This is a genomic window from Flavobacterium sp. Root901 (assembly GCF_001429765.1).
Lineage (GTDB): Bacteria > Bacteroidota > Bacteroidia > Flavobacteriales > Flavobacteriaceae > Flavobacterium.
Genome location: NZ_LMJB01000009.1, coordinates 403,701 through 446,301 on the forward strand (window position 1 = coordinate 403,701; position 42,601 = coordinate 446,301).

A 42,601-nucleotide genomic window follows, 5' to 3' on the forward strand; every position below is an offset into this window, starting at 1 on the left:
TGCTTCACTAATACTGCCAAACGCTGCTGCAGCCGGCAATGCATTACCACGTTACTATTATCCTGGACTTCCTGTGAATTATTACGGTACTGTTTCATTAAATTATTTATTTTAGATGCTTCAAATCACCCCAAAATCAAAAAAAATGCTTTCTGAACTACAGGAAAAACTGGATTATGTCAGTGCTTATCGGGAGAACCGTTTAAAGTGCGCGCAAGATATTCTGGAAAATCCTTATTTATTTAAAGAACTGGTCTCTATTAGTTTTTCACCAAAAAACAGAAATAATCATAAAGCCTGCTGGATTTTAGAATTTGTATCGTATGAAGAATTAATCTGGCTTCAGCCTCATTTGGATTTTTTCTGTTCGAATTTAAAAGTTTTGAAAGATGAAAGTTCCCTTCGCCCAATTGCAAAAGTGGTTCAGCTTTTAGTAAAATCACATTTTAAAAAAGACGAAAACAGCGTTACTCTATCGGAAGAAAATCTTCAATATTGTATCGAAGCTAGTTTTGACTGGCTTATAAGCGATGTAAAAGTGGCTACAAAAGCCTATTCAATACGAACATTATATATTTTAGGAAATCATTATGACTGGATTCATCCGGAACTTCAGATTATCCTGAACAAAGATTATGGCGATCATTCTGCCGCATACAAAGTAGTTGCCCGCGAAGTTTTAAAGAAAATAGAAAAATAATTTTTTGGTTTGCCACAGATTAAAAGGATTTTCTAAATCGGAAATGAATTCGGGCAATTCGTGTAATTCGTGGCAAACAAAAAAAAACATAAAATCCTTTTAATCTGTGGCAAAAAAATTAGAGCAATTCATGTAATTCGTGGCAGAAAAAAAATTAAAAAGTATCTTTGCAAAAACACAACACAAAATGAATTATTTTTCTTCTGATTTTAAATTAGGAATATTAGGCGGAGGACAATTAGGTAAAATGCTTTTGTCTGATACCCGAAAATTTGACATCCAAACTTATGTTCTGGATCCGAGCGACGAAGCGCCGAGTAAAATTGCCTGCAATAAATTCTTCAAAGGTGATTTAATGGATTACGAAACCGTTTATAACTTCGGAAAACAAGTTGATGTTTTGACTTTCGAAATCGAATTGGTCAATCTTGAAGCTTTAACACAATTAGAAAACGAAGGAGTAAAAGTTTATCCGTCTCCAAAAACCTTAAAAGGAATTCAGAATAAAGGCGTTCAAAAACAATTTTATGCTGAAAATAATATCCCAACTGCCTCTTTCCTGAGATTTGACAGTCCGGAACATTTATCAAAATCAGTTGGAAATAACGAAATCACAATTCCATTTGTGTGGAAATGTACCGAATTTGGTTATGACGGAAATGGCGTAAAAGTAATTCGTCAGATTTCTGATATGGATGATTTACCAAATGTAGAATGTATTGCAGAAACTATGGTTCCGTTCAAAAATGAATTGGCCGTAATTGTCTGCAGAAGTCCGTTGGGAGAAATCAAAACCTATCCTGTTGTCGAAATGGAATTCCACCCGGAAGCCAATCAGGTAGAATATGTAATCTGTCCGGCAAGAATCGACGAAAAAATTGCTGAAAAAGCCAGAGCAATTGCATTGAATGTTTCTGAAAAATTCAATCACGTTGGACTTTTAGCGGTTGAAATGTTCCAGACACAGGACGATGAAATTTTAGTAAATGAAGTGGCTCCACGTCCGCACAATTCGGGTCATTATTCTATCGAAGCGAGTTATACTTCACAATTCGAAAATCATTTGCGTGCCATTTTAAGTCTTCCTTTAGGAAATACAGACAGCAAAGTTGCCGGAATCATGGTAAATTTAGTTGGTGCCGAAGGTTATTCCGGAAATGTAGTTTACGAAAACATCGAAACCATTTTAGGATGGAACGGCGTTACACCACATATTTACGGTAAAAAACAAACACGTCCTTTTAGAAAAATGGGTCACGTAACGATCGTAAACGAAAATATGCAGGAAGCCAGAAGAATTGCTGAGCAGGTTAAAAATACCATTAAAGTGATTAGTGCTTAGTAATTAGTCCTTAGTCGCAGTTCGCAAGAAAAAGTTTGCCACGAATTGCACTAATTTCACTAATTTTCTTCTCAAGAATCTAAAAAAATAATTCGTGCGAATTCGTGCAATTCGTGGCGAAAAAAAATAAACAATTTCAGCTTCAGCAAAAACTTGAAACCTGAAACAAAATAAACAAAAAAACAAAATGAGCAAAGTAGCCATTATAATGGGAAGCATCTCAGACATGCCGGTTATGCAGGATGCAATCGACATATTAAAACAATTTAATGTTGAAGTTGAAGTAGATATCGTTTCGGCACACAGAACGCCGGAAAAATTATTCGACTTTAGTAAAAATGCACATACTCGCGGTATTTCGGTAATTATTGCCGGTGCTGGCGGTGCGGCGCATTTACCAGGAATGGTAGCTTCAATGTCTCCGCTTCCTGTAATTGGAGTTCCGGTAAAATCAAGTAACTCTATTGATGGCTGGGATTCTGTTTTATCGATTCTTCAAATGCCGGGAGGAGTTCCTGTTGCAACTGTAGCTTTGAACGGAGCAAAAAATGCAGGAATCTTAGCAGCACAAATTATTGGAAGTTCTGATAAAACTGTTTTAGATTCTATAATTGCATATAAAGAAGAATTGAAAGCAGCAGTTAATAAAGCGGCTGAAAGTTTGAAATAAGTTTCCAGTCGCAGTCACAGTTTTCAGTAACAGTAGACCCTGAATACTGTGACTGTGAATAAATATATAAAAATAATTCTTTAGCCTCGGTTTATACTGCAAACTGAGACTGAGACTGAATAATAAAATCATGAGCGTATTAACACATTATTTCAATACCAAACATAACACAGCGCCTTTTTCGCAGATTAAAATAGAAGATTACGTTCCTGCTTTTCAGGAAGGAATTAAATTGGCTAAAGCCGAAATCGATGCGATTGTAAATAATCCGGACGCGCCGACTTTTGAAAACACAATTGCGGCAATGGATTATTCAGGCGATACTTTAGATCGTCTTTCTAGTGTTTTCTTCAATTTAAATTCGGCTGAAACCAATGACGAAATGCAGAAAATTGCGCAGGAAGTTTCGCCTTGGCTTTCAGAACTTGGCAATGACATTCGCTTAAACGCTGATTTATTTGCAAAAGTAAAAGCTGTTTACGATCAAAAAGAAAGTCTGAACCTCAACCCGGAACAAACTACGTTATTAGATAAAAAATACAAAAGCTTTTCCAGAAACGGAGCCAATCTTCCGGAAGACAAAAAAAATCAGTTGAGAGAAATCGACAAAGAATTATCAAAACTGAGTTTACAATTTGGCGAAAATGTCCTGGCAGAAACCAATAATTTTGAATTGCATTTAACGGACGAAAAAGATTTATCTGGTCTGCCGGAAGGAACAATTGAAGCCGCCAGATTATTAGCTAAAAATCAGGAAAAAGAAGGCTGGATTTTCACTTTAGATCATCCAAGCTATATTCCGTTTTTGACATATGCAGACAATCGCGAACTTCGTAAAAAAATGGCGATTGCTTTTGGTGCAAAAGGATTTCAAAACAATGAATTCAATAATGAAGAAAATGTTTTAAAAATTGCTAAACTTCGTCATGAAAGAGCTAATTTGTTAGGTTATAAAACACATGCACATTTTGTTCTGGAAGAAAGAATGGCCGAGAGTCCGGAGAAAGTTTTTTCTTTTTTGAATGATTTATTGGCAAAAGCAAAACCGGCAGCTCAAAAAGAATTTGACGAATTGACTTCTTTTGCAAAAAAACTGGACGGAATCGAGCAATTGGAAAAATGGGACGGTGCTTATTATTCTGAAAAATTAAAACAGCAGCTTTTTAATTTAGATGATGAAAAACTGAAACCTTATTTTCAATTAGAAAAAGTTTTAGACGGCGCATTTACAGTTGCCAAAAAATTATACGGTTTAACTTTTACAGAAGTTTTTGATATTGATAAATATCACGAAGAAGTGACGACTTATGAAGTTAGAGATGCCGAAAACAATTTGGTTTCGATTTTCTATGCAGATTTCTTCCCAAGAAAAGGAAAAAGAAACGGCGCCTGGATGACATCATTTAAATCGCAATATGTAAAAGACGGCGTAAACGAAAGACCACATATTTCTAACGTTTGCAACTTTACGAAACCAACCGAAACAAAACCTTCATTATTAACTTTTAATGAAGTAACCACTTTGTTCCACGAATTTGGACACGGATTACACGGAATGCTGGCAAATACAACTTATCCAAGTTTATCGGGAACTTCGGTTTATTGGGATTTCGTAGAATTACCAAGTCAGATTATGGAAAATTGGTGTTACGAACCGGAAGCATTAGCCTTATTTGCAAATCATTACGAAACGGGAGAAATTATTCCGATTGAATATGTTCAGAAAATTAAAGAAAGTGCAAGTTTCCAAGAAGGATTGGCAACTCTACGCCAGTTAAGTTTTGGATTATTGGACATGGCCTGGCACGGACAAGATCCAACCAATATTACAAACCTAAAAGATTTTGAAACAGCACAATTTGCAAACACACAATTGTATCCGGATGTAAAAGAAAATGCAATGAGTACATCTTTTTCTCATATTTTCCAAGGCGGATACTCTTCCGGATATTACAGCTACAAATGGGCAGAAGTACTGGATGCAGATGCTTTTGAATATTTTCAGGAAAAAGGAATTTTTAATGAAGAAGTTGCAAAGAAATTCAAAGACAATGTACTTTCAAAAGGAGGAACTGAACATCCGATGATTTTATACAAACGTTTTAGAGGTCAGGAACCAAAACCTGAGGCTTTATTGAAAAGAGCGGGATTGTTATAGACTTAGATTTTAGACTTCTTAGATTATTAGATATTTGAAAACCGAAGCATTTCAGCTTCGGTTTTTTTTATTGTATTTTACTTAAAAGTAAATTTAGTTATCTTCGCATTTTTAAATCTTAATCTTACAAAAAATTACCTTGAAAAAATATTTTAAAATTTTTCTTTATCTGATAATTATTGGATTAATTGCGATTATTTCGGTGAATTACTATGTAAAATCTTCGACCAAAACAAAGATTTATTATTCTCTAAAAAAGTTCCCTAAGAATGATGTGGGAATTATTTTTGGCGCAGGAATAAATGGAAACCAACCAAGTAAATATTTAAAAGATCGTCTTGATGCAGGAATCGCTTTATACAAAGCAAAACGAATCAATAAAATTTTACTTTCCGGAGATAATGGCCGCGAGGAATATGATGAATTAACGGTAATGAAAAATTATTGTTTTAACCACGGCGTTGACACCACAAAAATATTTATTGATTACGCCGGTTTCGATACTTATTCTACTATGTATCGTGCAAAACATATTTTTAAGATAAAAAAAGCAGCTTTAATTTCGCAGGAATATCATTTAAACCGTGCCATTTACATTGGGCAAAAACTCGGAATCAAGTCATTTGGTTTTTCTGCTAACAATGGAGAATACAACGGATATAAATATGTTTGTTTTAGAGAATACGGCTCAGTCTTTAAATCTTTTTTGGATGTTTTAAGAAATCGGGAACCGTACTTTCTCGGAAATCCAATCAATATTAACGGCCCTTCTAATTATTCCAAAGAAGATAAACGATAATCAAAAAAGCCGAAGTAATACTTCGGCTTTTCACTTGGAGCAAAATTAAAATAACACAGTTTTGCTTTGCAAAAAAGAATTATTTATTTCAACAAATAAACATTTCATTAATATTAACCAGCTGTTGCAAAAAATACAACCAGGTTGATACTAACAGATTATTATAATGTTTTACGTTTCTTCTGGCAATAAAAAAGGCCGCCTAAAAAGACGGCCCTTTCAATCAAAACTGTAACCAAATTAGGCGCAATTAAATCCTAATATGTTTCGTAATTCGAGTTGTAAAAATTTGGGGGCTTAACTTATGCCAACTCTGCTTTTAATTCGTTTACTGCTTTTACAGGTACGTTTTCAATATTATGTTGGTAGTATGAAAAACCTCCAGTTCCGTTCCATGCCGCATCGATTGCTAAATGAGCATCAAAATTTGCTAAAAATGCACCAATCGCCGGAGGAGGAAAAGAATGAACATATTGTCCTTGTAAACTTACTACTTGTGTAAATTGTCCAAATCCTGTTGCATATATTTTTCCTATTACAGGGACTACAATGTGTCCATCAGGACCGCTGATCGCCTGAGTAATTACTACTGTACCAGAAACAGAATTTTGTGATGGTACAACAACTAAACTAAATGTTGCAATTGGAGCACCTGGTGTTCCTACATTTCCTATTGTGCCTTTTGCTAAATAAGCACCTGCTAATAAATCTGCCATAATTTTTATGTTTTTGGGTTTTCCTACTCATAAGGCTTTTCGGTACCGCCTCGTTTTTTTTTAGTGGGTTCTGCTCCACTTATTTTTGTTTTGGATTTATTCTACTTCAAAACTATAGCAGATAAGTAGACATAAATAAAAAAATGATGTGAAATGGAATTTCTTTGACACGAAAGAGATTAAGAATGACACGAGAAAATTTTATCCGTAAAAACACCTGATTTATTAAAAAAGCACTGCTATTTTATTGTCGTAGCTTTTTTATTATTTCAACAAATCAAAATAAACTTTCAATTATTTTTGAAAGTTTAAAAACTTTTACTTACATTTGATACATGGAATTCAAAGAAGCAAAAAATAAGTTTGTACAAACCTGGGGAGCTTTAGGTTCTCAATGGGGAATTAATAAAACCATGGCACAGATCCACGCTTTATTAATGATCTCAAACGAAGCTGTTTCAATGGAAGACATTATGGAGGAATTACAAATTTCAAGAGGAAATGCCAGCATGAATTTGCGTGCATTGATGGACTGGGGAATTGTATATAAAGAGTACAAAGCCGGAGAAAGAAGAGAATTTTTTACTGCTGAAAAAGATCTGGATGAATTGGCTGTGAAAATTGCCAGAGAAAGAAGTAAAAGAGAAATTAAACCTGCGCTTAAAATCTTAAAAGAGGTTTCGACAATTGAAGCGAAAGATTCTGCAGAACAAAAACATTTTGTAGATCAGACTTCTAAATTGTATGATTTTGTTTTAAAAGCTGACAACATGTTAGATAAAATGACGGAATTTAATGAAAACTGGTTAGGTCGTCTGGTTCTCAAAATCATGAAATAAAAAAATTTAATTAAAACTTTCATTTTTTTCTGAAAGTTTAAAACAATTAATAATTATGAAAACAACTTTCAAGATAATAGAAATAATCAATGTCTGTGCATTAATATTTTTACTGGGAGGTGCTTACGGAATAGCATTTACGGGAGCTTTACAGGTTTTAGCTGCTGTTTTATTTCTAATATTATTTCCAAAAAACAAGTTCATCTATATTTATTTTTCTTTGGTAATTACTTTCTTCTTGATCTGGAATGGGAAATTCACTTGGTTATTCCTTCTACCCATTTCATTAATATTCTTCCTCACGTTTATAATCTATAATCAAAAAAAGAAGCTATGAACCTCAACATCATTGGGTATTTTATTTACCTCAGCGTTACTATTCTAATTATTTTAAAAGTTGGAAAAATATGCTATCAAAACGGAAATATTTATGTTGCCAACCTAATTCCTGATCATGCTGACCTTTGTCAAAAAATCAATCAGATCTTACTTTTGGCTTACTATCTTCTAAATATTGGATATTGCGCAATGACTTTAATTTCCTGGCAGAAAATTATTTCGTCAACTCAACTCATTGAAACTATTTGTATAAAAGCAGCTGTCATCATTTTTATTATTTCACTTTTACATTATCTCAACATTTTAATTATAACTAAGTACATTCAAAAATTAATTCACAACAACAAAAACTAAATATTATGGAAACTACAAAAATCTTAATTGGATACAGTATCTATTTACCAATTGCTTTATTTTTAACTTATTACGTTTCTAAAACACTTTTTAAAAATGGCAAAATATTCATGTTAGACATTTTTAAAGGAAGAGAAGATATTGCTCAGGCAACCAACAAACTTTTTGAAACAGGATTCTATCTTTTAAATATTGGTTTTGCCTTAATGATTTTGGAATTACAACTCAACAACGACAGTTATCAGGAATTGATCGAAAGATTGAGCTACAAAATTGGCGGATTTGCAATTTATTTGGGAATAATGTTATTCTTTAATTTGTATTTTTTCTTTAGAGGAAAAAGAAAAGCTAAAGAAAGCAGAATTGTGGAAGAACGTTTAGTCTTTAAAGCTTAAAAATCAAAAAAATGTTTGCCACGAATTCCACAAATTCCCACAAATTAATTTTTAATAATCTATTCTAAGTAAAAAAATTAGCGGAATTTGTGCAATTCGTGGCAAACAAAAACAACAAAAATGAGCAAACTTATTATAGCAGCGGGAACCGGATTTTCAGGACAGGTTTTAGTCAGTCATTTCAAAAATAAATTTGAAGAAATTGTAATTCTGACCCGGGGAAAATCGCAGACAATTGACGGAACTAAACATGTAAACTGGAACGCCAAAACATTTTCCGGCTGGGAAAACGAATTAGAAAATGCCACCGTTCTAATAAACCTTGCCGGAAAATCTGTGGATTGCCGATATACCCAAAATAACAAACGAGAAATCTTATTGTCCAGAATTGAAAGCACAAAAATTTTAAATAAAGCGGTTTTAAATTGCAAAAATCCGCCGAAGCATTGGCTGAATTCTTCAACGGCAACTATCTACAGATTTTCATTAGACAAAGAAATGGATGAAGCTGATGGTGAAATTGGAAATGATTTTTCTATGAATGTTGCCCAATCGTGGGAAAAAGCCTTTTTTAAAACCGAAACGCCAAATACTTTAAAAACCGCTTTGCGAACTTCTATTGTATTAGGAAAAAATGGCGGAGCTTTTATTCCGTTAAAAACTTTGGCAAAAATTGGTTTTGGTGGAAAACAAGGAATAGGAAATCAGTTTGTAAGCTGGATTCACCAAGAAGATTTCGCTCGTGCAGTTGATTTTATTCTTGAAAAGGAATTGACTGGAAAAATAAATATTGTTTCTCCAAAACCGATTCAGAATGTTGATTTTATGAAGAAACTTCGAAAAGCGGTTGGTTTTCCGTTTGGAATTCCATTAAACAAAACACTTCTAGAAATTGGATCTTTTTTGATTCGAACTGAAACGGAATTGGTTTTGAAAAGCAGAAATGTTGTTCCGAAACGGCTTTTGGATAATGGGTTTGAGTTTAAGTTTGGGGATGTTGATGGGGCATTTGAGGATTTAGTGTAAAATCTTCAGTCCTGTTTCTGTCCTTCTGAGCGAAGTCGAAGAATACGAAAGAAACTCTACAAAGATTAGCAATTAGTTTATGGAGCTACTTGTGTGTTCTTCGACTTCGCTCAGAAAGACAAAAATGCAGAAATTTAATAAAATTTGAAACCGATTAAATAATGACCACCATTCAACTTACAACTAAAATAAAAGCTCCATTAAAAACTGTTTTTGATGCTTCAAGAAATATTGATGTTCACCAACAATCTGCCAGTAAATCAAAAGAAAAAGCAATTGACGGAATAACTTCCGGATTAATTAATTTAAATGAAACGGTAACCTGGCGCGGGAAACATTTTGGTTTTTATCTCAAACACAAAAGCAGAATTACAGCCATGACTTTTTACGATTATTTTGTAGATGAAATGCAAAAAGGAAATTTTAAATCTTTTAAACATGAACATTTTTTTGAGGAAGAAAATGGTTTTACAATTATGAGAGATAAATTACAGTATGAAACACCTTTCGGAATTTTTGGGAAATTATTTGATGTTTTGTTTTTGAAAAGGCATTTGATTCATTTTCTTTTGGAAAGAAATAAGATTTTAAAAGAGGTTTCGGAAAACGCTAACTAAGTTTTTCTCTCAATTTTTGCCATTTCGACGAAGGAGAAATCTCCGCGACAATATTCCTCAAAAATTGGAAATACTTTGCAGAGTTTCTTGCGGAGATTTCTCCTTCGTCGAAATGACAAGATTGCGTATTTTGGAATAAATCTTCTCGCTTTTCGGTTTGCGTGAGGGATAGGAGCCAGCTACCGAAGTAGCGCGGATAGCCCGACCGCGTTGCGATAAGCGGGCGAATAAGCGCAAAGTATTTTTGCCCGCTTATCGCAACGCGGTCACGCCCAACATATTATTCTCAAAAATAAATAACATCAGCCACCAAAAAACAGGTACTGCTTCTACAAAAAATGAAGTATAATATTTTGAGCGGTTGGGATTGGCAAAATATATAAATCCCATTAGTACCATAACCATGATCAGATTTATAACAAGATCATGAAAACTAAAGGATAATATCCCCACAATCCAAAACGGAATTAAAAGTAAAAATCCCAAAAGCTTTGTATTTTTAACGCCTATAGTTTGCGGAACGGTTTTTAAATGCGGATCATCATTGGCCAGATCAATTATTTCAAAAACCAAAATCAGGACAAAAACTAAAACAAAACGCTGAATGCTTCTTATAAAAAAGTCTGCTGTAAAAGGAACTTCGGCATTAATTAAAGGCAATATCAGAGTCGCTCCTACCCAGCAAAGTGTTACGATATAAATTTTTACTCCCGCCCAGTTTCGGGCATTTTTTCTGTTTGGAAAAAAAGGAAGCGTATAAAGTGCTGTTATTAAAAATATTCCAACCGAAACAATTTGGGTAATCCGCTTTAGATGGAAAAAATAATAGCCGACTAAAATCACCGAAATAAAACTCAAAACAGCGATAATTTTGAGCTGATTGCCAATTGGATTTTTCTTAACGCGAACCAACGCATCATATTTTACAAAATTATATCCTACAATTGTTCCAAAAAAAACAAACAAAGCCATTGTCTCATCATATTGAATATGAAAAAAATAAAATGTGATGTGTACCAAGGCATAACTCGATAAAGCCACGTGAATACTGCTGTTTATATAAAAATCGAATATTTGTTTTAAAAGTTTCATTCCTCAAATCTAATCAATTAGTAACAAATCAACTCTTTAGTTATAAAATTGATAAAAATTGAAGTTAAAAATACCCATTAAATTATTAATAATACTTAATTTTGCGCCACAAAAAAACAACACATTTACTTTTAAATGTGATTCGCTCCACAAATAAAGGGCAGATCACATTCATTTAAAAAATTAGATAGCTACAAATGAGAACAGATGCTTTTGCTTTAAGACACATTGGCCCAAGAGAAACCGATCTTCCACACATGTTGAAGACTATTGGAGTTGACTCGATTGAACAACTGGTTTATGAAACACTTCCAGATGATATTCGTCTAAAAGCACCTCTAAACTTAGATCCTGCGATGACAGAATACGAATTCGCAAATCACATTCAGGAGTTAGGAAAGAAAAACAAAGTATTCAAATCGTATATTGGTTTGGGTTATCATCCAACTATCGTTCCGGCTCCAATTCAAAGAAACATTTTTGAAAATCCGGGATGGTATACTGCTTACACACCTTATCAGGCAGAAATTGCACAAGGCCGTCTGGAAGCCATTTTAAATTTTCAGACAACTGTTATCGAATTAACTGGAATGGAAATCGCAAACGCTTCTTTATTAGATGAAGGAACTGCTGCTGCCGAGGCTATGGCGTTATTATTTGACGTTCGTACCCGCGATCAAAAGAAAAACAATACACACAAATTCTTCGTTTCTGAAGAAATTTTACCACAAACTTTATCGGTATTGCAAACACGTTCTACTCCCATCGGAATTGAATTGGTTATTGGAAACCACGAAAACTTTGATTTTTCAAATGAGTTTTTCGGAGCGATTTTACAATATCCTGGAAAATACGGTCAGGTAAACGATTACAGCGCTTTTGTTGCTAAAGCAAAAGAAAACGAAATCAAAGTGGCCTTTGCTGCCGATATTTTATCATTAGCAACTTTAACTTCTCCGGGAGAAATGGGAGCTGCGGTAGTAGTGGGAACAACACAGCGTTTTGGTGTACCAATGGGTTACGGCGGTCCTCACGCTGCATTTTTTGCTACTAAAGACGAATACAAACGTTCTATGCCGGGTCGTATCATTGGAGTTTCTATTGATGTAAATGGAAACCGCGCTTTACGTATGGCGTTAGGAACTCGCGAACAGCACATCAAACGTGAAAAAGCGACTTCTAATATTTGTACTGCTCAGGTTTTACTAGCAGTTATGGCCGGAATGTACGCGGTTTACCACGGACCAAAAGGTTTAAAATATATTGCAAACAAAGTTCATGCATCTGCAGTTACTACTGCTGAAGCTTTAAATAAATTAGGCGTTTACCAAACCAACACAGCTTACTTTGATACTATTTTAGTAAAAGCAGATGCTCAAAAAGTAAAAGCTGCAGCGGAGAAAAACGAAGTAAACTTCTTCTATCCTGATGCCGACAGCGTTTCGATTTCATTCAATGAAACGACTTCAATTGCCGACATCAACCAAATTATTGCCATTTTTGCTGAAGCTTTAGGAAAAGAAACTTTTACGGTTTCTGAATTAGCTACTGCAAGTCAATTACCGGCTTCATTAGAAAGAACGTCTTCTTTCTTAACACATGATGTTTTCAACAACCATCATTCAGAAAGTCAGTTAATGCGTTACATCAAAAAATTAGAACGTAAAGATTTATCGTTGAATCACTCGATGATTTCATTAGGTTCTTGTACGATGAAATTAAATGCGGCTTCTGAAATGCTTCCTTTATCAATGCCTAACTGGAACAGCATTCACCCGTTTGCACCAGTTGAGCAGGCAGAAGGTTATATTACAATGCTTAAAAAATTAGAGCAGCAATTAAATGTCATTACAGGTTTTGCCGGAACAACATTACAGCCAAACTCCGGAGCTCAGGGAGAATATGCTGGTTTAATGGCGATTCGTGCTTATCACCTTTCCAGAAATGAAGGTCACCGTAATGTATGTTTGATTCCTTCCTCTGCTCACGGAACAAATCCTGCTTCTGCAGCAATGGCCGGAATGAAAATAATCGTTACTAAAACAACTCCGGAAGGAAACATTGACGTAGAAGATTTAAGAGAAAAAGCAATTGAACACAAAGATGATTTATCTTGTTTAATGGTAACGTACCCTTCTACTCACGGAGTTTTCGAATCTTCTATTATTGAAATCACAAAATTAATCCACGATAACGGCGGATTAGTCTATATGGACGGTGCAAACATGAACGCGCAGGTTGGATTAACAAATCCGGCCACAATTGGTGCCGACGTTTGTCACTTGAACTTACACAAAACTTTCGCTATTCCTCATGGCGGCGGCGGACCTGGAGTTGGACCAATTTGTGTTAACGAAAAATTAGTTCCGTTCTTGCCAACCAACCCAATCTTAAATGTTGGTGGTGAGCAGGCAATTACAGCTATTTCATCTGCGCCTTACGGATCTGCTTTAGTTTGTTTAATCTCTTACGGTTACATCACAATGATGGGTGCTGAAGGATTAAAAAGCGCTACAGAACACGCGATTTTGAATGCGAACTATATGAAAGCACGTTTTGAAGGTCACTACCCAATTCTTTACACTGGAGAATGCGGAAGAGCGGCTCATGAAATGATTTTAGATTGTCGCGCATTTAAAGAAAACGGAATCGAAGTTGGTGATATTGCAAAACGTTTAATGGATTACGGTTTCCACGCTCCAACGGTTTCTTTCCCTGTTGCCGGAACTTTAATGATTGAACCAACTGAATCTGAAGATTTATCAGAATTAGATCGTTTTTGTGATGCGCTTATCTCGATCAGAAAAGAGATTGAAGCTGCAACTGCTGACGATAAAAACAACGTATTGAAAAATGCACCTCACACTTTAGCAATGTTAACTACAGACGCTTGGGATTTCCCTTACACAAGAGAAAAAGCAGCTTACCCTCTAGATTACATTGCTGAAAATAAATTCTGGCCATCTGTTCGTCGTGTAGATGATGCTTACGGTGACAGAAATTTAATTTGCAGCTGTGCTCCTATTGAAGCTTACATGGAAAACTAAAATTTAGTTTTTAAATTATATAAATACCCCGATCTGAAATATCAGAATCGGGGTATTTTTTTTATAAATCAAAATAAATCACAGTCTTTCTTAATAATGTTAGATCTATATCTCAAACGTTTGAAATCTCAGTTAAACGCAAAATTCATTAAAAAATATCCATTATTTAAAGGTTAAAAATTTCAATTTCACAATTATATGCGTGCATAGTATTTTTTATGATAGTTATCATGATTTTATTTATACTTTAGCAATAAATTTATCGGATAATTAAGGAATAATGAAAATAAAGATAATAGGTATAGGAAGTTACATTCCTACTAAAGAAGTAAGCAATACTGACTTTGACAAACATGTGTTCTTGAATGAAGACGGAACTCCTTTTGCTTACCCGAATGAAGTTGTTATAAAAAAATTCAAAGGTATTACCGGAATCGAAAACCGACGTTATGCAGAAGACCAATATACGGCATCTGATCTCGCTTTTTTTGCTGCAGAAAAAGCAATAGAAAATGCTGATATTGATAAAGAATCTTTAGACTATATTATTTTTGCTCATAATTTTGGTGACGTAAAAACAGGAACAAATCAAACTGATATTCTTCCGAGTCTGGCTACCCGGGTTAAAAATAAACTCGATATTAAAAACCCTAAATGTGTAGCTTACGATATTCTTTTTGGATGCCCGGGCTGGATTGAAGGAGTTTTGCAGGCCAATGCTTTTATTAAATCCGGAATGGCAAAAAGAGTTTTGGTAATTGGTGCCGAGACACTTTCCAGAGTTGTAGACGATCATGACCGTGATTCTATGATTTATTCTGACGGTGCCGGAGCTTCGATCTTAGAACTTTCTACCGATGAAGCTGGTTTACTTTCTTACGAAAGTGCCACTTTTGCCAATGACGAAGCTAATTTCCTTTTCTTCGGAAAATCATATAATCCAGATTTAGATCCTGATATTAAATACATTAAAATGTACGGTCGTAAAATTTACGAGTTTGCGTTAAGTCAGGTTCCGTGCGCAATGAAAAGCTGTTTGGATAAAAGCGGCATCGGCATAGATGAGGTAAAGAAAATCCTGATTCACCAGGCAAACGAAAAAATGGACGAAGCAATTGTAGAACGTTTCTACAAATTATACGACAAAACTGCACCGCACGATATTATGCCAATGAGTATTCATGATTTAGGAAACAGCAGTGTGGCTACTGTACCTACACTTTATGATTTGATACTTCAGGGAAAAATCGAAAATCATGAAATCAACAAAGGCGATGTTATTATTTTTGCTTCGGTTGGAGCCGGAATGAATGTTAACGCTTTTGTTTATCGATATTAACAAAGAGCTTTTATAAGAGAAGTTAATTCTCGCAAAGACGCGAAGCCGCAAAGTTTTTCTGTTTCACGCAGATTTTGCAGATTTAAACAGATTTTTTAATCTTTTTTAATCCTTTAATCTGTGGCAGATAAAAAAACTATGCGGCTTCGCGTCTTTGTGAGAAATGCATTCGAAGTAAAAAAAATGTAAAACAGCAGATAACTTTGTATATTTGCGCCTTTGCAGATAAAAAATAAAAAATGTACGAAAAAACATTTCCTAATAAGAGATTCAAACTAACCTTAGAGTTTCTACAAAAGCACGTTAGCACATCAGAAACTATTTTTGATTTTGGAGTACCAAATCCATTTTCTAAAATAATGGAAGAAAATGGCTATACCGTAAAAAATACAAAAGGCGAAGATTTAGACAACGATCAAACGGCGTTACAAACAGAACAATATACTGTTTTTACAGCATTTGAAATTTTCGAACATTTGCTAAATCCATATACCATTTTACAAAACGTAAAATGTGATAAATTGTTAATTTCAATTCCATTACGTTTATGGTTTTCTCCGGCATATCGTTCTAAAACAGATATGTGGGACAGACATTACCATGAATTCGAAGACTGGCAGCTGGACTGGCTTTTAGAAAAAACCGGCTGGAAAATAACAGATCGCCTGCAATTTACTCATCCGGTAAAAAAGTTTGGATTTAGACCCTTATTAAGATATTTTACTCCAAGATATTATATTGTCGCTGCTGAGAAAATAAAATAAAAATTCCAATATTTAAATTCCAAATTCCAATTTTAACCATATCGGTAAGATTGGAATTTGGAATTTTAAAAGATTGAGATTTATTCTTCAGAATTGAATTGGAATTAAAAAATTGGAATTAAAAATGAATTATTACATCATTATCCCTGCGCACAACGAGCAAGATCTTATCGGTCTGACTTTACAATCCTTGGTCTCTCAAACTGTTTTACCTTCTAAAATAGTTGTCGTAAACGATAACTCTACAGATAAAACGGAGGAAGTGGTGCTGGGTTTTGCAAAAGACAATCCTTATATTTCTGTTGTAAATAAAACTTCGGATGCTATTCATATGCCTGGAAGTAAAGTAATTCAGGCTTTTCAGAAAGGTTTTGAAACTTTAGATTCTGATTATGATATTATTGTAAAAATAGACGGCGATTTAATTTTTCCTCCTAATTATTTTGAAACGATTATCAAACATTTTGAATCGGATTCCAGAATTGGAATGGCGGGCGGATTTTGTTATATCGACAAAAACGGCGAATGGGTTTTAGAAAACCTGACGGACAAAGATCATATTCGCGGCGCTCTAAAAGCTTACAGAAAAGAAACCTACCAGCAAATTGGCGGTTTAAAACCTGCAATGGGCTGGGATACTGTAGATGAATTATTGTGTAAATATTACGATTGGAAAATAGTTACCGATGAATCTTTACATGTAAAACATCTAAAACCAACCGGCGCAAATTACAACAAAACAGCGCGTTATAAGCAAGGAGAAGCTTTTTACACTTTAGGTTACGGTTTTTGGATCACGTCGATAGCATCTGCAAAACTGGCAATGATGAAGAAAAAGCCTTTTCTCTTTTTTGATTATATAAAAGGATTTTTAAAAGCCAAAAAAGCTAAAACTCCTTTATTAGTTACCCCTGAACAAGCTAAATTTATTAGAAATTATCGTTTGCAGAAAATGAAACAAAAGTTAATTTGATTGGTAAAACACTCGAAAAACGGGAACTCATAACTCAAAACTCATAACTTCTTTTTACCTTAGCAAATATTTAAAACTTATGATGCTAGTTCGTTATTTATCCCAAATAGGAAGATATTTTTTAATGCTTAAAGAAATTTTCAATAAACAGACCAAATGGCCTGTTATGAAAAACTTGATTTTCAAGGAAATTGATGACTTAATAATCGATTCTCTTGGTATTGTCTGCTTTATATCTTTTTTTATTGGAGGAGTTGTTGCCATTCAAACGGCATTAAATTTAACTAATCCTTTAATTCCAAAATATTTAATTGGTTTTGCTACACGTCAGTCTGTAATTCTGGAGTTTGCCCCTACTTTTATTTCGGTTATTATGGCCGGAAAAATGGGATCTTACATTACTTCAAGTATTGGAACAATGCGTGTTACAGAACAAATTGATGCGCTGGAGGTTATGGGAGTTAATTCATTAAACTATCTTGTTTTCCCTAAAATTATTGCCCTTTTGATGTATCCTTTTGTAATAGGAATCAGTATGTTTTTAGGTATTTTTGGCGGATGGCTGGCTTGTGCTTATGGCGGATTTTCAACTAGTCAGGACTTTATCCAGGGAGCTCAAATGGAGTTTATTCCTTTTCATATTACTTACGCTTTTATCAAAACTTTAATCTTTGCCATGTTATTGGCTACGATTCCTTCTTTTCACGGTTATTATATGAAAGGCGGCGCATTAGAAGTTGGTAAAGCAAGTACGGTATCGTTTGTATGGACATCGGTTTGTATCATTCTTTTTAATTATATATTAACTCAATTATTATTAGGATAATGATAGAAGTAAAAAACATAGAAAAATCATTTGGTGACAGTAAAGTTTTAAAAGGTGTTTCGACAGTTTTTGAAACGGGAAAAACCAATTTGATTATCGGACAGAGTGGCTCTGGAAAAACGGTTTTATTAAAAACATTGTTAGGTATTCATACGCCTGACTCCGGAACTATTGAATTTGACGGGAGAATTTATTCTGAATTAGATCCGGATGAAAAAAGAGAATTAAGAACTGAAATAGGAATGGTTTTTCAGGGAAGTGCTTTATTCGATTCGATGACAGTTGCAGAAAACGTGGCTTTTCCGCTAAGAATGTTCACCAATAACAGCAAGGCACAAATTAAAGAACGTGTTGATTTTGTTCTAGAAAGAGTAAACTTAGTAGAAGCTCATAAAAAATTACCTTCTGAAATTTCCGGAGGTATGCAGAAACGTGTGGCGATTGCCCGTGCGATTGTAAATAATCCGAAATACTTGTTTTGTGATGAACCAAACTCCGGATTAGATCCAAATACTTCAACTTTGATTGATAACCTGATTCAGGAAATTACCAAAGAATATAATATTACAACCGTAATCAATACGCACGATATGAACTCTGTAATGGAGATTGGAGAAAATATTGTTTTCTTAAAAAAAGGTGTAAAAGCATGGCAGGGAACTAAAGAAGAAATATTTATTACTGATAATAAAGATATTGTCAAATTTGTTTACTCTTCAAACTTGTTTAAAAAAGTTCGTGAAGCTTATTTGAAAGGATAAAATTTAATAATTTCCAAATTCCAATTAAACGGAAAATCTCAATAAAAAAAATCCAAATTCCAATTTTACTAAGATTGGAATTTGGATTTTTTTTATTGGAATTTAAATCTTTAATGATTTCCCGGCAAAAGCTCAACCTCAGCATTTGGGTTAAAAAGATACAATTTGCCTGAGCTTATTTCAAGGCATTCAAAACGTTTCGTTCTTACAGCCAGTTTCTTAAATATTTTTCCGTTTTTAATTCGGAAAACACTTCCGTAGGGAATTTCAAAAACATAGTTTTTATCGTTCTCTTTGTCGTATTGTTTTAATGCTAAAGACAAAGTGGTATCTGTATCACTGCTCGCAGAAGGATTTTTAAAATGTCGTGCCAGCAAAGGCAAAATCTGAGCTGGAAATATTTCGGGCCTGATAAACGGAACCATCAAACGCTGAAAAGTATATTTCCACTCGTTTCCATGCGGTTTTATATTTCTTCCAAACTTTTCGAATGCAACTAAGTGTGCGATTTCATGAATTAATGTAATTAAAAACCTGTATTTATTTAAACTTGCATTAACTGTAATTTCATGCTTTCCACTCAGTCCTCTCCTGTAATCGCCATGACGCGTCTGGCGCTCATTTACGATCTTGAGATGAACCTGATTGGCTACAATCAAATCAAAAATAGGCTTTACAGCATGTTCCGGAATATATTTTGCTAAAGTGTCGCTCAAAATAATTATGAATTATAAAGTATGAGTTATGAGTTTTACTAACTATATCTTTTTCTTTGATGTTATAATTATACTTTTTATGATTTTTAAAACTTCATTACATTGTTGGAGTAAGGATTCAAATTCATTTTCTGAAATATAATTCGTTGCGTTTAAAATTTCCAGCTAATACATTGATTCATCGCATTCTTTCTGAGAAATGGATAGTTTATGAATAAAATCAGCCTTGCTCTGCGCATTTATCGCTCCGCGAACATTTGCACCAACTGAAGTTACAGAATGTAAAAACTGTTTACTCATTATGAATTCTTTCTTTTCAAAAATCAACCATTTATAAAAATTAACCCCTCTTATAGCTAACTCAAACCTTTTAAGCTTAACAATACTCTCACTCATAATCAAAACTCATAACTAATTACGGATTAGTAGAAGAAACCTCCAAAACTTTTCCGTTAAAATACTTATTTCCGTTAAGAGTAAAATCATAAATATACGCTGCCATTCCTTCTGCAGAAATTGGAGCCTGATAACCCGGGAAAGCTTCATTCAGCATTTCTGTCTGAACAGAACCTAAAGCTAAAACATTAAAAGAAATTCCTTGTTCTTTATATTCTTCTGCTAATAATTCGGTTAACGTAATTATTGCGCCTTTGCTTGAACTGTACGCTGCTAATCCGGCAAATTTTAAACTTCCTCTTACGCCTCCTATTGAGCTTATGGTTACAACGTGGCTTCCTTTTTGCAAATAAGGCAGGCAGATTCTGGTAAGATTTGCCACAGCAAAAACATTCACTTTATAAATACTTTCAAAATCTGCCTGCGTGGTTTCTGCGAAAGGCTTTAAAAGCAAAGCTCCTGCATTATGAACTACGGCATCAACTTTTTTCCATGTTGAAGAAAGAAAATTTGCTGCTTCCTGTAAAGCAGTTTCATCTGCTAAATCAATTGATAAGCACGTAACATTTTGATGTTCTAAAAGTGTTTTTGGAATTTTTCTTGAAATCGCCAAAACCTGATTTCCGGCATTTGCAAACTTCAATGCCAATTCATAACCAATTCCTCTGCTCGTTCCGGTAACAATAATATTTTTCATGTAGCAAAAATAAGCAAAACCAAAATAACGAACTGTTATTTGTTCATTACAATTTCTTCAGTTGGCGTTGTTGCAATTTTAGTTACCGCTGGCAAAAATTCCTGAATAAAAGAAGTCATATGCGGAATATCCATTACTTTAAATTCGTCTGAAACATGGTGATAATAATCGAAATTCTCAAAATCGAAAGTACTTATGGATTGACATGGTTTTCCAAAAGCTTCAAAAAACGAATAATTGTCAGATCTGTAAAACAATTTGTATTCTGCTTCTTTTGGTAAAAATCCGATAGTCTTTTTTCCTGTGTATTCATTTATTTTTTCTGCCATGTTTGATTTGTCAAAACCTGTAACATAGGCCAAATAGTCACGTTTCATAGGAACGCCAATCATTTCGATGTTTAACTGAGTATATAAATTGAAGTTTTTTGCCTTTAGTTTTGGCGCCATACTTTTTGATCCCAAAAGACCTTTTTCTTCTCCGGCAAAAAACACAAAAAGAATACTTCTTTTATTCGATTTTGATTTACTGAAATATTTAGCCATTTGTGCCACAGCAGTTACTCCCGAAGCATCATCATTTGCTCCATTATAAATTTGATCCGGCTGCTGCTTTTTTTCAATTCCGATATGATCATAATGTGCACTCAACACCACATATTCATTTTTAAGAACAGGATCTGTTCCTTCTAAAACTCCAACAATATTAAAAGCCGGAGATTTAAAATTCGTCAAAGTATCTCGATATGTTGCGAAATAAGGTTTTACATTATTCTTTTTTAAAAAATCTTCTAAGAAAACGGCGGCTTTTTCAATTCCCTGTGTTCCTGTTTCACGACCTTGCAATTCATCTGAAGAAAGATATTTTAAGAAATCTGAAACATCAGATTGTTCAACTTTATAAACGATTTCAGCAGGTTTTGAATCTGATGTTGTTTTGCTGGTTGTCTGATTCGATTTGCAGGCAAGCAAAACCAAAGGAAGAAGAAAATATAGTTTTTTCATAAATAGAAAATTGATTGATTTTAGAATTAAATTTCTAAAACCGCAGATTTAAAATATTTTTTATACACTTTAAATACCTGTAAACTTCCGAGAACAATAAAAAAAGCCGGGATAAAAACAGGCATTATATACTTTGAAAATGGATTTGTTTTTTGAACAAAAGCCTGTAGAATTACTATCAGACTAAACATTCCAAAAAAAACACCTGTCAAAGTTCCTGCAATATAATAATATTTTAACTTTCTTTCTATTGTAATATACTTTCCGTTAAGTAAATATAAATTCCAGCTTGCCCAGAAAGGAAGCTGCAAAAAATTAAAACAGTTTAAAACAATCCCAATTATAAATGGCGGGTAAATTAAATAATTGCGTAAAGCATTATCTGATTTTAACGTTTGATTAAAACTGAAATAAAAAACAAAGGCCAGAACAAACATAAAACCTACTGCAAAAAAATCAATCAGCTTCATTAATTTTTTATTGTTTATGAGTTGTCCGGCAAAAAGAAGGGTGAAATAAATAACAAAAACTTCTACTAAAACAACTCCGAATAAAAAGAAAACTAAATCGTAAAGCCCAGATTTGGTATAAATTTCCAATCCGAAAAGGTTTAAATATCCTAAAGGGACTGAGCCTAAAAAGCTTACTGCAAACCCAACTCCGATATTTTTTAACCCTTTCATTTAAAAATTCATTATTTTACTGTTTTGCACCAAATGCAATTTGTATTCACGCATTCCGGTTTTGTAGTCTAAATATGGAACTCCCATTTTATGATTTTCAACACTTATTTCGTACATGTAAGTAATGTGGCGCGCCAATTCTTTCCAGGCAAACCAAAGCGAATGTTTAGGGTCGTAAATATGTGTAGGCTCGCTTGCTGCGCCATTAAGCTCTACAATTTGAAAGTTTTCTCCCCTTTCTAATTCTTCAAAAGTGTTGTACATAATATCAAATCTTCCGAAATAAAATCCCTGAATCTGAAGCGCGATCTCATCAATTGTTTTTGTCAATTTCGGCGTTATCCAATCGCTTCCGTCAAGAAATTTTGCTCCTCGGGCATGATTGCCAAACGGCACTAAATTGAAAGATTCATCCTTCTTCAAAATTTGCTGGAGATGTTCTCCATATTCTGCTTTTAAAACATTCAGCTGGAGCGCAAATCTTGGATTTTGTTTGATTAAATCTTCAATCGTTGATTTCCCATCTCCTGTTACAATTAAAAATTCTTTAGAAACAATGCCGGTAATTTTTCCATTTTTTTGAAGCGGTTTGCGCACATAAAAAATACCTACTTCCTTTTCCAGCGGAATAAGCTCTTGCAATAAAAAATCAAAATTTGCTTTGCCTGCATACTCTGTGAGTTCAGAAACAGTTTTGATTTTTTTGACACCGGACCCACGCAGACCAATATCTGGTTTGGCAATTAAAGGAAAATAAATCTGCTTTTCGACCAGCAGATTAACGATGTCTTTTAAATCAGAATTCTCCCTGATCAAAATCGTTTTTGGATAATGTTTTTTGGGCAGTAAATCGTAAATCTGTTTTTTACTTTCCATAATAAAACCTCCATTTTTAATTTTAGGATTCGAGGCATTAAAGAAAAAAACAGATTTTGCCTTGACAGCATAATAAGCCCAGATAAAATAAATTGGAAAATATAAAACCTGAAATGGCCAATATTCCCAATTGGTAATTTTGTAAAAAAATAGTTTCATAGGTATACATTTAAATTCGAATAAATGAGGACGCAAAATCTTCTGTTTTAACCAGATCATGATATTTCATTGTGCCTTTATTTTGCTCTGTTACTACTTGCGTTACGCTCAGTGTTTTCATTATATTTTCTCTATTAATGACTAAACCGTTTTGAGCATCATCACTATGAGTATTTTTATGAAAATCGAGCATATCCTGTGCTGAGATTTCCTTTTTATCTTTCAAAAAATCAAAAAACCATTTAGACCTTTCTTTCCTGATTTCTTCCGGATATAACGTAACCGATGACCAAATGTAATTTTGAGTTTCATCTAACTTTGTTATTTTTTTATTGAAACCATCCCAGATTAATTCGTATAGAACTTTTTCCTGATACAAAACCAGCGTAAAAGGTTCTATATTATCGAGATCAATTTGTTTCCAGAAATCCTTTGGCGAATCATTTTCCATAAGGTCCAAAACAATTAATCCACGGCTTTTACGATACGGCAATAAAGGACTGTGCTTTGTAATTCCTCCATTTAATAAAACTAAAACAGTTCCGTTTTCATCCAGTGCAAACCAGGTTCCGCCTGCTTTTGAATCTTTTGGATACATAATTTTTTTTCCGTTATACCTGTAATTTCTTGGCACAATGGCCCCGGGACGAATAATTTTTTCGTCCCGGTTTGAAGTAATAATCGCAGCTCCTTTATTATTTACAAAACTTACTGTACACATTGTTTTCTATATTCGATGGTGGAGCGCGCCACACCAAAATTATCATCTATTGAAATGTTCTCAAATTGCAGCACGGCAACTTTTATTAAAGCCTGATGATGTACGCAGTGTTCCAGATTATAAAGCAATTCTCTGTAGTAGTTACTTTGAATCCGCATGGTAAGTCCGTCAATATATTGTTCAAGGAACATTATTTTATTTTCGGTCTGTAATCCTGTTTTAATTTCAGAAATACATTGTTTTGCAAATTCAGTTTCGGTTTGAATTCTTTTATTTCTTTGTCTGTTATCATAATTTAAAACTCCTGAATCGTAACCATTTTGCAGACATTGAAACATCTCCAGAATATGTCTGGTATGTTCTCCAATGGTAGCATTACTTAAAGATTCACAGGATTTTGAATAATCCTTATCTGATAGTTGATCCAGTAAACCGGTTAACTCATCTAAACTGTGGCGTATTGATTTTAGCAGCATAACATTTTACTTTAAAAGATTAAACAATTTGTTTTTATTGAAATAAAGTAATCCTAAACAACATGATAAAGTAATGACAGCCAAAGCAAAAAGTAATCCGCCGTCATTTTTAACCACTATACCCAAAACAAATAAGTGAGATAGAATGGCACCAATCATAATTCCAGCTGCAGCAATGGCTCCAATCCAGGTTGTTCTGGGTATCAGAATTAAAATTGCAGCAATTAGTTCGGCAATTGCAGAACCAATTCTTCCATAAGGCTCTGCGCCTAAGGCAGAGAAAATATAAACACTTTCTTCTGAACCGCTGAATTTAAAAAATAAGGTTTGCAATAAAATTACTGAAGCTGTTATTCTTAAAATCCAGATTAAAATTTCTTTTTTCATGGTTTCAGCTTATTTATAAATTTTTTTCCAGTTAGTATCAGCCTGACTTTTTAAGTTATTCTCGTCTTTGTTCCAGCTTTTCAAGGTATTATTAAAATAAGCATTGTAAAATAAATATAGCTTGCCGTCTGTAATTTTAAATGTTTCGGGGTTTATTTCAACTTTTTCACCCGCGCTTCCCATTGCATAAGCACACCACCCGCCATACTGAGGTTCATATTTTAATGGATTTTTTAGAAAAGCATTTTTATTTTCTGCTGAAGAAAAAAGATAAACTACTCCCTGATAGGAAACCGAAATTTCTTTTTTCCCTTTTACTGCTTTTCCCTGATTAAAATATCCAACAGGATCATAACCCTGAATTGCTGTTTTATTTTCTAAATTATACTGGTTAACTCTTTTTGCTTCATTTTGAGCAAATGAACTCACCGAAACTAAAATCAATAATACTACTACTAGCTTTTTCATCTTTATTTATTTAAAGTTTTTAATACTGACATCAATAATTCTTTAGAAATACGCTGTTTAAAATCTGGTGAGATATATTCAAAAAGTATATCGGCCTGAGTATTCACAACAAAAACAGAAGGAACTGGCAGTAAGCTGGTATTGATTCCATTAGAATGTACGTTAATTATTTCCTTGTAGTTTTCAGGAGCCTGATAATAAATTCCTACAGCTTTTATCAATTCTCCTTTTGAATCAGAAAGTAAGGTGTATTTTACTTTGTCTTTGTCTTTTGTTATTTTTAAATTTTCAGGTGAGTCCGGACTTATCGCAATTATTTGGTAACCCAAATCGATAATTTCTTTTTCGGCTTCAGCCAATGCCTGTAAATGCATATTGCAATACGGACACCAGCCGCCGCGATAAAAAACCAGAACCGTTTTTTTCTTTTTAAGTAATTCCAAAACATTTACATCTGTGTTTTCGGATGTTTTTAAAACCGCATTTGGAATTTTTTCTCCTATTAGTAAAGGCGAAATATCAGTTGCAGATACAGGAACTGCATTTTGTGAATAAACAGCCGAAGTCAGGGCTGTCAGAAAAATTAAAAGTATTTTTTTCATAGTCTGTCGTTTTACATCTTTTTGATGATGTAAAATTATTGTACTATGAAAAAACAAAATGTCGGCTAATTTACACTTCGCCTAAAATAATTATAATTTGGTGATATCGGGAATGATAATCTCTTTTCTGTTATAACTTAACAGCTGGCTGGTTTCCATTTCATTCAGTAATTGTGTAGCTGTCTGTCTGGAAGTACAGATAATTTGGGCAATATCATTTTGAGTTAAATAATTTTCAATTGCTACAGAATTTCCATTTCTCACGCCTTCCTGTTCTGCCCAGTCTTTAAGAAACTGATACAATCTGGTCTTGGCATCTTTAGAAATTAAATTGGCGTAACTATTTTTGACACGCTTCATTTTTAAGCCGACAAATTTTGTGTACGAAATAGCCAAAGTTGGGTTTCGCAATAATAAATCTTCAAAATCAGACATTAAAAAACTACAGATTACAACATCATCAGAAAGCACTTTTGCATATTCTTCGACCTTGTTATCGGTTTCTAAAGTGAGTTCGCCAAATAAATCTCCTTTTTGAATAATGTCTTTAATAGTTTCATTACCATCATCATCAATGGCAACAATTTTTATATTTCCTTTTTTAAGTAAAAAAATACGAGGAACATCTGAAGAAGAAAAATAAATAATTTCTCCTTTTGATGCTTTTTTAAAACCGGTAATTATGCATAATTGTTTAATTTGTGAATAGCTCAGCGTTCTAAACAATTTGTGATCCCGCAGGTACCAATATTTTAAATCTTCGTACATAAAATAAATTTTCCTGATGTAAATGTAGCAATTTTAACATCTAAACAAAAAACCCTTTCAAAGCAAAAAGCCTGAAAGGGTTTTAAATATATTTCCGTTAAAATTATCCGGCGATAACGGCTCTTGAAATTACAATTTTCTGAATCTCAGATGTTCCTTCATAAATCTGAGTAATTTTTGCATCACGCATTAAACGCTCTACGTGGTATTCTTTTACATAACCATTTCCTCCGTGAATCTGAACAGCTTCTACCGCAGTATCCATTGCCACCTGCGAAGCAAATAATTTTGCCATTGCGCCGCTCACGTCATAATTTTTATGCTGGTCTTTATCCCACGCTGCTTTCATGCATAAATGGCGTGCCGCTTCGATATTAACAGCCATATCTGCCAGTTTAAAAGCAATTGCCTGATGGTTGCAGATTTCTGTTCCAAAAGCTTTACGTTCTTTAGAATATTTTAAAGCCAGTTCATAAGCTCCGGCAGCAATTCCTAAAGCCTGAGATGCAATCCCAATTCTGCCTCCGGCAAGAGTTTTCATAGCAAATTTAAATCCGAAACCATCTTCTCCAATTCTGTTTTCTTTTGGAACTTTAACATCCGTAAACATCAACGAATGTGTATCAGAACCTCGAATTCCCATTTTTTGTTCTTTTGGACCCACTTCAAAACCTGGCATATCTTTCGTCATAATCAACGCATTGATTCCTTTGTGTTTTAATTCAGGATGCGTTTGTGCAATTACTAAATATACAGAGGCCGTGTTTCCGTTTGTAATCCAGTTTTTAGTTCCGTTTACCAAATAGTGATCGCCCATATCAATCGCAGTTGTTTTTTGAGATGTTGCATCACTTCCTGCTTCCGGTTCACTCAAACAAAATGCTCCGTGAATTTGTCCGGAGGCTAAGCCTGGTAAATATTTTTGTTTTTGTTCTTCAGTTCCATATTCCTGTAATCCCCAGCAAACCAATGAATTGTTTACCGACATTACTACAGAAGCTGAAGCATCAATTTTTGAGATTTCTTCCATTGCAATAACATACGAAACAGCGTCAAGCCCGCTTCCTCCGTATTTTGGATCTACCATCATTCCCATGAATCCCAGTTCACCCATTTTTTTAACTTGTTCAGCTGGAAAAATTTGTTTTTCATCGCGCTCAATAACTCCCGGCAATAATTCATTTTGAGCAAAATCCCTTGCAGCTTGCTGAATCATTAAATGTTCTTCGGTAAGATTAAAATCCATAGTTTTTTATTTTATTGTTTTTCTAAACTAAATTAAAATTCAGTTTTGGTGGTTTTATTTTTTGTTTTTGCTGAATTGCCAGTTTAATGAAAAGGCTTCCAAAGATAATTTTTAAATGCGGATTTTACAATGCATGCATATAAATTTAATAGATCGACAAGAATAACGATAACGTTTTCGTAATAATTTATGATTTACTTCAAAGAGGCTATAATATTGCAGCGTTTTTTCTAAAATCCAACATTAAAAAATGTCATTTAAAAACTTTAAAAAAGTAAAATTTAAGACATTTTCTCCGCAGAAAAGATTAAACAATTCCTAAAGGACGTAAATCTACGTAAACTTAGTCTTACTAATTTGATTACTAAAGCGATAGAGTTGAAAAAATCCAAAACCGCGAAAAAAAAACTTCTAAAAAAAGATGATAATATTGAGAAATTAACATTATTTTTGCCTTAAAATTAAATAATTGACAGAGCATGAAAAAGATTTTACTAGTACTTACACTCCTTTTAACTTTACAATTTTCAGCAGTTTCTGCCCAGACTCATTTAGAGGTAAACGGCGTTACTGTTCCTAGAAAAATAGAATATCAAAACAAAACTTTACAGCTTAACGGCGCTGGCGGAAGATCAAAAATGTGGCTAGAAGTTTATGTGCAGGCATTGTATTTGTCGCAGCTAAGCCAGGATCCAAAGTTTATTATTGACAGCGATACCGAAATGGCAATTCGAATTGAAATTACATCGTCTATGGTTTCTTCAAATAAATTAACCAAAGCAATGAATGTTGGTTTCGAAAAATCTGCTGGAAGCAATCTGGAACAATTACGACCAAGAATCGAGCAATTCAAAACCTACTTAAGCGACGCAATTACAGAAAAAGATGTATTCGTTTTGGCCTACAATCCGCTTGATCAAACTATAAATGTTTTTAAAAATGAAGTTTTGAAAGGAAAAGTTCAGGGATTTGATTTCAAAAAAGCATTGTTTGGAATCTGGCTTTCTGATAAACCCGTTGACGAAACATTGAAAAAACACTTATTAGGAATATAATTCTTAAAATTTTACATATTCAGAAAGCCGAAAACCGAATAGTTTTCGGCTTTTCTTTTTTGTTTACTAAATTTGATGCAAAATACATTATTCGCATTATTCTATTTTATACATTTACACAAAATAAACATATCACAACAAAATGAAAGATTTATTACAACAATTTGAAAATAAAGCACCTGAAATTGTTTTTAACTGGAAGGATTCTGAAACAGAAGCCGAAGGATGGACTGTAATTAATTCGCTGCGCGGAGGAGCTGCCGGCGGAGGAACAAGAATGAGAAAAGGCTTAGACATGAATGAAGTTTTGTCATTAGCCAAAACAATGGAAGTTAAATTTTCAGTTTCCGGGCCAGCAATTGGCGGCGCTAAATCTGGAATAAATTTTGACCCAAATGATCCTCGCAAAAAAGGAGTTTTGCAGCGTTGGTACAAAGCTGTTTCTCCATTATTAAAAAGTTACTACGGAACTGGAGGAGATTTAAATGTTGATGAAATTCACGAAGTAATACCAATGACAGAGGAATGTGGTGTTTGGCATCCGCAGGAAGGTGTTTTCAACGGACATTTTAAACCTACAGAAGCTGATAAAATTAATAGAATTGGACAATTACGTCAGGGTGTAATTAAAGTAATCGAAAACCCAAAATTCTCACCAGACGTTACAAGAAAATATACTGTTGCCGATATGATTACCGGTTTTGGTGTTGCCGAAGCGGTTCGTCATTTTTATGCAGCTTATGGAGGAGATATAAAAGGCAAAAAAGCAATCGTTCAGGGTTTTGGGAACGTTGGTTCTGCAGCAGCTTTTTATTTAGCTGAAATGGGTGCAAAAGTAATCGGAATTATTGATCGCGATGGTGGATTGATCAAAGAAGATGGTTTTTCTTTTGAAGAAATCAGAACGTTATTTTTAAATAAAGACGGAAATAAATTAGTTGCCGATAATATGATTCCGTTTGAGGAAATCAATTCTAAAATCTGGACAATTGGTGCCGAAATTTTCACGCCTTGCGCGGCTTCGAGACTGGTTACCCAAAACCAAATCGACAGCTTAATCGCAAACGGATTAGAGGTTATTTCTTGTGGAGCAAATGTTCCTTTTGCTGATAAAGAAATTTTCTTTGGTTCTATTATGGAAGAAGTGGATCGTAAAGTGAGTTTGATTCCGGATTTTATTTCAAACTGCGGAATGGCGAGAGTTTTTGCTTATTTCATGGAGAAAAAAGTTCAAATGACAGATGAAGCTATTTTTAATGATACATCTGAAACTATAAAAAATGCAATTGTAAAAGCGCATGCTTTAAATTCATCAAAAACAAATATTAGTGCAACGGCATTCGAAATTGCATTGAAACAATTAGTGTAATCTACTTTATACTTTTATATAAACGAGCCAGATTTCTATTTGGCTCGTTTTTTTGTTTGTAAAGGGTTATGTAAACAGCGCGCTAACTTAATTTCTCGCAAAGTCGCCAAGTTTTTTAAGTTTCCTTTGCGACTTCGCAACTTTGCGAGATTAATTAAAAAAGGTTTAACAAACTTTACTTTCTATTCAGCCAGATTTACACCATTAAAACAGATAAAACTTGTTAGTTTTTTACGCAAAACCTTAGCGAACTTTGCGGTTAAATTACGCCTCGCTCTTTCAGTCTAAACAATTTTTAGTACTTTTAAACGTTTTTATTTAATACAATTTCAAAATTCAGAATTACAATGAGTTTCACTATTTCTTCAGATAAAAAGAAATCACTCTTACTCACAACTGCTATATATGCGGCAATTATTGCATTGCTGTTTTTTATACGTTTTTGGCCTCCATATAATCCTGAAAACAACGTTGCACTTGCTGAAGGCGGCGGTGGCGGCGGCGGGGTAACGGTAAATTTTGGTGACAGCGATTTAGGTTCCGGATCGAATTACAAAAGCGAAGTTCTGAATGTAAAAAACGAAGTAAAACAAGCTCCGGCAAAAACAGTTGAAGAAGAAGCTATTATTTCTCAGGAAAATACAAAAGCAGATGAAACAGATGTCGTTATTCCCACCAAAGAAAAACCGAAAAAGCCTGTTCCGGTTGAAAAACCAATACAAAAACCTGTTCCCGAAAAACCTAAGGTTTCAACTTCTACAAATGCAGCGCTTTCAAGTATCTTAAAAGGTTCTAACAAAGGCGGAGACGGCGATGATAAAACAGCAGGAAATAAAGGAAAGGCAAACGGAAGTTTAAATTCCAACGGTTATTACGGCTCCGGAGGTTCTGGAGGTGGAACCGGAGGCGGTAACGGAACCGGAAATGGAATTGGCACAGGAAGCGGTTACGGACCTGGAAACGGCGGAGGTTCTGGCGGCGGAACCGGATATTCTTTAGGAACCCGAAAAGCTTTATCCAAACCTGCACCGAAATATACTTGTAATGAAGAAGGAAAAGTGGTTGTTGAAATTACGGTTGATCAAAATGGAAAAACAATTAGTGCAACTCCGGGAATAAAAGGAACAACCAATACAGCAAGATGTTTATTAGATCAGGCAAAAGTAGCTGCCATGAATACAAAATGGGAATCTGATAATGATGCTCCCGCAAAACAGGTTGGTAAGATTATTTATAATTTTAGTTTGAATTAAAACACGAATTTCAACGATTTACATAAATCTATTCTCATAAAAAAGGCTTTCAGAAAATTTTCTGAAAGCCTTTTTTATGTCATTACGCGGTTTTTGCGTGAGGGATAGGAGCTCGCTACCGAAGTAGCGCGGATAGCCCGACCGCAATAAAAAAATGGGCGAATCAACGTTATGCTGATCTGCCCGTTTTTTTATTGCGGTCACGCCCTGATAATTAATCTATTTAGGACTGGTCGCAATTACAAATTTTAAATTGTTCTTTACTCCTATCTGCAATACATCAACTAAATCCTGAACCTGCAAATTAAACGGAATTCGAACTACAACAGTCTGACTTTTATCGGCACCAATTTTATTCATTAGAGTAGTTTCTAATTCTTCAAAAGGAACAGGCTGTTTGTCGATATAAAACTGCTTATCTTCTGTAACTGACAAACTTATCAGCTGCTTATTTGTTTTTTCATTTGATTTTGCTTTTGGAAGCGTCATCTTAATAACATTTGGGTTTGCAAGTGTTGAGATAATAAGAAAAAACAACAACAGGAAAAACATAATGTCACTCAAAGATGAAGTCGCAACTTCGGCGTGAAATCTTCTTTTTCTCTTAATTGACATACTTTATGATCTTTGAATTATGTTTACAAATTCTAATATCTGTTTCTGAATTTTTAAAGCAAAATCATCAATTTTTCCGTTTAATAAGTGGTAAGCACTATATGCAATAATTCCCACGATAAGTCCGGAACCGGAACTGATCATTTTCTCATATAAACCTCCCGAAATATTTCCGATGCTGATATTTTCTGTAACCGAAATACTATAGAAAATTTTAATAACTCCGGAAATAGTCCCAATAAAACCTAGAGTTGGCGCAATACCGGCGATAAGTCCTAAATGGCCTAAACGTCTTTCCATTTCACCAATTTCAATATCGGCAGCGCGGTCCATGTTAGATTCTATTTCAGCAATTGGTCTTCCAATTACTAAAACGCCTTCTTTTAAAATATTTCCAACTGCTGTATCGTTTCTTTCTACAATAGTTCTCGCCAGTTCAATATTTCCTGCATGCAATTTATCACCAACATCCTGCATTAATCGGGCGTCAATTCTTGAAGCTTTCTGAATATACAGGTAACGTTCGAAAATTACGTAGATCGTGTAAAACAATAAAAGTGCAATTGGTATTAAGAAGAAACCACCTTTTAAGATAAATCCTAAAACAGAAATTTCAGTTTCAGGGTGAGCAATTTTTTCGATCACTACGTTTGAGGCGTTTGCGAGAGTATCAGCTTGTAGTTGAATGTAGCTAAACATATTTTAATTCTGGTTTTTAATAATTAATTCTAAAAAATATTTCAATTTTGCAATAAAGATAATTTTCATTGTAATATTAAACTAAAAAAACTGGAAATTATTTCAATCAACAACTATTTTATCCAAATAAAATGAACTATCAGGAAACAACAAACTGGATGTTTAATCAATTACCAATGTATCAGCTTCAGGGTGCTTCGGCATACAAAGAAGATCTGACTAACATCAAGTTACTGGCAGAACATCTTGGCAATCCCGAACAGAAATTAAAAACCATTCACGTTGCGGGAACAAACGGAAAAGGATCGACATCGCATATGCTTTCTTCGGTCCTGCAGGAAGCGGGCTATAAAGTAGGATTATACACATCGCCGCATTTAAAAGATTTCAGGGAAAGAATTAAAATAAATGGTCAGGAAATTTCAGAAGAATTTGTGATTGAATTCATATCAAAACATAAATCTTTTTTTGAAGCCAATGATATGAGTTTCTTCGAAATGTCGGTGGGTTTGGCTTTTGATTATTTTGTTTCTGAAAAAGTAGATATCGCAGTCATAGAAGTTGGTTTGGGAGGAAGACTGGATGCTACAAATATTATTACGCCTTTGGTTTCTGTAATTACAAATATTGGTTTAGACCACACACAATTTTTAGGAAATACGCTCGAAGCCATTGCAGGTGAAAAAGCAGGAATTATAAAGCCAAATGTTCCGGTTGTTATTGGCGAATATACAGATGAAACAAAGCCTGTTTTTTTGGCTAAAGCCGAAGAAAATAACGCTCCGATTTCTTTTGCTTCAGACTTAATCGACCAAATTTATTTATCTGATTTGATTGGAGATTACCAATTTCACAATAAAAAAACGGTTCAGCAGACGATTTCAATTTTAAATAATCAAACTAATTTTAAAGTTTCGACTGAACAATTAAAAGAAGGTTTACTAAATGTTGTAAAAAATACGGGTTTACAAGGCAGATGGCAGCAATTGGGAGCAAACCCTAAAATTATTTGCGACACGGCGCATAACAAACACGGATTAGCAGTTGTGATGAATCAGCTTCAAAATGAAAAATATGAGAAACTGCATATTGTTTTGGGCGTTGTTAATGATAAGGATTTAGACTCTATTTTACCGCTTTTCCCGAAAGAGGCTCAATATTATTTCTGCAGTCCAGATTCGGCGAGAGGTTTACCGGCAGAAACATTGAAAAATGCTGCTGCGAAATTTAATTTAGCTGGAGAAAAATTCGATTCTGTTGAAAGCGCTTTTGCGGAAGCCAGACAAAACGCATCAAAAAATGATTTCATTTATGCTGGCGGAAGTACTTTTGTTGTTGCCGAATTGCCTTTGGATTAAATGTAGTTATGATCTACAAAAAAAGTTTTAAAAAACCGATTTAATAACAAATTCATAAACAGCGAGATATAATTTATTTTTAAAAAAGTTTTATTTTTTATTCAATTTTCTTTGCAGAACTCAAAAACTAGCGTATATTTGCACTCGCAATCACAAACGATAGCAGCCTAGTAAAATAGGGCGATTAGCTCAGCTGGTTCAGAGCACCTCGTTTACACCGAGGGGGTCGGGGGTTCGAACCCCTCATCGCCCACCAAGAAACTCCTTAAGAAATTAAGGAGTTTTTTTTATGCCTATTTTTTTCTAATCGTAAAGTATTACCCTTTAGACGAAGGTGAAATAGCAAACTTTACAGAATATGTCTGTATAAATTTTTAAGCTTCAAATACAAACCAAAAAAGATATTTTGGATAAACTGCCAAAGAAAAAAGCAAATACGAAAAGTTTGTAAAAGCCATCGAACTTTTACAAAATCAAACTTCAAAAATTTTATGGTCTTACACCAAATTAATACTTGAAATTCCAACAAGAAATTTGCAGAGGAAAATAAGCCATTTCGTTTTCTTACAATTTTAACCAAAACTGCTGTTCTACATTTGCTTCATTAATTTATTAAAATGATAAAAAAATGAAACATCTGATTATTTATGCTCATCCAAATGCAGCAAGTTTAAACCACCATTTTAAACAAACAGCAGAACAAACTTTGACACAAAAAAACCACGAAGTAGTGGTAAGAGATTTGTACCCACTCCATTTCAATCCCGTTCTTTAATTAGAAGATATGCTGGACAACGCATTGGCCAAGGTGCCGATGAGAAAATATTGAAAGTTGGACTTCTCAAGTTATAAACTCATACTAAAAACAGAAAAAATGAAAAAGATTTTAAAAGGCACTTTAATTATATTACTATCATTAGCAATCCTAATTGGATGTTTAGAACTATTCAGCTCTTACAAGGTATCCAATAGTATCAATGAAAATGCCCCGGTAAAAACAGCGCTAAAAATAAAAATTAAAACATCACCCGAAAAAATTTGGAAAATAATGAGTGATGTAAATCATTGGGAAAGCTGGCATTCGGATGTACAAGAGCCAGTTCTTGTAGGTACTTTTAAAGAAGGCAATAGCTTTGATTGGAAATCTGGCGGATTAACAATTCATTCCACTATTCATACCGCAATACCTTATAGTAAAATAGGTTGGTCGGGTCCGGCATTTGGTTCATTTGCCATTCATAACTGGACTTTTACACAAATGAATGGCTATACCGAAGTAAGAGTAAATGAAAGTATGGAGGGCTGGCTGGTTACATTAATGCAACAAAAATTTCAGAAAGGACTTGAACAATCATTGCGAATTTGGTTAAATAATTTAAAGTTTGAAGCGGAAAAAAATAGTATAAACTAAAATTTTTAAATACAAATTAATGATGATTCAACTTTAATATTTATAAAATGATAGATAACCATACTCTTTTAGAAAATTATTTAAAACAATCCAAGTATATCAAAGCGGGGAATGGTATTGTCATCATACCTGATATAAGCGGGTTTACAGAATTTGTATCTACTATTTGCCTGGAAGCAGGAAGATACATTACCTATGAGCTGCTTTCCACGCTTATCGAGTGTAATACTTTAGATATGCAAATATCCGAAATTGAAGGCGATGCAGTTCTATTTTACAAATTTGGTGATCCACCATCACTAAGTAAAATCCTCAATCAATATGAAATAATGCTTAAAGCTTTTACAAAAAAACTGCATCAGATAGAGGAAATAGTAGGTCATAAACTGGGTTTGTCCTTAAAACTAATAGCCCATTATGGAGATTTCTCTGAATATAATATTGGAGGTTTTAAAAAATTATACGGACAAACAATTGTACAGTCACATAAATTATTGAAAAATTCAATTAAAAGTAACACATATGTTTTATTAACCAATGAAATGAGAAGTGCTGCCAACTATAATGAAACAATAGACAACAAACATAAGTATCCTATGAGTTACGTAAACCAAGTCTATTCTTATTACGATTATCAATAAATTAATAAGAATTCAATTTAATAACATTTAAAAACAAACAAAATGGAACAGTCAATAAAAAAACAATTCGACAAATCAGTTTACAATCCTCATGTTTTCAAAACATACAAAATCATCAAAAAAGTAACTAAGTACGCTTTATATATTTACATATTATATTTTGCTTTTGAAGGTTTTATGAATTGGAAATAGAAAGCTAAATGTTTAAAGGAAAAATCTTGTATCTTTAATTTGTAACCACGCATCAATCACAAACAATTAAAATATACTATTTTTATCAGATAGTTTCTTCAAATAATGTAGAAAATGTTTCGTAAACAAGTTCGTAAGAACCACACAAGAACAAACAACGCCATTGAAAGATAATGGCGTTGTTTTTTTATAATTTATTTTAGATTTTCAAAAAAGGTCAATACAGGTATGAGGTGTTCGGTTGTAACCTCTGACAGCCCACCAAGAAACTCCTTAAGAAATTAAGGAGTTTTTTTATGCCTGCTTTTTTATAATCGCAAAGTATTACAATTGTTTCGAATTCTTACCAGGGACTAATTCCTGTTTCGTCTTCAATATCATTACTAAAGAATTGTCCCGTTGGTCCGTTTTCATCGGTTACGGTATGTTTGATGATAAAAGACGCGGCGCTCTCAACACTTCCCGGGCCATTATGATGATTAAAATCTGTTGCGGTATAACCCGGATCGATTGCATTTACTTTAAATGGCAGATCTTTTAGTTCAAAAGCCAGTGCAACGGTATAAGCGTTTAAAGCTGTTTTAGAAGTTCCGTAAGCCGTTGATTTAAAATTGTAATACTTCCAGCTTGGATCGCTATGCAAAGTCAAAGAACCAAGTCCTGATGTAATATTACTAATTCTTGGATTTTCTGATTTATTTAGTAATTCCAAAAAAGCCTGAGTAACACTTATAACGCCAAAAAAGTTGGTATCAAATACAGTTTGAATGTCTTTTATTTTTGTATCCGAAGCGTTTTGAGGAAACTCTCCGCTTATTCCGGCATTATTAATTAAAATGTCTAATTTTCCCTGCTCGCTTTCTACAATATTTTTTGCCTCTAAAATGGAATCCGCATTGGTTACATCAATTTGAATGGCTTTGATATTTTGAAATCCGTCTTTGTTTAATTGTTTTACGACTTCACTTCCTTTTTCAAGATCACGGGTTCCTAAATAAACAAAAAATCCTTGTTTTGAAAGCTGCTTTGTCAACTCTAATCCTATACTCCTGTTTGCTCCTGTTATTAATACTGAATTCATTTTTTTCTGTTTTAAATTAATAAGGCAAAGTTGGTTAGTTTAAAATTGAAATCTTTTGTCATTTGGCAAAAAACGATTTAACTGATGTTTTTTCTAATTCTGCTTAATGACGATTGTGTAATTCCCAAATAAGATGCTACATACGATAACGGTATCCGATTAATAACATTGGGATAAATTTTCAAAAACATCAAATAACGTGTCGTTGCATCTTCTGAAACCAAAGGACTTCTTCGTTCAACTTTCTGCCTTAATGCTTTAGAAATAATTCTATGCACAATAGCATCCCAGCCAATAATGGTTTCCAAAAGTTCTTTCCAGTCTTTTTTAGAAAAAACGAGCAGTTTACAATTCGTTATTGCCTGAACGTATGCATTGGAACAAATATCATTGTCAAAACTTTCCATATCGACAACTAGATTGTTTTCGTCGATAAAATATTTAGTAATTTCTTCGCCTCTATTGTTATAATAACATACACGGATAATTCCGTCTAAAACAAAACCTACCTGCTGCGCAATTTTTCCGGCTTCAGAAAAATATTCATCTTTTGAAAGTTCCAGTTCTGTGGCTTTACTTGCAATTAAATCCAATTGCTGCTGATTTAAACTGCCAAATTGCAATATGTATTCTATAAATTCTTTCATAGATGCAAGTTAATTAAAGTTATTGGAGAGAAATTTACCATTTGGCAAAAAATGAACCAAACACAGATTATTTCGTCTTGCAGATTTCTTACTCAATTATTGCGGAATCTAATTTTTATTAAATAGCTCCTGAAAGGCTACCGGACTTATATTTGTCTTTTTCTTGAATAATTTGTTGAAAGACTGCGGATGTTCAAACCCTAATTTGTATGCAATTTCAGCTATTGATAAGTTTCCGCCTGCAATATGCTCCTTGGCTTTTTCTATTAATTTATCATGAATAAACTGCTGTGTGTTTTGTCCCGAAAGATTACGGAGCAAATCACTCAGATATCTTGCAGACAAACGCAATTCATCTGCTACAAACTGAACTGTAGGCAAACCATTTTCAAGTGCTTTTTCACTGTTAAAATAATCTTCAAGTATTATTTCTAATTTCGAAAGCACATCGTTATTAATAGCTTTTCTGGTAATAAACTGTCGATTGTAAAAACGATTACTGTAATTCAGCAAAAGTTCGATCTGCGAAATAAGCACGTCCTGACTAAAATTATCAATTCGCTCTTTCAGTTCATTTTGAATATTGGCAAAGATTCCTAAAATAGTTTCTTTTTCGTTCTCTGATAAATACAAAGCCTCTGAAGCAGTATAAGAAAAAAATCCGTATTTCTTAATATTGGTATTTAAAGTATACGGCCGAATGAAATCGGGATGGATATTTAATGACATACCGCTGTAATCTGCTTCCTCGTCCTGCATTTTTAAAATCTGTCCCGGCGCAACAAATGACATTCCTCCTTCTTCAAAATCATAAAAACCGTGTCCGTAACGAAGTTTTCCTGAAAATTGAGTTTTAAAAGAAATCTTGTAAAAGCCTAATATTATACCGTTTTCAAAATCTTTTGGCTCAAATACAGCTTCTCCATAATTCAAAACACTAATAAGCGGATGCATTGGCCTTGGCTGTCCCATCTCTGCATGTAATTGTGAAATAGTATGGAATATTTTAGGTTGATTTTTCATTTTATAAAGTGTTCAATCGGGGCAATATTCCAGCTTACTGTACTTTGATCAATCATGTCGTGTACAATTGAATCGCTGAGTTCTGTCATTAATTTGTGCATCGCATCTGTACCTTCTGTCACACTGTCCCAAACTAAAATATCATAAACAATTCCTTTTTTCAATTCGAAAATTGTTCTGGAATGAAATCCTTTTTGGTTTTTTAAAAATTCGTCGATTTCCTGGTTTGCTTCAATAAACTGCTGTGTTGTAAAACCGTTTAATTTAAAAGTCGTTAATTCTATAGCTTGATTTTTCATCTTGTTTTAAATTAAAAAGTAAACATCGCTTTTATATCCTGAACTTGAGCTTCAGCGCCTTTTTTCAATCTTTCGTCATACAAAGCATTGGCATCATTTCCGGCAATATATCGCAGTATATTTTTATTGTCAGTTGCAGCTTCATATATAATTTGAGCTACATCTTCTGCATTTGTATAATTCTCTAATTGTTCTGCGCTGTATCCTTTACTGACTTCAGCAGTCAGTTTCTCATAAGCTTCGTGTTGTCCAACTTCCATAGAGCGGACAGCAAAATCAGTTTTCATACCTCCCGGCGCGACAACTTTAACCTGAATACCAAATTGAGTTAATTCTGAAGCCAGGCTTTCTGAAAAACCATCGACTCCAAATTTTGTTGCACTGTAAACAGAACAAGTTGGAAATCCAATTAGTCCAAAAGTAGAAGTAACGTTTATAAAAGTACCGCTTTTTTTCTCACGAAAATGAGTCACAAACGCTTTTGAAATTCTGATAACACCAAATAGATTCGTAACAATCTGACGTTCAATTTGAATTTCACTTAATGATTCTAATGCGCCAATTAATCCATATCCGGCATTATTCAGTACAACATCTACAGTATATTTTTCTGTGATAGTTTTAATAGTTGAATTAATTTGTTCTGAATCCGTAACGTCAAGCGGCAGTACAATTACGTTTTTTAATGAAGTTAATTCTGTTTCCTTTTCAGGATTTCGCATTGTGGCAATCACCTGCCAGCCTCTGCTTTGAAATAGTTTTGCCGTTGATTTTCCTAAACCAGTTGATGCTCCTGTAATAAAAATTGTCTTTTGCATTTTTAATTATTTTAAAATTATAATGCAAAGATCAGTCGAAGCAGGAACTGCTTTTAGCCGTTTTGGACAATTGATTAGCCAAAATGACGACAGTAATAAGTTATTCTTTTGTGAGTCTGTCTAATTCTTTTAATAAAATTGGCATTCTGAATTCTCCTGCCATGCTTTCTATTTTGTGAAATGCATCTTCGAGCTCCATCCCAATAGAGGTAATAAATAATGGTTTTATACTGCTGCCTCTCAGTAAAGGTTTTTTATTTTTTTCAATACTAGCAAAATTAGTTTTGGCTACGCCAATAATCGGAATTTCTTTATTTAGTTTTTCATACAAGTGTCCGCCTAAACCATACTTTTTATCATCATCTAAATAAACAAATCCGTCTACAATAATAGCTTCAACATTTTTTAAATTAATTTGATTTAATAAACTAATAATACAAGGCAATTCTCTTTTGTAGAATTCTCCCGGAATATATTCTTCAACATTATCAATTATTTCTGTATGAATTCTAAAATTTTTATTTTCACTCCAGTCTTCAAATACTAAGCAGACTGTTTTTGCTTTATTATCAAAATAATAAGTATCGAAGGCTAAAATCATATCTATTTATAATTTTAAACTCTTAAAGAACCACGAAAACCTCTTGCCGCATAATATGAATCTGCTCCATTATGATATACAAAAACTGTATCATAACGAAAATCAGAAAAAATTGCACCGCCTAACTTTCGAATATTATCAGGAGTCAAAATCCAGCTTGAAGTTTTAGTATCAAATTTTCCCAGTTTTTGAAGCGTGCGGTATTCCTCTTCATTCAAAATTTGAATTCCCATTTCAGAAGCCATATTTAATGCACTGTCTTTGGGTTTATTTTCTTTTCTTTTTTCTAATGCTTCATGATCGTAACAAACACTTCTACGTCCTTTTGGACTTTCAGATGAGCAGTCATAAAAAATATACTCTTTTGTTTGTTCATCAAAACCAACAACATCGGGCTCACCTTCTGTTCTTTCCATTTCATCAAGTGACCAAAGTTTTTCAGGATTAACCTTTAATTTAGCCTGAACCTTTTCCCATTCAATATTTTGATGACGATGTTTATTATTTTCAAAACGTGCTTCCAAAACGATTAATAGTGATTGTTCCTGTTCTAATGATAATTTATTTTTTTGATTCATCTTTCACTTATTTATCCTAAAAATTTAAAATCATTCCTAATCATTTAATCCTTTTCCATCTAAGATATTTGGGATATTCTTCTCTACTCTTGCTTCTCTGGTTTTAGATTGCTTTGCCTGTGAAAAGTGTAAAAGATATGCTCTCTGCCTTCCGGGAGTGAGTTCGTAAAAAGCTTTTTGAAGATTTGGCATTTGATTTAGTTTCTTTTGAAATTCTTCAGCAACTTCAAACTCCGAAGTTTTTTTTAATTCCACTTTTAATCCTGCTTTTTCAACTTCAATTGCCTGATAAATATAGGTCTTCAGAATCTTTTTTAAATCAACAATTTCTTGTCGGTTAGTCAATCTTATTTGTCTTGCCGCTTGTACATTTTCAGATTGTTGTATCAAAATTGAATCTGTATCTTCCAACAAAGCTCCTTTAAAGAACAAAAAAGCGCAATAATCTTTAAAAGAATGAATTAAAACAATATTGTCACCCTGAAAAGTGTAACACGGAACTCCCCATTTTAACTCTTCATTCAATTCACATTCAAGAGCTATATTTCGCATTAAATTTAATTCTTCCTGCCATTTATTGGCTTTATCAAAAAAGAAATCAACTTTAGAATTCATATTAGCTTTTGACATCTTCGCTTTTTTAAAGTTATAAGAAGATTTGAACTTTAAAATTAAAACATTTTTTTGACTTCACCATCAGTATAAGAACTTCAAGAGATAAATAATATTTTTTCAGGAAAGTAGAATTACGCCTAAACCGTAGAAATAAGATTAAGGCTTTATTTAGTAAAATTGATACTTAATTATTAAGAAAGAATAATTAGCTAATGTAAGGAAGTATAATTTCTATAAAACAAAAAAACCTGTCTAGTAAAGACAGGGTTTTTAAAAAGAAAGGCGACGACATACTCTCCCACATAACTGCAGTACCATCTGCGCAGGCGGGCTTAACTTCTCTGTTCGGGATGGGAAGAGGTGAGCCCCGCCGCAATAACCACCTTAAGA

50 protein-coding genes, 1 tRNA gene and 1 rRNA gene (1 of these 52 running past the window's edge) are annotated in these 42,601 nt (G+C 33.7%); 26 read left to right on the forward strand and 26 right to left on the reverse strand.

What is annotated here, in order from left to right:
• From ASE21_RS19245 to ASE21_RS19270, 6 genes are all read left to right on the forward strand, one after another.
• Nucleotides 1-115, forward strand: partial view of a TonB-dependent receptor gene (locus ASE21_RS19245; RefSeq protein WP_057124313.1) — the end only. Its footprint begins 1,976 nt before the window's first position; the window shows 115 of its 2,091 coding nt (coding positions 1,977-2,091); its start codon lies off the left edge, out of view; its stop codon occupies nucleotides 113-115.
• Between the two features lie 30 nt (nucleotides 116-145).
• Entirely contained in the window at nucleotides 146-700 is a 555-nt protein-coding gene (locus tag ASE21_RS19250; protein ID WP_128414727.1) for a hypothetical protein, read from the forward strand.
• Between the two features lie 187 nt (nucleotides 701-887).
• Entirely contained in the window at nucleotides 888-2,042 is a 1,155-nt protein-coding gene (locus ASE21_RS19255; RefSeq protein ID WP_057124376.1) for a 5-(carboxyamino)imidazole ribonucleotide synthase, read from the forward strand.
• 187 nt (nucleotides 2,043-2,229) lie between these two features.
• Nucleotides 2,230-2,712 (forward strand): 5-(carboxyamino)imidazole ribonucleotide mutase, encoded by a 483-nt coding sequence (gene purE, locus ASE21_RS19260; RefSeq protein WP_057124315.1) that lies wholly within the window; start codon nucleotides 2,230-2,232, stop codon nucleotides 2,710-2,712.
• Nucleotides 2,713-2,842: 130 nt separating this feature from the next.
• Nucleotides 2,843-4,870: a M3 family metallopeptidase gene (locus tag ASE21_RS19265; protein ID WP_057124316.1), complete on the forward strand. Its 2,028-nt coding sequence runs from the start codon at nucleotides 2,843-2,845 to the stop codon at nucleotides 4,868-4,870.
• 139 nt (nucleotides 4,871-5,009) lie between these two features.
• Nucleotides 5,010-5,669, forward strand: a complete 660-nt coding sequence (locus ASE21_RS19270; protein ID WP_057124317.1) for a vancomycin high temperature exclusion protein — start codon at nucleotides 5,010-5,012, stop codon at nucleotides 5,667-5,669.
• 302 nt (nucleotides 5,670-5,971) lie between these two features.
• Here ASE21_RS19270 and ASE21_RS19275 read toward each other — a convergent pair whose 3' ends face one another.
• The gene (locus ASE21_RS19275) at nucleotides 5,972-6,385 is read right to left on the reverse strand and encodes a DUF1842 domain-containing protein (protein WP_057124318.1); all 414 of its coding nucleotides are present in this window, start codon (nucleotides 6,383-6,385) and stop codon (nucleotides 5,972-5,974) included.
• A 335-nt stretch (nucleotides 6,386-6,720) separates the two neighbouring features.
• Between ASE21_RS19275 and ASE21_RS19280 the strand changes: the two genes are divergently transcribed.
• The 5 genes from ASE21_RS19280 to ASE21_RS19305 all read left to right on the forward strand — a co-directional run bounded on the left by ASE21_RS19280 (nucleotide 6,721) and on the right by ASE21_RS19305 (nucleotide 9,955).
• Nucleotides 6,721-7,224 carry a GbsR/MarR family transcriptional regulator gene (locus ASE21_RS19280; protein ID WP_057124319.1) on the forward strand — a complete coding sequence of 168 codons (504 nt, stop codon included), beginning with the start codon at nucleotides 6,721-6,723 and terminating at the stop codon, nucleotides 7,222-7,224.
• 333 nt (nucleotides 7,225-7,557) lie between these two features.
• Nucleotides 7,558-7,917, forward strand: coding sequence for a hypothetical protein (locus tag ASE21_RS19290; protein WP_057124321.1), 360 nt, complete (start codon nucleotides 7,558-7,560; stop codon nucleotides 7,915-7,917).
• 5 nt (nucleotides 7,918-7,922) lie between these two features.
• Nucleotides 7,923-8,312 (forward strand): hypothetical protein, encoded by a 390-nt coding sequence (locus ASE21_RS19295; protein WP_057124322.1) that lies wholly within the window; start codon nucleotides 7,923-7,925, stop codon nucleotides 8,310-8,312.
• Nucleotides 8,313-8,432: 120 nt separating this feature from the next.
• Nucleotides 8,433-9,338, forward strand: coding sequence for a TIGR01777 family oxidoreductase (locus tag ASE21_RS19300; protein ID WP_057124323.1), 906 nt, complete (start codon nucleotides 8,433-8,435; stop codon nucleotides 9,336-9,338).
• Nucleotides 9,339-9,499: 161 nt separating this feature from the next.
• A complete protein-coding gene (locus ASE21_RS19305; RefSeq protein ID WP_057124324.1) occupies nucleotides 9,500-9,955 on the forward strand; it encodes an SRPBCC family protein in 456 nt (151 codons plus the stop codon).
• Between the two features lie 252 nt (nucleotides 9,956-10,207).
• Here the strand turns inward: ASE21_RS19305 and ASE21_RS19310 are convergent, their stop codons facing one another.
• A complete protein-coding gene (locus ASE21_RS19310) occupies nucleotides 10,208-11,047 on the reverse strand; it encodes a hypothetical protein (RefSeq protein ID WP_057124325.1) in 840 nt (279 codons plus the stop codon).
• A 197-nt stretch (nucleotides 11,048-11,244) separates the two neighbouring features.
• On the opposite strand from ASE21_RS19310, the gene gcvP reads away from it, so the two are divergent.
• From gcvP to ASE21_RS19340, 6 genes are all read left to right on the forward strand, one after another.
• Complete coding sequence (gene gcvP / locus ASE21_RS19315; protein ID WP_057124326.1) at nucleotides 11,245-14,094, forward strand: aminomethyl-transferring glycine dehydrogenase; 2,850 nt, start codon at nucleotides 11,245-11,247, stop codon at nucleotides 14,092-14,094.
• 280 nt (nucleotides 14,095-14,374) lie between these two features.
• Nucleotides 14,375-15,433: a 3-oxoacyl-ACP synthase III family protein gene (locus ASE21_RS19320; protein WP_057124327.1), complete on the forward strand. Its 1,059-nt coding sequence runs from the start codon at nucleotides 14,375-14,377 to the stop codon at nucleotides 15,431-15,433.
• A 239-nt stretch (nucleotides 15,434-15,672) separates the two neighbouring features.
• Nucleotides 15,673-16,197, forward strand: a complete 525-nt coding sequence (locus tag ASE21_RS19325; RefSeq protein ID WP_057124328.1) for a methyltransferase — start codon at nucleotides 15,673-15,675, stop codon at nucleotides 16,195-16,197.
• Nucleotides 16,198-16,321: 124 nt separating this feature from the next.
• Complete coding sequence (locus ASE21_RS19330; protein ID WP_057124329.1) at nucleotides 16,322-17,170, forward strand: glycosyltransferase; 849 nt, start codon at nucleotides 16,322-16,324, stop codon at nucleotides 17,168-17,170.
• 79 nt (nucleotides 17,171-17,249) lie between these two features.
• Nucleotides 17,250-17,996 carry an MlaE family ABC transporter permease gene (locus ASE21_RS19335; RefSeq protein ID WP_057124330.1) on the forward strand — a complete coding sequence of 249 codons (747 nt, stop codon included), beginning with the start codon at nucleotides 17,250-17,252 and terminating at the stop codon, nucleotides 17,994-17,996.
• Nucleotides 17,996-18,757, forward strand: a complete 762-nt coding sequence (locus ASE21_RS19340) for an ABC transporter ATP-binding protein (RefSeq protein ID WP_057124331.1) — start codon at nucleotides 17,996-17,998, stop codon at nucleotides 18,755-18,757. The genes ASE21_RS19335 and ASE21_RS19340 overlap by 1 nt, the downstream gene beginning before the upstream one ends.
• A 110-nt stretch (nucleotides 18,758-18,867) precedes the next feature.
• Here the strand turns inward: ASE21_RS19340 and ASE21_RS19345 are convergent, their stop codons facing one another.
• The 13 genes from ASE21_RS19345 to ASE21_RS19405 all read right to left on the reverse strand — a co-directional run bounded on the left by ASE21_RS19345 (nucleotide 18,868) and on the right by ASE21_RS19405 (nucleotide 27,956).
• A complete protein-coding gene (locus tag ASE21_RS19345; RefSeq protein WP_057124332.1) occupies nucleotides 18,868-19,473 on the reverse strand; it encodes a SprT-like domain-containing protein in 606 nt (201 codons plus the stop codon).
• A gap of 165 nt (nucleotides 19,474-19,638) precedes the next feature.
• Complete coding sequence (locus ASE21_RS19350; protein WP_317039166.1) at nucleotides 19,639-19,869, reverse strand: four helix bundle protein; 231 nt, start codon at nucleotides 19,867-19,869, stop codon at nucleotides 19,639-19,641.
• A gap of 19 nt (nucleotides 19,870-19,888) precedes the next feature.
• Nucleotides 19,889-20,566: an SDR family NAD(P)-dependent oxidoreductase gene (locus ASE21_RS19355; RefSeq protein WP_057124333.1), complete on the reverse strand. Its 678-nt coding sequence runs from the start codon at nucleotides 20,564-20,566 to the stop codon at nucleotides 19,889-19,891.
• A 35-nt stretch (nucleotides 20,567-20,601) separates the two neighbouring features.
• A complete protein-coding gene (locus ASE21_RS19360) occupies nucleotides 20,602-21,570 on the reverse strand; it encodes a M20/M25/M40 family metallo-hydrolase (protein WP_057124334.1) in 969 nt (322 codons plus the stop codon).
• 26 nt (nucleotides 21,571-21,596) lie between these two features.
• On the reverse strand, nucleotides 21,597-22,253 hold the full coding sequence (locus ASE21_RS19365) for a hypothetical protein (protein WP_057124335.1): 657 nt from the start codon (nucleotides 22,251-22,253) through the stop codon (nucleotides 21,597-21,599).
• Complete coding sequence (locus ASE21_RS19370) at nucleotides 22,254-23,288, reverse strand: hypothetical protein (protein WP_057124336.1); 1,035 nt, start codon at nucleotides 23,286-23,288, stop codon at nucleotides 22,254-22,256.
• Nucleotides 23,289-23,298: 10 nt separating this feature from the next.
• On the reverse strand, nucleotides 23,299-24,009 hold the full coding sequence (locus tag ASE21_RS19375; protein ID WP_057124337.1) for an NRDE family protein: 711 nt from the start codon (nucleotides 24,007-24,009) through the stop codon (nucleotides 23,299-23,301).
• Nucleotides 23,997-24,485 carry a hypothetical protein gene (locus ASE21_RS19380; RefSeq protein WP_057124338.1) on the reverse strand — a complete coding sequence of 163 codons (489 nt, stop codon included), beginning with the start codon at nucleotides 24,483-24,485 and terminating at the stop codon, nucleotides 23,997-23,999. Before ASE21_RS19380 ends, ASE21_RS19375 begins: the two co-directional genes overlap by 13 nt.
• A 6-nt stretch (nucleotides 24,486-24,491) precedes the next feature.
• Nucleotides 24,492-24,872 carry a DoxX family membrane protein gene (locus ASE21_RS19385; RefSeq protein WP_057124339.1) on the reverse strand — a complete coding sequence of 127 codons (381 nt, stop codon included), beginning with the start codon at nucleotides 24,870-24,872 and terminating at the stop codon, nucleotides 24,492-24,494.
• Nucleotides 24,873-24,881: 9 nt separating this feature from the next.
• Nucleotides 24,882-25,340, reverse strand: coding sequence for a YHS domain-containing (seleno)protein (locus tag ASE21_RS19390; protein ID WP_057124340.1), 459 nt, complete (start codon nucleotides 25,338-25,340; stop codon nucleotides 24,882-24,884).
• A gap of 2 nt (nucleotides 25,341-25,342) precedes the next feature.
• Entirely contained in the window at nucleotides 25,343-25,942 is a 600-nt protein-coding gene (locus tag ASE21_RS19395) for a peroxiredoxin-like family protein (protein WP_057124341.1), read from the reverse strand.
• A 90-nt stretch (nucleotides 25,943-26,032) separates the two neighbouring features.
• Nucleotides 26,033-26,710 (reverse strand): Crp/Fnr family transcriptional regulator, encoded by a 678-nt coding sequence (locus tag ASE21_RS19400; protein ID WP_057124342.1) that lies wholly within the window; start codon nucleotides 26,708-26,710, stop codon nucleotides 26,033-26,035.
• A gap of 103 nt (nucleotides 26,711-26,813) precedes the next feature.
• Nucleotides 26,814-27,956 carry an acyl-CoA dehydrogenase family protein gene (locus ASE21_RS19405; protein ID WP_057124343.1) on the reverse strand — a complete coding sequence of 381 codons (1,143 nt, stop codon included), beginning with the start codon at nucleotides 27,954-27,956 and terminating at the stop codon, nucleotides 26,814-26,816.
• A gap of 479 nt (nucleotides 27,957-28,435) precedes the next feature.
• Between ASE21_RS19405 and ASE21_RS19410 the strand changes: the two genes are divergently transcribed.
• From ASE21_RS19410 to ASE21_RS19420, 3 genes are all read left to right on the forward strand, one after another.
• Nucleotides 28,436-29,011 (forward strand): chalcone isomerase family protein, encoded by a 576-nt coding sequence (locus ASE21_RS19410; protein WP_057124344.1) that lies wholly within the window; start codon nucleotides 28,436-28,438, stop codon nucleotides 29,009-29,011.
• 142 nt (nucleotides 29,012-29,153) lie between these two features.
• The gene (locus ASE21_RS19415) at nucleotides 29,154-30,380 is read left to right on the forward strand and encodes a Glu/Leu/Phe/Val dehydrogenase dimerization domain-containing protein (RefSeq protein WP_057124345.1); all 1,227 of its coding nucleotides are present in this window, start codon (nucleotides 29,154-29,156) and stop codon (nucleotides 30,378-30,380) included.
• A gap of 347 nt (nucleotides 30,381-30,727) precedes the next feature.
• Entirely contained in the window at nucleotides 30,728-31,633 is a 906-nt protein-coding gene (locus ASE21_RS19420; protein WP_057124346.1) for an energy transducer TonB, read from the forward strand.
• Nucleotides 31,634-31,852: 219 nt separating this feature from the next.
• Here ASE21_RS19420 and ASE21_RS19425 read toward each other — a convergent pair whose 3' ends face one another.
• Both ASE21_RS19425 and ASE21_RS19430 read right to left on the reverse strand, forming a co-directional pair.
• Entirely contained in the window at nucleotides 31,853-32,248 is a 396-nt protein-coding gene (locus tag ASE21_RS19425) for an ExbD/TolR family protein (protein ID WP_057124347.1), read from the reverse strand.
• Nucleotides 32,249-32,251: 3 nt separating this feature from the next.
• On the reverse strand, nucleotides 32,252-32,947 hold the full coding sequence (locus ASE21_RS19430; protein WP_057124348.1) for a MotA/TolQ/ExbB proton channel family protein: 696 nt from the start codon (nucleotides 32,945-32,947) through the stop codon (nucleotides 32,252-32,254).
• Nucleotides 32,948-33,078: 131 nt separating this feature from the next.
• On the opposite strand from ASE21_RS19430, the gene ASE21_RS19435 reads away from it, so the two are divergent.
• The 6 genes from ASE21_RS19435 (at nucleotide 33,079) to ASE21_RS21880 (ending at nucleotide 36,549) form a co-directional block, all read left to right on the forward strand.
• Complete coding sequence (locus ASE21_RS19435; protein ID WP_057124349.1) at nucleotides 33,079-34,305, forward strand: bifunctional folylpolyglutamate synthase/dihydrofolate synthase; 1,227 nt, start codon at nucleotides 33,079-33,081, stop codon at nucleotides 34,303-34,305.
• A gap of 178 nt (nucleotides 34,306-34,483) precedes the next feature.
• Nucleotides 34,484-34,561: transfer RNA gene (locus ASE21_RS19440), tRNA-Val, on the forward strand.
• A 372-nt stretch (nucleotides 34,562-34,933) separates the two neighbouring features.
• On the forward strand, nucleotides 34,934-35,080 hold the full coding sequence (locus ASE21_RS21660) for an NAD(P)H-dependent oxidoreductase (protein ID WP_082603511.1): 147 nt from the start codon (nucleotides 34,934-34,936) through the stop codon (nucleotides 35,078-35,080).
• A 99-nt stretch (nucleotides 35,081-35,179) separates the two neighbouring features.
• The gene (locus ASE21_RS19445) at nucleotides 35,180-35,716 is read left to right on the forward strand and encodes an SRPBCC family protein (RefSeq protein ID WP_057124350.1); all 537 of its coding nucleotides are present in this window, start codon (nucleotides 35,180-35,182) and stop codon (nucleotides 35,714-35,716) included.
• A 47-nt stretch (nucleotides 35,717-35,763) separates the two neighbouring features.
• Entirely contained in the window at nucleotides 35,764-36,357 is a 594-nt protein-coding gene (locus ASE21_RS19450) for a DUF2652 domain-containing protein (RefSeq protein ID WP_057124351.1), read from the forward strand.
• Between the two features lie 42 nt (nucleotides 36,358-36,399).
• Nucleotides 36,400-36,549, forward strand: a complete 150-nt coding sequence (locus ASE21_RS21880; RefSeq protein ID WP_157848789.1) for a hypothetical protein — start codon at nucleotides 36,400-36,402, stop codon at nucleotides 36,547-36,549.
• Nucleotides 36,550-36,892: 343 nt separating this feature from the next.
• Here ASE21_RS21880 and ASE21_RS19455 read toward each other — a convergent pair whose 3' ends face one another.
• The 9 genes from ASE21_RS19455 to rrf all read right to left on the reverse strand — a co-directional run bounded on the left by ASE21_RS19455 (nucleotide 36,893) and on the right by rrf (nucleotide 42,598).
• Nucleotides 36,893-37,630: an SDR family NAD(P)-dependent oxidoreductase gene (locus ASE21_RS19455; RefSeq protein WP_057124352.1), complete on the reverse strand. Its 738-nt coding sequence runs from the start codon at nucleotides 37,628-37,630 to the stop codon at nucleotides 36,893-36,895.
• Between the two features lie 77 nt (nucleotides 37,631-37,707).
• Entirely contained in the window at nucleotides 37,708-38,277 is a 570-nt protein-coding gene (locus tag ASE21_RS19460) for a Crp/Fnr family transcriptional regulator (RefSeq protein ID WP_057124353.1), read from the reverse strand.
• Nucleotides 38,278-38,385: 108 nt separating this feature from the next.
• Complete coding sequence (locus ASE21_RS19465; protein ID WP_057124354.1) at nucleotides 38,386-39,300, reverse strand: helix-turn-helix domain-containing protein; 915 nt, start codon at nucleotides 39,298-39,300, stop codon at nucleotides 38,386-38,388.
• Nucleotides 39,297-39,599: a hypothetical protein gene (locus ASE21_RS19470; RefSeq protein WP_057124355.1), complete on the reverse strand. Its 303-nt coding sequence runs from the start codon at nucleotides 39,597-39,599 to the stop codon at nucleotides 39,297-39,299. Before ASE21_RS19470 ends, ASE21_RS19465 begins: the two co-directional genes overlap by 4 nt.
• 11 nt (nucleotides 39,600-39,610) lie before the next feature.
• Nucleotides 39,611-40,417, reverse strand: coding sequence for an SDR family oxidoreductase (locus tag ASE21_RS19475; protein WP_057124356.1), 807 nt, complete (start codon nucleotides 40,415-40,417; stop codon nucleotides 39,611-39,613).
• Between the two features lie 100 nt (nucleotides 40,418-40,517).
• Nucleotides 40,518-41,018, reverse strand: coding sequence for an endonuclease V (locus ASE21_RS19480; RefSeq protein ID WP_057124357.1), 501 nt, complete (start codon nucleotides 41,016-41,018; stop codon nucleotides 40,518-40,520).
• A 14-nt stretch (nucleotides 41,019-41,032) separates the two neighbouring features.
• Nucleotides 41,033-41,596, reverse strand: coding sequence for a DUF4256 domain-containing protein (locus ASE21_RS19485; protein ID WP_057124358.1), 564 nt, complete (start codon nucleotides 41,594-41,596; stop codon nucleotides 41,033-41,035).
• Nucleotides 41,597-41,632: 36 nt separating this feature from the next.
• Complete coding sequence (locus ASE21_RS19490) at nucleotides 41,633-42,211, reverse strand: YdeI/OmpD-associated family protein (protein ID WP_057124377.1); 579 nt, start codon at nucleotides 42,209-42,211, stop codon at nucleotides 41,633-41,635.
• Between the two features lie 277 nt (nucleotides 42,212-42,488).
• Nucleotides 42,489-42,598: ribosomal RNA gene (gene rrf / locus ASE21_RS19495) — 5S ribosomal RNA — on the reverse strand.
• Nucleotides 42,599-42,601 lie beyond the last annotated feature (3 nt).

Excerpts from the sequence above, each read along its gene's own strand:
- ASE21_RS21660 (WP_082603511.1), top strand. The coding sequence starts at position 34,934 with ATGAAACATCTGATTATTTATGCTCATCCAAATGCAGCAAGTTTAAAC.
- ASE21_RS19445 (WP_057124350.1), top strand. The coding sequence starts at position 35,180 with ATGAAAAAGATTTTAAAAGGCACTTTAATTATATTACTATCATTAGCA.
- ASE21_RS19340 (WP_057124331.1), top strand. The coding sequence starts at position 17,996 with ATGATAGAAGTAAAAAACATAGAAAAATCATTTGGTGACAGTAAAGTT.
- ASE21_RS19325 (WP_057124328.1), top strand. The coding sequence starts at position 15,673 with ATGTACGAAAAAACATTTCCTAATAAGAGATTCAAACTAACCTTAGAG.
- ASE21_RS19290 (WP_057124321.1), top strand. The coding sequence starts at position 7,558 with ATGAACCTCAACATCATTGGGTATTTTATTTACCTCAGCGTTACTATT.
- ASE21_RS19360 (WP_057124334.1), bottom strand. The coding sequence starts at position 21,570 with ATGAAAAAACTATATTTTCTTCTTCCTTTGGTTTTGCTTGCCTGCAAA.
- ASE21_RS19250 (WP_128414727.1), top strand. The coding sequence starts at position 146 with ATGCTTTCTGAACTACAGGAAAAACTGGATTATGTCAGTGCTTATCGG.
- ASE21_RS19320 (WP_057124327.1), top strand. The coding sequence starts at position 14,375 with ATGAAAATAAAGATAATAGGTATAGGAAGTTACATTCCTACTAAAGAA.
- ASE21_RS19255 (WP_057124376.1), top strand. The coding sequence starts at position 888 with ATGAATTATTTTTCTTCTGATTTTAAATTAGGAATATTAGGCGGAGGA.
- ASE21_RS19455 (WP_057124352.1), bottom strand. The coding sequence starts at position 37,630 with ATGAATTCAGTATTAATAACAGGAGCAAACAGGAGTATAGGATTAGAG.
- ASE21_RS19310 (WP_057124325.1), bottom strand. The coding sequence starts at position 11,047 with ATGAAACTTTTAAAACAAATATTCGATTTTTATATAAACAGCAGTATT.
- ASE21_RS19265 (WP_057124316.1), top strand. The coding sequence starts at position 2,843 with ATGAGCGTATTAACACATTATTTCAATACCAAACATAACACAGCGCCT.
- ASE21_RS19490 (WP_057124377.1), bottom strand. The coding sequence starts at position 42,211 with ATGAATTCTAAAGTTGATTTCTTTTTTGATAAAGCCAATAAATGGCAG.
- ASE21_RS19405 (WP_057124343.1), bottom strand. The coding sequence starts at position 27,956 with ATGGATTTTAATCTTACCGAAGAACATTTAATGATTCAGCAAGCTGCA.
- ASE21_RS19275 (WP_057124318.1), bottom strand. The coding sequence starts at position 6,385 with ATGGCAGATTTATTAGCAGGTGCTTATTTAGCAAAAGGCACAATAGGA.
- ASE21_RS19350 (WP_317039166.1), bottom strand. The coding sequence starts at position 19,869 with ATGAGTGAGAGTATTGTTAAGCTTAAAAGGTTTGAGTTAGCTATAAGA.
- ASE21_RS19370 (WP_057124336.1), bottom strand. The coding sequence starts at position 23,288 with ATGAAACTATTTTTTTACAAAATTACCAATTGGGAATATTGGCCATTT.
- ASE21_RS19450 (WP_057124351.1), top strand. The coding sequence starts at position 35,764 with ATGATAGATAACCATACTCTTTTAGAAAATTATTTAAAACAATCCAAG.
- ASE21_RS19355 (WP_057124333.1), bottom strand. The coding sequence starts at position 20,566 with ATGAAAAATATTATTGTTACCGGAACGAGCAGAGGAATTGGTTATGAA.
- ASE21_RS19395 (WP_057124341.1), bottom strand. The coding sequence starts at position 25,942 with ATGAAAAAAATACTTTTAATTTTTCTGACAGCCCTGACTTCGGCTGTT.
- gcvP (WP_057124326.1), top strand. The coding sequence starts at position 11,245 with ATGAGAACAGATGCTTTTGCTTTAAGACACATTGGCCCAAGAGAAACC.
- purE (WP_057124315.1), top strand. The coding sequence starts at position 2,230 with ATGAGCAAAGTAGCCATTATAATGGGAAGCATCTCAGACATGCCGGTT.
- ASE21_RS19460 (WP_057124353.1), bottom strand. The coding sequence starts at position 38,277 with ATGAAAGAATTTATAGAATACATATTGCAATTTGGCAGTTTAAATCAG.
- ASE21_RS19335 (WP_057124330.1), top strand. The coding sequence starts at position 17,250 with ATGATGCTAGTTCGTTATTTATCCCAAATAGGAAGATATTTTTTAATG.
- ASE21_RS19305 (WP_057124324.1), top strand. The coding sequence starts at position 9,500 with ATGACCACCATTCAACTTACAACTAAAATAAAAGCTCCATTAAAAACT.
- ASE21_RS21880 (WP_157848789.1), top strand. The coding sequence starts at position 36,400 with ATGGAACAGTCAATAAAAAAACAATTCGACAAATCAGTTTACAATCCT.
- ASE21_RS19485 (WP_057124358.1), bottom strand. The coding sequence starts at position 41,596 with ATGAATCAAAAAAATAAATTATCATTAGAACAGGAACAATCACTATTA.
- ASE21_RS19300 (WP_057124323.1), top strand. The coding sequence starts at position 8,433 with ATGAGCAAACTTATTATAGCAGCGGGAACCGGATTTTCAGGACAGGTT.
- ASE21_RS19435 (WP_057124349.1), top strand. The coding sequence starts at position 33,079 with ATGAACTATCAGGAAACAACAAACTGGATGTTTAATCAATTACCAATG.
- ASE21_RS19280 (WP_057124319.1), top strand. The coding sequence starts at position 6,721 with ATGGAATTCAAAGAAGCAAAAAATAAGTTTGTACAAACCTGGGGAGCT.
- ASE21_RS19420 (WP_057124346.1), top strand. The coding sequence starts at position 30,728 with ATGAGTTTCACTATTTCTTCAGATAAAAAGAAATCACTCTTACTCACA.
- ASE21_RS19430 (WP_057124348.1), bottom strand. The coding sequence starts at position 32,947 with ATGTTTAGCTACATTCAACTACAAGCTGATACTCTCGCAAACGCCTCA.
- ASE21_RS19425 (WP_057124347.1), bottom strand. The coding sequence starts at position 32,248 with ATGTCAATTAAGAGAAAAAGAAGATTTCACGCCGAAGTTGCGACTTCA.
- ASE21_RS19470 (WP_057124355.1), bottom strand. The coding sequence starts at position 39,599 with ATGAAAAATCAAGCTATAGAATTAACGACTTTTAAATTAAACGGTTTT.
- ASE21_RS19380 (WP_057124338.1), bottom strand. The coding sequence starts at position 24,485 with ATGCTGCTAAAATCAATACGCCACAGTTTAGATGAGTTAACCGGTTTA.
- ASE21_RS19375 (WP_057124337.1), bottom strand. The coding sequence starts at position 24,009 with ATGTGTACAGTAAGTTTTGTAAATAATAAAGGAGCTGCGATTATTACT.
- ASE21_RS19385 (WP_057124339.1), bottom strand. The coding sequence starts at position 24,872 with ATGAAAAAAGAAATTTTAATCTGGATTTTAAGAATAACAGCTTCAGTA.
- ASE21_RS19480 (WP_057124357.1), bottom strand. The coding sequence starts at position 41,018 with ATGATTTTAGCCTTCGATACTTATTATTTTGATAATAAAGCAAAAACA.
- ASE21_RS19465 (WP_057124354.1), bottom strand. The coding sequence starts at position 39,300 with ATGAAAAATCAACCTAAAATATTCCATACTATTTCACAATTACATGCA.
- ASE21_RS19400 (WP_057124342.1), bottom strand. The coding sequence starts at position 26,710 with ATGTACGAAGATTTAAAATATTGGTACCTGCGGGATCACAAATTGTTT.
- ASE21_RS19295 (WP_057124322.1), top strand. The coding sequence starts at position 7,923 with ATGGAAACTACAAAAATCTTAATTGGATACAGTATCTATTTACCAATT.
- ASE21_RS19475 (WP_057124356.1), bottom strand. The coding sequence starts at position 40,417 with ATGCAAAAGACAATTTTTATTACAGGAGCATCAACTGGTTTAGGAAAA.
- ASE21_RS19365 (WP_057124335.1), bottom strand. The coding sequence starts at position 22,253 with ATGAAAGGGTTAAAAAATATCGGAGTTGGGTTTGCAGTAAGCTTTTTA.
- ASE21_RS19410 (WP_057124344.1), top strand. The coding sequence starts at position 28,436 with ATGAAAAAGATTTTACTAGTACTTACACTCCTTTTAACTTTACAATTT.
- ASE21_RS19330 (WP_057124329.1), top strand. The coding sequence starts at position 16,322 with ATGAATTATTACATCATTATCCCTGCGCACAACGAGCAAGATCTTATC.
- ASE21_RS19415 (WP_057124345.1), top strand. The coding sequence starts at position 29,154 with ATGAAAGATTTATTACAACAATTTGAAAATAAAGCACCTGAAATTGTT.
- ASE21_RS19390 (WP_057124340.1), bottom strand. The coding sequence starts at position 25,340 with ATGAAAAAGCTAGTAGTAGTATTATTGATTTTAGTTTCGGTGAGTTCA.